The following is a 56,665-nucleotide window of genomic DNA, read 5'->3' on the forward strand; positions in this document are numbered from 1 at the left end:
GGCGCGACGGCGATTGTCAGTGGGCGGTGCCAGACTCGGCAGTCCAGGAAGAAAACCCTCGACGAGGAGGGCACGACCATGATCACCACGGATTTCGTGCACGGCGCACCGACCTGGCTGGACCTCGGCACCCCCGATCTGGACGGGGCCGTCGCGTTCTACGGCGGGGTCTTCGGCTGGCAGTTCCGGCCCGGCGGAGCCGAGACCGGTGGGTACGGAATGTTCCTGCTCGACGGCCGGACGGTCGCGGGCGGCATGACCGTCACCGCGGACCAGGGCGCACCGGCCTGGACCGTCTACTTCGGCAGTGCGGACGCCGACGCCACGGCCAAGGCCGCCGAGCAGGCGGGCGGCACCGCCCTCCTCCAGCCGATGGACGTGCTCGACCAGGGCCGGATGGCGATCCTGGCCGACCCGACGGGCGCCTCCTTCGGCCTCTGGCAGCCCGGACAGCACCGGGGTTTCGGCCACGTGACCCAGGACGGCGGGCTGAACTGGGTGGAGCTGTACACCCCGGATGTCGCCGCCGCGAGGGAGTTCTACGGCTCGGCCCTCGGCTGGGGCACCTTCGACGTCGAGTTCCCGGGTGGCTCGTACACGACGGTCAACCCCGCGGGCCAGGACGAGAACGCGATGTTCGGCGGTATCGTCCCGCTGGACGCCGACCCGGCCGAGGCGCAGGCGGGCCCGCACTGGACGCCGTACATCCACGTGCCGGACGTGGACGCCGCGGCCGAGGCCGCCCAGCGGCTCGGCGGCACGGTGCGCTCCGGGCCGGTGAGCATGGCCGGGGTGGGCCGCCTCGCGAAGCTCGCCGACCCCTCCGGCGCGGGCTTCGCGGTCATCAAGGGCGACCCCGAGCAGACGTAGCAGGGACGGGCGGTGCCGCCCGGCGCGCCGCGTTGATCGTTCGTTGATCCGGCGTTTTTCACCGGGCGGCACCCTCGTCCTCATGCACGCGAACACCACACTCCCGCCTGCCGGACCCACCTGGCACGAGCAGGCCCTGTGCGCCCAGACCGGCGGGGACTTCTTCTTCCCCGAGCCGGGCAGCTCCGTCCGCGAGGCCAAGCTGATCTGCCAGATGTGTGAGATCCGCCCGGCCTGCCTGGAGTACGCCCTCACCCACGACGAGCGGTTCGGCGTCTGGGGCGGCCTCTCCGAGAAGGAACGCCACCAGCTCAGGCGGAGGTGACCCGGGGGCCCGCGCCGTCGGGGGGGTATCTCCACCCGGGGTTCCACCCTTGGGTCCAGGTGCCGGAGGCCTTGGCGCAGCAGGCTTGAGGGCATGACAACGACCGAGTGGATCACCGACATCGCCCTCCTTCTCGTCGTCTTCCGGCAGCTGCGGGAAGGCCGGCTCGACCTGCGGACCTTCCTCATCCCGCTGGGGATCGTGGCCTTCGTGGCGTACTCGTACCTCGACACCGTCCCCACCGCGGGCAACGACCTGGTGCTGATCGCCGTCCTCACGGCGGTGGGCGCGGTCCTCGGCATCGCCGGCGGCCTCTGGACCCGTATCCGGGCCTCGGGCGAGCACCTGCTGATCAAGGCCGGGGCGGTCTCGGCGACCCTGTGGGTCCTCGGCATGGGCGCCCGGATGGGCTTCCAGCTGTGGACCGAGCACGGCGGCGCCGACACCGTGGGCCGGTTCAGCGCCGCCCACGCCATCACCAGCGAGCAGGCCTGGGTGGCGGCGTTCGTCCTGATGGCGCTGACCGAGGTGGTCACCCGCCTGGCCACGATCTACCTGCGCAGCCGCACGGTGCGCCCGGCCCAGCACGCCGGGACCGGCGCACCCGCCGCGCCCGTTCTCGACCACACCCGGTGACCGTGCGTTATCGTCTGGCCGTGCCCCCATCCGAGACCGGTCAGCCGCCCGGAGCGGCCCCCGACGAGGGGGCCGCCCCGCGGCCGATCCCGGGCCACGACCTGCGCACGCAGTGGATCGCGAGCCTGGGCCTCATCGTCGCCGGAGCCCTGACGATCCGGCCCATGGGGCTCAGCGGGCAGGGCCTGGCGGTCGCCGTCCTCTACGTGGTCAACTGCGCGGCGCTGCTGGCCCGCCGGCTCCCCGAGGCGAAGGTGCCGCCGCGGGTGGCCCTGGTCTGGCTGACGCTCGGCGTCGTCGCGGCGGCCGCGCTCCTGTGCGTCAGCCGCACCGGCACGGCCTACCTCTTCGCCTTCTTCATCGCCGGGCACATCGGCTACCGCCTGGAGACCCGGCCGGCCCTCGTCCTCGCCCTCTGCTGCAGCCTGCTGTGCGCCGCCGCCCTGTACTTCGGCCCCGGCCCGCACGAGGATCAACTGCCCTGGGCGCTCGGTCTCGTCACGGGCGTCCCCGTCGTGATCGGAGTCGTCAACCGCAGCCGGCACCGCGCCATCCGGGCGGCGATCTCCGCGGCCGAGTCCGCCGAGCGGGCCGCCCGGGCCGAGGCCCGCACCGCCGTCCTGACCGAACGCGGCCGGATCGCCCGGGACGTGCACGACGTCCTGGCCCACTCCCTGGCCGGCATCAACATGCAGCTGGAACTGGCCGACGCCCTCCTCGACACCGGCGACCTGGACAAGGTCCGCGAGGCCAACGACAAGGCGCACAGCATGGTCAAGGAGAGCCTGAAACAGGCCCAGTGGACAGTGCACGCGCTGCGCGAGGACGCCCTGCCGCTCCTGGAGAGCCTGACCGCGATGATCGAGTCGTCCGGCCACCGCGACGCCCTCACCGTCACCGGGACCGTCCGCGAGGCACCGGCCCAGGTCACCCAGAACCTGCTGCGGATCGCCCAGGAGGCGCTGACCAACGCGGCCCGGCACGCACCCGGCGGCCCCGTCGCGGTGCGGCTCGCCTTCGCCGCGGAGTCGATCACGCTGCGCGTGCGCAACGGCCCCGCCGCCCGCCCGGCGGCCGCCGCGGCCGGCAGCGGCATGGGACTGATCGGCATGCGCGAACGGGTCGCCCTGGTGGGCGGCACCCTCACCACGGGTCCGGTCGTCGAAGGGCCGGACCGAGGCGGCTGGCAGGTGGAGGCAGTGATCCCGCGATGAACGAACAGGCCGAGAAGCAGCAGAAGGTGCGGGTGGTCGTCGCCGACGACCAGGCCGCCGTCCGGGAACCGCTCGCCGCGGTGCTCGGGCTCAGTGGCGACATCGAGGTGGTCGCCGCCGCCGCGGACGGGGCGCAGGTGCTGGCCGCGGTGGCCGGCGCGGCGCAGGTGGACGTGGTCCTGATGGACCTGCGCATGCCGGTCATGGACGGCACCGAGGCGACCCGCCGGCTCAGCGAGGAGCACCCCGAGGTGGCCGTGGTGGTGCTGACCACGTTCGCCGACGACGACTCCATCCTGGCCGCGCTGAGCGCGGGGGCCCGCGGCTACCTGACGAAGAACGCGGGGCGCCAGGACATCGTCCGGGCCATCCGGGCGGCCGCCGCCGGACAGTCGGTGCTCGACCGCGAGGTGCAGGACCGGCTGCTCGCCACGGTGCGGACCAAGGCCCCGGCGCCGGGCGGGGAGCTGCCGGCGGACATGACGCCCCGCGAGCGCGAGGTGCTCACCCTCATCGGCCGCGGCCTGCCCAACCGGGCCATCGCCGAGCAGCTCTTCATCAGCGAGGCCACGGTCAAGACCCACATCAACAACCTGTTCGCCAAGGCGGGGATCCGGGACCGGGCGGACGCCGTGCGCCGCGCCATCGCGGCGGGTCTCGCCTGACGGGGGCAGCCCCCGGTCAGCGGCCGGTCAGGGCGGACAGCTCGGCCTCGTAGAGCAGCGCGGGGTCGAAGCCCATCCCGGTGAAGTGCCCGGCGGCCTCCAGCGACAGGACACCGTGCAGCCGGGTCCAGACCGACAGGGCGCGGTGGAGGGCCGCGGGCGGCGCCGGGTGGGCGCCCGCCCAGTCCCGGTGGGCCGCGAGGTGAGTGTCGAACGGCGCCGGGGGGCCGTCCTGGGGCAGCTCCGCGCACGCGTCGAGCAGGGGCGCCATGATCTCGCGGGCGACGGCCGTGATGTCGTCGGGCGCCTGGTAGCCGGGCACGGGCGTGCCATAGACGAGCAGATAGCGGTGGGGGTCGGCCAGGGCCCAGCCGCGCAGGGCGTGCGCCAGCGCGGAGAGCCGGGCGCCGGGCCCCTCATCGGCGGTGACGGTGGCGGCGGTGGAGCGGAAGAGGTCGGCGAGGCCGCGGTACGCGTCCCCGACGAGCTCGGTGATCAGCTCGTCGCGGCCGGCGAAGTAGCGGTAGAGCGCGGGCCCGCTCAGGCCCATCAGCTTGGCGATGGCGTTCAGGGAGAGCGCGGAGGCCCCGGCCGTGCGGACCTGCTCCCACGCGTGGTCCTTGATCTCCGCGCGCACCTGGGCGCGGTACCGCTCGCGGGGGGTCGTCGTGTCCGCCATCGCCTACCACCTTTCCGCACGGCCGCCGGGGCCGCGGCGCCGCAGATCGGTGAGAAGCTATCACGATGGTGACGAGCGCTCTCGGCGCCGATGCTTCCCTGCCCCGGCTGACCGGCTGACCGGCTGACCGGCTGACCGCGCCCCCTCCCGGGGGGCGCGGCAGGTGTCAGGCGGACGCCGCGCGGGCGGCCAGCCGCGCCTTGCGGGCGGCGAGCTTCTCGTCGAACTTGGCGGCCTCGCTGTCGAGCCCGTTCAGGAACAGGCCCAGCTCCTCCTGCGCCTGGAGCCCCTCCGGGCCGAGCCCGTCGATCTCCATGATCTTGAGGAACCGCAGCACCGGCTGGAGCACGTCGTCGTGGTGGATGCGGATGTTGTAGACCTCGCCGATCGCCATCTGCGCGGCGGCCCGCTCGAAGCCGGGGATGCCGTGACCGGGCATGCGGAAGTCGACGACGACGTCGCGCACGGCGCGCATCGTCAGATCGGGGGCGATCTCGAACGCGGCCTTCAGCAGGTTCCGGTAGAAGACCATGTGCAGGTTCTCGTCGGTGGCGATACGCGCCAGCATCCGGTCGCAGACCGGGTCGCCCGACTGGTGGCCGGTGTTGCGGTGCGAGATGCGGGTGGCCAGCTCCTGGAAGGCGACGTAGGCGACCGAGTGCAGCATCGAGTGCCGGTTGTCCGACTCGAAGCCCTCGCTCATGTGTGCCATGCGGAAGTTCTCGAGCTTGTCGGGGTCGACCGCGCGCGAAGCCAGCAGGTAGTCGCGCATGACGATGCCGTGCCGGCCCTCCTCCGCCGTCCAGCGGTGCACCCACGTGCCCCAGGCGCCGTCCCGGCCGAACAGCGACGCGATCTCGTGGTGGTAGCTGGGGAGGTTGTCCTCGGTCAGCAGGTTCACGATCAGCGCCGTGCGGCCGATCTCCGTCACCTGCGACTGCTCCTTCTCCCACGCCTCGCCGTCCTCGAAGAAGCCGGGGAAGTTGCGCGCCGCGGACCAGGGCACGTACTCGTGCGGCATCCAGTCCTTGGCCACCTTCAGATGGCGGTTGAGTTCCTGCTCGACCACTTCTTCCAGCGCGTGCAGGAGGCGGGCGTCGGTCCAGGTGGTCGACGAGCCGAGGCGGGGGGAGATGACGGTCACGAGGGCTCCTGGGGGACGGAGGTACAGCGAGCGGTATTACCTACGGTGTCGTAGGTTACGTTGCCGTAGGTTAAGCGCTCGATAAAGAGCGGAGCCACGCTTGGGGCCCCCGGAGCCGGACTGAGAGGCACGTCACACCGCCTCTCAGTCCGCTCGCATCCCGAAATGTCCGCCACGAGGTGCTTGTAGCCCGGACGGCGCTCATCATGCACGCCCCGCGGGCCGCGGCGGAATCCCCCGCCGCGCGGCGGCCGTCACCGCCCCCTTCATGAGGCCGTCGCGGTCAGGGGGCCGGCGTGTCCCGGAGCGTGCCGTCCAGCAGCAGCCAGCGGGTGATCCCGAGCGATCTCAGGAACGGCAGATCGTGCCCGGCCACGATCAGCGCGCCCTCGTACGACTCAAGTGCCGAGGTCAGCTGTCGGACGCTCGCCATGTCCAGGCTGTTCGTCGGCTCGTCGAGCAGGAGCAGCTGGGGCGCGGGGTCGGCGAGCAGCAGGGCGGCGAGAGTGGCCCGGAAACGTTCGCCGCCGGACAGCGTGCCCGCCGGCTGGTCGGCCCGCGCCCCCTTGAACAGGAAGCGGGCCAGCCCGGCCCGCACCTGATTGTCGGTGGCCCGCGGTGCGAAGCGGGCCACGTTCTCCACCACGCTCACCTCCTCGTCCAGGACGTCGAGCCGCTGCGGCAGGAAGCGGAGCGGCACATGCGCCGTCGCCTCGCCCCCGGCCGCCGCGAGCGACCCGGCGATCGTGCGCAGCAGCGTCGTCTTGCCCGCGCCGTTGCGCCCGACCAGCGCGACGCGCTCGGGTCCGCGCAGCTCGAACTCGCCCTCCACGCGGGCGCCGTGGGCCAGGCGCAGCTCGCGCAGCGTCAGCACGGTCCGGCCCGGCGGCACGGACGTGCGGGGCAGGTCGACGCGGATCTCGTCGTCGTCCCGTACCGCCTCCACCGCCTCGTCGAGGCGGTCCCTGGCCTCGGCCAGCCGCCCCTCGTGCAGGATGCGGTGCTTGCCCGCGGAGACCTGGGCGGCCCGCTTGCGCGCACCCATGACGACCTTCGGCTCGCGCTTGGTGTCGTACATCTTCTGCCCGTAGCGCCTGCGCCGCGCCAATTTCACCTGTGCGTCCGCCAGTTCGCGCTTCTGTTTCTTCAGGTCGGTCTCGGCGACGCGCACCATCCGCTCGGCCGCGTCCTGCTCGGCGGCGAGGGCCTCCTCGTACGCGGAGAACGCCCCGCCGTACCAGGTGATCCCTCCGTCGCGCAGGTCCGCGATCCGGTCGACGCGGTCCAGGAGCTCCCGGTCGTGGCTGACCACGACGAGCACCCCGGGCCAGGCCTCCACGGCCGCGTACAGGCGCCGCCGCGCGTACAGGTCGAGGTTGTTCGTCGGCTCGTCGAGGAGCAGGACGTCGGGCCGGCGCAGCAGCAGCGCGGCGAGCCGCAGCAGCACCGATTCGCCGCCGGACACCTCGCCGATGGTGCGGTCCAGGCCGACGTCGCCCAGGCCGAGTTCGCCGAGCAGGGCGAGCGCCCGCTCCTCGACGTCCCAGTCGTCGCCCACCACGGTGAAGTTCTCCTCGCGTACGTCGCCCGCCTCGATGGCGTGCAGCGCGGCGCGGGTGGCGGCGATGCCGAGGGCCTCGTCGACGCGCAGGGCGGTGCCGAGCGTGACGTTCTGCGGCAGGTGACCGACCTCGCCCGTGACGCGTACGGTGCCCTCGGCCGGGGCCAGGTCACCGGCGATCAGCTGCAACAGGGTCGATTTCCCCGACCCGTTGACGCCGATCAGACCGGTGCGGCCCGGGCCGAACGCGGCCTGGAGACCGTCGAAGACGCCGGTGCCGTCCGGCCAGGCGTAGGCGAGGCCGGTGACGGTGACGGACGCGGGTCCGGAGCCCTGGCGGGGGGAGTGGGTAGACATACGTGCCTCACGGTTGCTCGGTGCGAACGGTGACGGGATACGACGCGTTCGAGACACCGCGGGAGCACGGGCAGACAGAAAAGGCCTGCTCCGGCGGGGAGGGCACGGCTGAGGACGCCGAGGTCCCACACGACGGCACGGACGCGAACGGGGCACGGGAAGAACCCGTGCGGCGCGTGACATGCGCGGTGTCTCAGGACCTCAGACGAGCAACGTCCTACTCCGATCGACGGCAACAGAACCGTCGTCCACGGTAAGAACCTGTGCGCGGCACCGTCAACCGATTACCGTGGCGCGGATGCCCCCTGGCTCCCTCTCCGTCCCCGCCCGCCTCTTCCTCCTGGCGTACGACACCGGCAAGGACCGGGTCTCCGGCGCCCCCGACCTGCCCCTCGCGATCCGCGCCGCGGTCCTCCTCGACCTGGCCGAGCGCGACCTGGTCCACGACGTGGACGGCATCGTGACCCCGGTGCTCGGCGCCCGCACCGGCGACCCCGTCCCGGACCGGCTGCTGGAACTCATCGAGGAGTCGCGGCCGCGCAAATGGCGTGGCTGGATCACGCACCGGGCCCGTTCCACCTACGCGGACGTCCGGCAGGGGCTCGTCGCCGACGGTCAGCTGCGCCCCGGGCGGCGCCGCGTCCTCGGCCTCCTCGCCACGACGCATTACGCGCTGGAGCGGGCCGGGTACGTCGAGATCCTGCGCGCGCAGGTCCTCGGCGCGGTGACCGGCCCGGCCGCGCCCGACCAGGTCCCGCGCGAGGACGCGACCCTGGCGGTCCTGGCCGCCGCGGGCCACTTCCGCGCCCTGCTCTCCTCCCGCGACCGCCGCCACCACCGGGCCCGCCTGACCGCCCTCACCCTCCACGCGAGCCCCCACGCGCCCCTCATCACCCAGGCCCTGGAAAAGGCGGTGAAATCAGCAGAAGCAGCAAGATCCTCCGGAGCAGCCAACTGACAACGGCCCGCACGCCGACCCCGCTAAGGGGCGCGGGGAACTGCGCGCGCAACCCCCACGCACCGGCAGGGACAACACCTGCACGCCAACCCCGCTCAGGGGCGCGGGGAACTGCGCGCCCAGCCCCAACGCACCCGCAGGAATGCACGGCGCCCGGCCCCCGCCCCGCTCAGGGGCGCGGGGAACTGCGCGCTCAGCCCCCACCCACGCGCACCCACACACGCCACGCAACCAACCCCCCCACCCCGACCCCTACCCCGACCCCGCCCACCAGTACAGCCACCCCCACCCAAGACCCGGCCCCACCCCCCACCGCAGCCAAAAGCACAACCCCGGCCCCCACAGCCGCCCCGACCCCCTCCACCCACACCCGGCCAACCCCCCGCCGCACCGTCGCCCCCCACCCCCACGGATCACCGGCCACGAGATACCCCACCAACAGCACCACCACGCACCCCCGCTGCCACCCCCGCGTCTCACCCACCGCCGCCAGGCACACCGTCCCGCACGCGAGCACCGAGCCCCGGTGCCGTGCCAGCCGGTGCGACCAGCGCTCCGAGACCAGGAAGGGCCGCCGGTCCACCCCGGGCGCCGCCCACGCGGCGAAGACGACCACCCCACCGAAGACCGTCGGCCGGACCACCCCGTGCAGGGTCTCCCACGGCCGCCCCGCGGCCACCACGAGGGCGACGCCGAGGACGCGGACGGCCGCCGTCCGGGCCCAGTGGGCGGCGTACTCCCGCCAAGGCACCCGTACATCACGGAGTGTCATCGCGGCCGCCCTCCGACCCGCCCGGACAGCAGCGGGGCCAGCGCCAGGTCGAGCGGCTCGCCCACCGTGTGCCGCAGCACGGGAACCCCGCTGTCCCGCAGCGCGAACCGCATCGCGGCCCGGTCGGCGTGCCACAGCCGCAGCCCCAGCTCACCCGCGTCGTCCCCGGCCGGGACCCGGGGGTCGCCGCTCGGGATCTCCACCACGACCGGCCGTCGGGCCCGCCCCTGGAGGTCCCGCAACACCTTGAGGATGCGGGCGTCGCTCAACGGCGTGAACACGTACACGAGGGCACCCTCCGGGAGCGCGGGCGGCGGTACGCGTTCGAGACCGGGCGCGTCGAACCGGCGGTCCTTGCGGACGTCGAGGACGCTCTCGACGATCCGGTAGAACGCGGTGTCACCGGTCGCGGGCCGCAGCCAGCGCGTCGTGCCGCCGGTCGAGACCACGCCGACGCGGTCGTGCGTGCGCAGGTACGCCCGGGCGAGTCCCGCGGCCGCCCGCACCGTCTCGTCCAGCGACGAGACGCCGGTGACGGGATCGACGACGTCGCCGAACGCGTCCAGCAGCATCACGGTGTCGGCGGCCCGCTCGGCCGCGAACCGGTGCAGCTGCACCGTGCCCCGCCGCGTCGTCGACGGCCAGTGGATGCGCCGCTGCCGCTCGCCCGGCGCCCAGGCGCGGACCCCGATCACCTCGACGCCCTCCCCGGCCTGCGCCGAGGCGTGCTCACCGAGCCGCTGCGGCAGCCGCGCCGGGATCGGCGTGAACCGGGCGTGCGCGGCGTGCGGGAACACCGACACCTCGGGCGCCTCGACCCGCACGGTCCGACGTACGGTGCCCCCCTCGTCGTACACGTCGAGGTCCACCGGCCCCACCGTCCAGCGGCCCCAGCGCACCGCGGTGTGCCGCAGCGTCACCGTGGCCGCGCCGGTCACCACCTCGTCGAGCCGCAGGCCGGGGCCGAGCGTGACCCCGGGGTCGAGGCGGACGGTGCCCCCGTCGTGCGCCACCGAGACGCGCAGCGTGACCGTGTCCCCCTCGAAGCAGCGCCGCGGCTCCACCGTCACCGCCGTCTCGATCCGGCGGACGTAGGCGCGCGGCAGCGACAGCGCGAGGAGGATCAGGGGCGCGGCGGCGAGTGCGAACAGCCACGGCTTGCCCGTGAGCAGCGCCGCGCCGAGCGCGACGACGGCGACGGAGAGCAGCCGCAGGGCCCGTTCGCCCGGCCGCGGCCCACCGGGCGGCGGCGCGGGCGCCCGCGCCGCCTCGGTCCGCCCTTCCAAGGCGCGCACCACGGCGGCACCGGGCCGCCACCCACGCGGCCGCGAGGCCTGCCGTGTGCCCGGTGTCATGAGGGCACGGCCGCGGTGCGCCGCGTCGACGGAGTCGCGACGCCGGCGACGATCTCCCGCAGCACCTCGTCCGTGGAGACCTCGCGCACCCACAACTCCGGCCGCAGCGACACCCGGTGAGCCAGCGCCGGCACCGCCAGGGCCTTCAGGTCCTCGGGGATCACGAAGTCGCGGCCGTCGAGGACCGCGCGGGCACGGGCGAGCTGGACCAGGGCGAGCCCGCCTCGCGGAGAGGCGCCGATGCTGATCTGCGGGTGGTCGCGGGTGGCGCCGACCAGGGCGACGGCGTACGCGAGGAGGTCGTCGTCGATCTCGACGCGCTCCACCACGGCCCGCCACGCCACCACGTCGTCGGGGCCCGCCAGCCGGTCGAGCACCGCTTCCGGCGCGGCCCGGTCGACCCGGGCCCGGAGCATGGCCCGCTCCTCGCCGGCCGCGAGGTACCCCATCCGGACCCGGAGCTGGAACCGGTCGAGCTGCGCCTCTGGCAGCGAGTAAGTCCCCTCGTACTCCACGGGGTTGGCGGTCGCGATGACCATGAAGGGGTCGGCGAGGGGCCGCGTCGCGCCGTCCACCGTCACCTGCGACTCGGCCATCGCCTCCAGGAGCGCGGCCTGCGTCTTGGGCGGCGTCCGGTTGATCTCGTCGGCGAGCAGCAGGTGCGTGAAGACGGGCCCCGGGTGGAACACCATCGCGCCGCTGCGCCGGTCGTACAGGGAGGCGCCCGTGACGTCCGAGGGCAGCAGGTCGGGGGTGAACTGGATGCGGCGGAAGTCGAGGCCGAGCGTGGTGGCGAACGAGCGGGCCAGCAGCGTCTTGCCGAGCCCCGGCAGATCCTCGACGAGCACGTGACCGCCGGCCAGGACACCCAGCAGGACGAGTTCGAGGGCCTCCTCTTTGCCGACGACGGCGCGGCCGACCTCACGCAGCACGGCGGCGGCCTGCTCGCTCGCCTGCGCGGGGGTCATGGGCCGGGGCACGGAAGGCTGCGTCACGTCGTTCGTCCTCATCCTGCGGGGCGGTCGGTACGGGTCGGGTCCGGGTCTTCGGTACGGAGAGGGGCGCGGGCGGGGTCCGCGGCACGGGGCCCGGCGCGGGCGGTGTCCTCGGCCCGCATGCCGGCGCGCGGCGTACCCAGCGCGTCGAGCCGGTCGACGAGGCGCCGCAGCACCTCGGCGGGGACCTCTCCGTCGGGCCCGGTGCGGGGCGGCTCCGGGCCGAGCCACGGCCACAGCTCCGGCCCGACCAACTCGGCGGCCCGCCGCGGCTGGTGGTCGAGCGAGACATGGTGGTGCTCGGCGAGCGCGGCCGCGAACAGCCGCCGCAGCTCGGGCCGGAGGACGGCCCGGTAGTAGAGGGCGCCGTCCGGGCCGAGCGCCGTGCGCACGTTGCTTCGCCACTCGCCCATGCCGGGCGCCCGCGCCCGCAGCAGCCGTACGTCGGCGCGCCGCCCGGAGTCGAACGCGCCGGCTCCGACGACGTACCGCGCGACGCCGAGCGCGGTGACGGCGAGCACGGCGGCCACCGCACCGGCCGCCCGGGCACCGTCGACCAGCAGCACCAGCACGACGGCGGAGCCGCCCGAAGCGCCGAGCAGCGACAGAATCTGACGGGCCGACAGGGTTCCGGGCCCCGGGGCGCCGTCGGTGCCCGGTTCCTCCGCGAGCGGGCTCACGTCGCGGCCTCCCGGGCGTCGAGCTGCGCCGCGATCTCCGTCAGGGCGTCGGCGGCGGCCAGGCGCTGCGCCTCGGCCATGGGGTGCGAGGAGTACCGCGCCTCCCGGAACAGAGCGGTGAGCCGCGGTGCGGCCGGGCCCGCGACGAGCCCCCCGCGGGCGGCGCGGGCCAGGAACTCCGCGGGGCTGTCGGCGGCGTGCCGGTCCACACCGGAAGCGGCCAGGGCCTCCTCCATCGCGGCATAGCAGGCGATCACCGCGGCTCGTACGTCCCCGCCGTCGGCCAGCGCCCTGCGCGCCGGGCCCAGCGCGGAGAGCAGCAGCGCACGGTCCTCGTCGTCGTCGGCCGCGGCCGGTCCGGCGAGCGGCGGCGTCAGGAGCCCCCGGCGCCACCGCAGGCGCAGCCGGCGCACGAGGAACACCACGAGTACGGCCGCGACACCGGCGCCGACCACGCCGAGCAGGAGGTACAGCTGCCAGGGGACGTCGTCCCCGCCGTCGGCCGGTGACCCGCCCGGGTCGGTGCTCGGCAGCGGCGCGAAGCTGGGCGGCGGCACCTCACCAGGTGCCTTCATCGGCGACGGGCCGTCCCCACCGAAGCGGTGCAGGACCAGGGCGAGGACGCCGAGCAGCGGGGGCCCGGCCCACAGCAGCCGGAGCGCGGCCAGCCGCAACCTCTCCTCGGCCGGCGGGGTGGTGCGGTCCGCCTCGACGCGGGGGCGCAACCGCCGGGCGGCGAAGGTGAGCCCGGCCGTCCAGGCGGCGACGAGCCCAACCGTCACGAGGCCGCGACCGCCCAACGGCCCCCGCCCCGCGTGGAACAGGTCGGTGGCGGGGCGCAGCACCCACGCCGCCGCGGCGAGCCCGACGACGATCGCGGCGGCGGCCACCACCCCGGCGCGGCCGGGTATCGCCCCGGGCCCTTCCTGCCCCCCGCGCACTGCGCACCCCCCGCCGAGCACGTCCCCCCGGACGTCTGTTCACCGCATCCTGGCACCCGCCGGCGCGGCTGTCACCCGATCCGCTGCACGATGCACGGGGTTCACCCGCCGTTCCGCCGGACGTCCGCGACGTGTCCGCGGCGCCGTCCCCTCGCCGCGGTCACCCGTCCGGGAGGCTCAGTACGCGTCCCGCAGCAGCTCCGCCAGGTCCCCGTCCAGGTCCACGTGGAGCGACTCCTCGCCGACCGGCACCACCGCGGTCGTGTCCGACAGGAAGCGCTCCAGCTCGCCGGTGCGGATGTGCACGATCGCGGTGCCCTCCACGGCGTGGAACTCCAGGACCGTGCGGTCGTACCCGTACGGGCGGACGCGGACGTCCCCGGCGCCCGCGGCCTCCGTCAGTCCCGAGGTGAGCAGTTCGCGGGCGAACGTCCAGCGGACCTCGACGCCCTCCAGGGTGGCCGGGGCCGGGAACGACATGCACACGGCGAACGGATCGCGCACGTCGTAGCCCAGCGTCGCGGGGATGCTCGCCATACGGGGCGCGGCGGCGACCAGACGGGCCTCAACGGCTTGCTCGATGACGAGGGACAACGCCAGCTCCTTGGGACAACTGCACGGACGACAAGGTCGGACGGGCTCATGTGCATAGACGGCGGAAACGGGGAATCCGTGCACCTGCAGCCGGACGAAACACGAGTGACCTCTGTCACCGGTTTCAATCCAGGTCCGCTGGACGCCACCCGGATGGTGGACTACCTTCGCGCGCCATGACGCGACTGAGGACGCCGAGAGCCCTGGGAACGCCGAGCACGCCGGTCAGCCCGCGCAAGCGGCGAGACCCCGGGCGCGCGGGGACGGGGGCTGCCGTGCGCCGGAAGAGCACGGCGCTGACGGCGCTGGGAGCGGCCGTGCTCGCGGCCTTCGCCCTCGGGACGGCGCCGGCACCGGCCGCGGCCCGGACGCCGGCGGGGGAGGCGCGGCAGCTCTGGCACGCGCAGGACTCGGGCAGCGACGCCCGGTTCCGGGGCCTCGCCGCCGTCGACCGGCGCACGGCGTGGCTCGCCGGGAGCGGGGGCACGGTGCTGCGCACCACGGACGGCGGCGCGCGGTGGCGTGCGGTGTCGCCGCCCGGCGCGCAGGAGCTGGAGTTTCGCGACATCGAGGCGTTCGACGCGCGGCGGGCGGTGGTCCTGGCCATCGGCGAGGGGGAGGCGTCCCGGATCCTGCGCACCGACGACGGCGGCGCCACCTGGACGGAGTCGTTCCGCAACACCGACCCCCAGGCCTTCTACGACTGCGTCACGTTCTTCGACACCCGCCACGGCCTCGCGATGAGCGATCCGGTCGACGGCAAGTACCGCATCCTGTCGACGCGCGACGGCGGGCGTTCGTGGCGGGTCCTGCCGGACGCCGGGATGCCGGACGCGCAGCCCGGCGAGGCGGGGTTCGCGGCGTCGGGGCAGTGCCTGGTGGCGTCCGGGCCGCGGGACGTCTGGCTGGCCACCGGCGGCGGCGCCGTCTCCCGGGTGCTGCACTCCGCGGACCGGGGCCTGACCTGGACCGCGACCCGGACGCCGGTCCCGGCGGGCGATCCGGCCCGGGGCGTCTTCGGCCTCGCCTTCCGCGACCGTACGCACGGCATCGCCGTCGGCGGCGACTACACCGCGGGCCTGCCCTCCCCACGCGCCGCCGCGGTGACCGCCGACGCCGGACGCACTTGGACCCCGTCGGCGCAGCCCCCGCCCGCCTACCGCTCCGGCGTCGCCTGGCTCCCGCGCAGCCGCTCCGCCGCCCTCGCCGTCGGCCCGACCGGCACCGACCTCACCACGAACGGCGGCCGCACCTGGCGGACCGTGGACCAGGGGTCGTACGACACGGTCGACTGCACGCGTGACGGCGCCTGCTGGGCGGCGGGCGAGAAGGGACGCGTGGCGCGCCTGGGTTCCTGACCCGGGGCACCTGCCCCGCTGCGCCTTCGGTGCCTGGGCGAACAGCGGGGCACTACCGCCCTATCCCTTCATGGCCCCCGCGAACAGCGGCACCACGTGCGTGAGCGCGTACCGCACGGACAGCACCGAGTCGGTGGCGAAGGCCGAGCTGATGTTCTTGTCGTCGAAGACCACCGCGTGCCCCTTCTCGACCGCGGGCAGCGACGCGAACAGCGGGTCGGCGCTGATCTTCTTCGCCGTGGTGCCGATCGGCGCCATGACCACGAGATCGGCGTCGAGCAGCTGCAGCTTCTCCTCCGAGACCGGCACGGAGAACGCGCTGCCCGCTTTCTTCTCCACCGCCGGGTTGGCGGTGAACCCGAGCCGTTCGACGAAGTCCAGCCGGCCGGTGCCGTGCACGTACGCGCCCCAGGACGAGGCCGTGCGCGAGCCGACGGTGATCGTCCTGTCCCGGAACTCCGGGTGCGCGGCCGCCGCCTTCGCGAACTGCTTCCCGGTGTCCGCGATCAGCTTCTCGCCCTTGCCGGGCACGCCGAGCGCCTGGGCGACCATCGTCGTCTGCTTCTCCCAGGAGATCTTGTACTGGTCGCCGCCCTTCGGCACCCCGACCGTCGGCGCGATCTTGCTGAGGGTGTCGTACCGGGTCTGGTCACCGCTGGACTTGGTGTCGAGGATCAGGTCCGGCTTGAGCGCGGCGATCTTCTCGTACTCGGGCTCCAGCGTGCCGATCTTCCGCGGCGACGCGGCGTACTTCCCCCTGGCCCAGGGGCCGACGCCGTCGCCGCCGAACGCCAGCCAGTCGCTCGCCGCGACCGGCTGCACGCCGAGCGCGAGCGCCGTCTCCGCGTCGCCCCAGCCGAGGGCGACGACCCGCTCGGGCCGCGCGGGGACCGTGACGGAGCCGAACTTGGTGGCGACCTTCGCGGGGAAGGCGCCGGAGGACTTCTGGCCCGCGCCGCCGGCGGCGTCGTCCGTGCCGGAGCCGCAGGCCGCGAGCGAGCCGGCGAGCGCGAGGGCGAGCGCGCCGACGAGGAACCGGGACCGGCGGCGGCCGGAGCGGGGGGAGGGGGTGGGCATGGGTCTGCTCTTTTCCTGGGGCAGGGGATTCACGGGGTTCTCCGGGCAGGCGCGGAAGTCAGGGGATTTCCCGAGGCGCGGGAGTCACGGGGCGGGTGCGGGCGGGACGCCGACGTGGTGGCGGCCCATCGGGACGATGAGCGGGGTGCCGGACGCGGGGTCGGGGACGACGGCGCTGCGCAGTCCGAAGACCTCCTCGACGAGGGTCTCGTCGACGATGTCGCCCGGCGCGCCCTCGGCGACGATGCGCCCGTCCTTCATGGCGACGAGGTGGTCGGCGTAGCGGCAGGCCAGGTTGAGGTCGTGCAGGACCACGACGAGCGTGACGCCGCGCTCGCGGTTGAGGTCGGTCAGCAGGTCGAGGACGTCGAGCTGATGGCTGATGTCGAGGTAGGTCGTCGGTTCGTCGAGGAGCAGTACGTCCGTCTGCTGGGCCAGCGCCATGGCGATCCACACGCGCTGGCGCTGACCGCCGGAGAGCTCGTCGAGGGAGCGCTCGGCGAGGTCGAGGACGTCCGTCGCGTGCAGGGCGGCGGCGACGGCCTCGTCGTCGGCCGGCGTCCACCGCCGGAACCAGCCCTGGTGCGGGTAGCGGCCTCGGCCGACCAGATCGGCCACGGTGATCGACTCGGGGGCCACCGGCGTCTGCGGCAGCACGCCGAGCACGGCGGCCACCTCCTTGGTGGACATGGTGTGCACGCTGCGCCCGTCGAGCAGGACCGTGCCGGCCGTGGGGGCGAGCAGCCGGGCCATCGACCGCAGCAGCGTCGATTTGCCGCAGGCGTTCGGGCCGACCACGACCGTGATCCGGCCGGGCGGGATGTCGACGTCGAGCCCGGAGACGATGCGGCGTTCGCCGTAGCCGAGAGTGAGGCCGCGGGCCTGCAAGGTGTGCGGGGACGCCACAAGAGTCTCCTCGTCGGCGGGGCGGAGGGTGGGTACGGGGGAGTGCGGGGCCATGTCAGCCGCCCTGTCCGGCGCGGTTGGCGCGGGCCAGCAGCCACAGCAGGTACGGGGCGCCGATCACGCTCGTGACGATGCCGACGGGCAACTGGGTGCCGGGCACCAGGTGCTGGGCGGCGAGGTCGGCGACGATCACGAGCACCGCTCCGGTCAGGGCGGACGGCAGCAGCGCGGCCCCCTGGCCCGGCAGCAGGCGCCGGGCGATCGGCGGCGACACGAAGGCGACGAAGCCGACGGGTCCCGCGGCGGCGGTCGCCACCCCGGCGAGAGCGGTGGCGCAGGCCAGCAGGGCGAGCCGGTCCCGCTCGACGCGGGCGCCGAGCCCGCCGGCCGCGTCGTCGCCCAGTTGCAGCGCGGACAGGGCGCGGGCCGCGAGGGCGGTCAGCGGCACGAGGACCGCGGCGCCGGTGAGCAGCGGCCAGAACTGCGGCCAGGACCGGCCGTTGAGGCTGCCGGCCAGCCACAGGAACGCGGTCTGCGCCTCGGTGACGTCCGACCGCGTCATCTGGTACGAGATCACGCTCGACAGGCCCGTGCCGATGCCCAGGCCGACCAGGACGAGCCGGTACCCGCTCACGCCCTTGCGCCAGGCGAGCAGGTAGACCGCGGCGCCCGCGGCGAGGGCGCCGGCCAGCGCCACGAAGGACAGCGGGGTGCCGCTCAGCCCGAACAGGCCGCCCGCGAGCACGACGGCCGCCCCCGCCCCGGAGCTGACCCCGATCACGTCGGGGCTCGCCAGCGGATTGCGCAGCAGGGTCTGGAACACGGCACCCGAGAGGCCGAAGCAACCGCCGACCAGCACGGCCAACAGGGCGCGCGGCAGCCGCAGTTCGAGGACGACGAACCGCGTGCCGGAGTCACCGCCGCCCAGCAGGGTGGCGAGCACGTCGGGCAGGGGCACGGTGTAGTCGCCGAAGCTGAGCGCGACGCAGAACCCGGCGAACGCGGCCAGCAGCAGGACGCCGCTGACCGCGGTGTACCGGGCGCGGCCCCGCCGCCGTGCCGAGGAGACCCGGGCCGTCGCCGCCCGCGCCCCAGGGTGTGCGGCCGCCGCGGGACGGAGGGTGCCGCTCACAACTCCACCGTCTTCCTGCGGCGCACGAGCAGGACGAACGGGACGGCACCCAGCGCCGCCGTCATCACGCCGACCTGCACCTCGCCGGGCCGGGCGATCAGCCGGCCGGTGACGTCGGCGAGCAGCAGCGAGGTCGGCGCGAGCAGGGTGCTGTAGGGCAGGATCCACCGGTAGTCGGGGCCGGTGAGCAGGCGCGCCGCGTGCGGAACGGCCAGGCCCACGAAGGCGATCGGGCCCGCGACGACCGTCGCGGCTCCGCAGAGCAGGACCACGCAGACCGCGGCGCCGAGCCGGGCCAGGGCGATCCGCTGGCCGAGCCCGCGGGCCGTGTCGTCGCCCAGAGCGAGGGTGTTGAGCTGCGGGCCGAGGGCGAGGGCCGCGACGCCGCCCGTGGCGATGAACGGCAGGGCCTGCCACAGCACCGCCGGTTCGCGGCCGGTGAGCGAGCCGACCTGCCAGAAGCGGAACTGGTCGAAGGTGGCGCTGTCCGTCAGCAGCATCGCGCTGGTGACGGCGGAGAGGGCGGCGGCCACGGCCGCCCCGGCCAGGGCGAGCTTCACCGGGGTGGCGCCCTCCCGGCCCATGCTGCCCACCCCGTGGACGAGGACGGCGGCCAGGCAGGCGCCGAGGAAGCCGAACCAGATGTACTGCTGGGGGTCGGTCAGGGAGAGCACGCTGATGGCGAGGACCACGAAGACGGAGGCGCCGGCGTTGACCCCCAACAGGCCGGGGTCGGCGAGCGGGTTGCGGGCCACGCCCTGCATGACGGCGCCCGCGAGCCCGAGCGCCGCGCCCGCGAGCAGCCCGGCCGCCGTCCGCGGGACGCGGACCTCCCGCACGATGAGCTGGGCGCGCTCGCCCCGGTCGGGGTGGAAGAGGCCGGCGACGACGTCGCCGAGCGGGACATGGCCCGAGCCGACGCCGAGGCTGAGGGCCACGGCGGCGGCGAGGGCGAGGGCGACGCAGCCCAGGCCGAGGAGCAGCCGTCCGCCGCGCGGGGAGGCCGCGGGAGCCGGGCGGCGCGCGGGCGCCTTCGGTCCCGCCACGGTGAGTTGCACTGGATGTGTTCCTTGTCCGCCGTCCGGCGTCGGCCGCGCAGCGGCAGGTACTGGAACCACTGGAACCACCGGTTCCAGTCATAAGGTGAGGCTAACCTAACATCAGATAAGGTTCATCGGGCAACTACCCGCGCGCCCCTCTCGGGCGTCACCAATGGCCCGTACGACACCAGGAGTCGGCTTGCTGCACACCCCGGACACCCTCGCGCCCACGACGCCCGGCGACCCGGAGGCCGGCTACGCGGAACTGCGGTCCGCGACACAACTGCGCGAGATCCTCGGCGAGCCGCACCCGATCGTGATCGACAAGGTCCACTCCCGGCTCGACGACCGGGACCGCGAGCTGATCGGCCGCTCGCCGTTCTGCCTGCTCGCCACGGCCGACGCCCGGGGCGCCTGCGACGTGTCGCCGCGCGGGGACGGCCCCGGGTTCGCGCACGTCGTCGACGACGCCACGCTCGCCCTCCCGGACCGGCCCGGCAACCGCCGCGGCGACAGCTTCCACAACATCCTGGAGAACCCGCACGCGGGCCTGCTCTTCCTGATACCCGGCACCACCGACGTGCTCCGCGTCAACGGCCGGGCCCGCATCCTCACCGACGCCCCCTTCTTCGACGCCATGACCGTCAAGGGGCAACGCCCCGCCCTCGCGCTGCTCCTGGACATCGAAGACGTCTACCTCCACTGCCCGCAGTCACTGCACCGCGCGGGCCTGTGGAAGCCGGAGTCATGGCAGGGCGGACAGCGCCCCCGGCGGGCGGCCTCCTAGGCTTGCCCCATGCGGACGATCACGGGGGTCCCCGCCGGCTGGCCGGTGGACGAGGAGGCGGCGCGGGCGGTGCAGGACGCGCTGCGCGGGCGCGTCGTACGGGACGAGAGCGGGCCCGCGCCGGGGAGCGGCACGGTCACCGGGATCGACGTCGCGTACGACGACGCGCGCGATCTCGTCGCGGCGGCCGCCGTCGTGCTGGACGCCGCGACGCTCGACGTGGTCGAGGAGGCCACGGCCGTCGGGCGCGTCGCCTTCCCCTACGTACCGGGCCTGTTGGCGTTCCGGGAGATCCCCGCGGTCCTCGGCGCCCTGGAGGCGCTGCGCACCGACCCGGGCCTCGTGGTCTGCGACGGCTACGGCCTCGCCCACCCGCGCCGCTTCGGCCTCGCGAGCCACCTCGGCGTGCTCACCGGGCTGCCCACCATGGGCGTCGCCAAGAACCCGTTCGCCTTCGAGCACGGCGCGCTGGGCGCCGGGCGGGGGAGCGCCGCCGCCCTCCTGGACGGGGACGAGGAGGTCGGCCGCGCCCTGCGCACCCGCACGGGCGTGAAGCCGGTCTACGTGTCGGTGGGCCACCGGATCTCCCTGGCGGGCGCGTGCGCGCACACCCTGGCCCTGACCCCCGCCTACCGGCTGCCGGAGACCACCCGCAGGGCCGACCGGCTCTGCCGCGACGCGCTGCTCGACCTCACCGCGGGTCCGTGACCGTCTCCCGGCGCGCGGCGACCCGGAAGCCGATCCCCGCCGCCCGCAGCCGCGCGATCAGCGCGTCGCCCATCGCCACGACGGGCGTCACCTGCCCGCACGTCTCGGGGAGTTCGTCCAGCGCCAGACTGAGCGCGGCCTCCGCCAGCATCTTCGCCGTCTCCGTGTAACCGGGGTCCCCGCCGGACACCTCGGTGCAGACGCGGTGCCCGCCGCCCTCGCCCACGAACCGCACCGAGAACCAGCTCGCGGCCCGGCGCGCCTCGTCGGGCCCGTCACCGGGCAGCAGCCGGCCGCCGATCCGGCGCCGCACGGCCGGCACCTGGGCCGCCGCGAAGAGGGCCCCGGCGGCCGCGGCCCCGCCCACCGCGAACGGCAGCGTCTTCACGGCCGCGTAGTGCCGGTAGCGGAAGTCGGGGCCGTAGCGGGCGACGGCCCGCGCCGAGCGCTGCACCACCTGCGGGTCGATCGTCGGCAGCGGCAGGGCCCACGCCCCGACCTCCTTGGCGAACCGCGGCGCTCCCGTCGGCGCGTACGCCGTGCGCCCCACGAGGCGCGGCTCGTGGCGCCGCCGGTCCTGCCGCGCGGCGAGCATCTGCCGCGCGCGCCCGAACTGGTTCAGGGCGGAGGCGAAGGTACCGCCCGAGAACGTGGCGTTCGTCCGGACGAACCCGTCCACCCGCAGCGGCACCTCCTCCGGCAGCTGCTGCACGGTGAAGTACGCGCCCAGGTCGTGCGGGACCGAGTCGAAGCCGCAGGCGTGCACGAGCCGGGCGCCCGTCTCGCGCGCGCGGGCGTCGTGCCGCACATACATGAGGTCCACGAACTCGGGCTCGCCCGTGAGGTCCAGATAGTCGGTGCCCGCCTCCGCGCACGCGGCCACCAGCGCCTCCCCGTACTCCAGGTACGGGCCCACGGTCGTGGCCAGCACGCGCGTACGGGCGGCCAGTTCGCGCAGCGAAGCCGCGTCGGCCACGTCCGCGCGCTCCAGCGGCAGCACCGCGCACGCCGGGTCGATCCCCGTCAGCCGCTCGCGCAGCCGCTCCAGCTTGGCCGTGTCGCGCCCCGCGACCGCCCAGCGCAGGCCTTCGGGAGCGTGCGCCGCGAGGTACTCGGCGGTGAGCACCCCCACGAAACCCGTGGCCCCGAACAGCACCACGTCGTACGTCCGGTCCGCGGACCCGGGGTCACCGGGGGTTCCAGGCCTGTTCATGACACTCCTCGCCGTGCTCGCCCGCCGTCGTCGGTGGCCGAGGCTAGCGTGCGCGGCGCCCGCGGGTCCTGGCGGGCCGCGAATTGGCTAAGCGCTTGCTCGCCGGGGGGTTGTGCTGACCGGGACGGGTTCATAGCATCACTGGTGTTACATCAGTTGTGTCACAGACTGGGGGCGTGGCGGGATGGCAGTGGCAGGCACAGAGGAGAGCGGCGGTCCGCTCGCCGGAGTGCGCGTGGTCGAACTCGCCGGGATCGGCCCGGGACCGTTCGCCGCGATGCTCCTCGCCGACCTCGGCGCCGATGTCGTGCGGGTCGACCGGCCCGGCGGCGCGCGCCTCGGGATCGACCCCGCGTGCGACCTCACCAACCGCAACAAGCGGTCCGTGGTCGTCGACCTCAAGGCGGCGGACGGCGCCGAGCGGGTGCTGCGCCTCACCGACCGCGCCGACGTGCTGATCGAGGGGTACCGGCCGGGCGTCGCCGAGCGGCTCGGCGTGGGCCCCGAGGCGTGCCACGCCCGCAACCCGCGGCTGGTCTACGGCCGGATGACCGGCTGGGGCCAGGACGGCCCGCTCGCCCAGCGCGCCGGCCACGACATCGGCTACATCGCGGTCACCGGCACCCTCGGCATGATCGGCGGCCCCGGCGAGCCGCCGGCCGTCCCCGCCAACCTCGTCGGGGACTACGCCGGCGGCTCCCTCTACCTGGTCGTCGGCGTCCTCGCCGCGCTCCACCACGCCCGCGCCACCGGCGCCGGACAGGTCGTCGACGCCGCGATCGTCGACGGCACCTCCCACCTCACCGCGATGATCCACGGCATGCTCGCCGCCGGCAGCTGGCAGGACCGGCGCGGCGCCAACCTCCTCGACGGCGGCTGCCCGTTCTACGGCACGTACGAGACCGCCGACGGCGGGTACATGGCCGTCGGCGCCCTGGAGCAGCAGTTCTACGACGAGTTCATCGGCCTGCTGGGGCTGGCCGGCGGCGCGCCCGACCGCGGGGACCTGACCCGCTGGGACGAGCTGCGCACCCTCGTCGCCGCCCGCTTCAGGCAGCGGACCCGGGACGAGTGGACGGCCGTCTTCGACGGGAGCGACGCCTGCGTGGCCCCCGTCCTGACCCTGCTCGAGGCGCCCGGCCATCCGCACCTCGCCGCCCGTGGCACCTTCGTCGACCACGGCGGCCTCACCCAGCCCGCCCCTGCGCCGCGCTTCTCCGCCACCCCCACCGCCGTCCGCTCGGGCCCCGCCCGGCCGGGCGCCGACACCGCGGACGTGGCCCGCGACTGGGGCGTACCCGAGCTCGACGGACCCATCAAGAAAGGCAGTTGATCGACAGCATGGAGCGACGCCTGTTCAGCGCCGAGCACGAGGCGTTCCGCGCGACCGTCCGCACCTTCCTCGACAAGGAGGTCACCCCGTACTACGAGCAGTGGGAGAAGGACGGCGTCGTCGCGCGCGAGGCCTGGCTCGCCGCCGGGCGCCAGGGGCTGCTCGGCCTCGCCGTGCCCGAGGAGTACGGGGGCGGCGGGACCACCGACTTCCGCTACGGCGCCGTCCTGGCCGAGGAGTTCACGCGCGCGGGCGCCGCGGGCCTCGCCGTCGGCCTGCACAACGACATCATCGGCCCGTACCTGACCTCCCTCGCCACCGACGAGCAGAAGCGGCGCTGGCTGCCCGGGTTCTGTGACGGCTCCACCATCACCGCCATCGCGATGACCGAGCCCGGCGCCGGCTCCGACCTCCAGGGCATCCGCACCACCGCAGAGGACCGGGGCGACCACTGGCTGCTCAACGGCTCCAAGACCTTCATCTCCAACGGCATCCTCGCCGACCTGGTGATCGTGGTCGCGAGGACCACACCGGAGGGCGGCGCCCACGGCCTGTCCCTGCTGGTCGTCGAGCGTGGCACGGCGGGCTTCGAGCGCGGCCGCAACCTCGACAAGATCGGCCAGAAGGCGCAGGACACGGCCGAGCTGTTCTTCTCCGACGTGCGGGTCCCGAAGGAGAATCTGCTCGGAGAACGCGACGGGGCCTTCCTGCACCTGATGACCAATCTGGCGCAGGAGCGCATGGGCATCGCCGTCGCCGCCATCGCCGCCGCCGAGCACCTCCTGGAGATCACCACGACGTACGTCAAGGAGCGCGAGGCGTTCGGCCGGCCGCTCGCCAAACTCCAGCACATCCGGTTCGAGATAGCCGAGATGGCCACCGAGTGCGCCGTCACCCGCGCGTTCCTCGACCGCTGCATCGAGGACCACGCGGCCGGCACCCTCGACGCCGTCCACGCCTCCATGGCCAAGTGGTGGGCGACCGAACTGCAGAAGCGCGTCGCCGACCGCTGCCTGCAACTGCACGGCGGCTACGGGTACATGAGCGAGTACCGCGTCGCGAAGGCCTTCACCGACGGCCGCATCCAGACCATCTACGGCGGCACGACCGAGATCATGAAGGAGATCATCGGCCGTTCGCTGCTGTCCTGACCACCCTCGTTGAAAGGCACTTCCGTGACGACAGACGCGTACGTCTACGACGCGATCCGCACCCCGCGCGGCCGGGGCAAGGCCGCCGGCTCGCTGCACGGCACCAAGCCGATCGACCTCGTCGTCGGCCTCATCCACGAACTGCGCTCCCGCTTCCCGGACCTGGACCCCGCCGCCATCGACGACATCGTCCTCGGCGTGGTGGGCCCGGTCGGCGACCAGGGCTCCGACATCGCCCGGATCGCGGCCATCGCCGCGGGGCTGCCCGACACCGTCGCCGGGGTCCAGGAGAACCGCTTCTGCGCCTCCGGCCTGGAAGCCGTCAACCTCGCGGCGATGAAGGTCCGCTCCGGCTGGGAGGAGCTCGTCCTGGCGGGCGGCGTCGAGTCGATGTCCCGCGTGCCGATGGCCTCCGACGGGGGCGCCTGGTTCGCCGACCCGATGACCAACTTCGAGACCGGGTTCGTGCCGCAGGGCATCGGCGCCGACCTCATCGCCACTATCGAGGGCTTCTCGCGGCGCGACGTGGACGAGTACGCGGCGCTCTCCCAGGAGCGGGCCGCCGCCGCGGTGAAGGACGGACGCTTCGACCGGTCGCTCGTCCCCGTCCGGGACCGCAGCGGCCTGACCGTCCTGGACCACGACGAGTTCCTGCGCCCGGGCACCACCGCGGACTCGCTGGCCAAGCTCAAGCCGTCCTTCAAGGACATCGGCGACCTGGGCGGCTTCGACGCGGTCGCGCTCCAGAAGTACCACTGGGTCGAGAAGATCGACCACGTGCACCACGCGGGGAACTCCTCCGGCATCGTCGACGGGGCGTCGCTGGTCGCGATCGGCTCGCGCGAGGTGGGGGAGCGGTACGGAATCGTGCCGCGCGCCCGGATCGTCTCCGCGGCCGTCTCCGGCTCCGAGCCGACCATCATGCTCACCGGCCCGGCGCCCGCGACCCGCAAGGCGCTCGCCAAGGCCGGCCTGACCATCGACGACATCGACCTCGTCGAGATCAACGAGGCGTTCGCGGCGGTGGTGCTCCGCTTCGTGCGAGACATGGGGTTGTCGCTGGACAAGGTCAACGTCAACGGCGGGGCGATCGCGCTCGGGCACCCGCTGGGGGCCACCGGGGCGATGATCCTGGGCACGCTCGTGGACGAGCTGGAGCGCAGGGACCTCCGGTACGGGCTGGCCACGTTGTGCGTCGGCGGGGGGATGGGGATCGCCACGATCGTGGAGCGGGTGTAGCGCCCTAGGGGCGGCTGTTCATCGCCGGGTGCGGGTCGCGTCGTGGCTGGTCGCGCAGTTCCCCGCGCCCCTGAAATGCAGGCGCTTCGCGCCGCATTTCCCCGATGAAGGCCGAGCGGCGTAGCCGCTCGCCTTCAGGGGCGCGGGGAACTGCGCGAGAAGCCCCACCGGACCGCACCCGGCCACGAAACACCGCCGCCCGCCCCAGATCCCGCCAAAAACTTCCCCGCACAAGACTTCACGGAGACGCAGACATGACGCAGAGCACCACCATCCACTGGGAACAGGACGACACCGGCATCGTCACCCTCGTCCTGGACGACCCGAACCAGTCCGCGAACACCATGAACCAGGCGTTCAAGGACTCCATCGCCGCGATCGCCGACCGCGCCGAGACCGAGCGCGACACGATCCGGGGCATCATCTACACCTCCGCCAAGAAGACCTTCTTCGCGGGCGGTGACCTGAAGGACATGATGAAGGCCGGCCCCGAGGACGCCCAGGCCGTCTTCGAGACCGGCACCGGTATCAAGAACTCGCTGCGCCGCATCGAAACCCTCGGCAAGCCGGTCGTCGCCGCGATCAACGGCGCGGCGCTCGGCGGCGGCTACGAGATCGCCCTCGCCAGCCACCACCGCGTCGCCCTCGACGCCCCCGGCTCCAAGATCGGCCTCCCCGAGGTCACCCTCGGCCTGCTCCCGGCCGGCGGCGGCGTCACCCGCACCGTCCGCCTCATGGGCATCGCCGACGCCCTCCTCAAGGTCCTGCTCCAGGGCACCCAGTACACCCCGCGGCGCGCCCTGGAGAACGGCCTGGTCCACGAAGTGGCCGCCACCCGGGAGGAGATGATCGAGAAGGCCCGCGCCTTCATCGACGCCCACCCCGAGTCCCAGCAGCCCTGGGACAAGCCCGGCTACCGCATCCCCGGCGGCACCCCGGCCCACCCCAAGTTCGCCGCGAACCTCCCGGCCTTCCCGGCCAACCTCAAGAAGCAGCTGAACGGCGCCCCCTACCCGGCCCCGCGGAACATCCTCGCCGCCGCGGTCGAGGGCTCCCAGGTCGACTTCGAGACCGCCCTGACCATCGAGGCCCGCTACTTCACCGAGCTGGTCACCGGGCAGACCGCGAAGAACATGATCCAGGCGTTCTTCTTCGACCTCCAGGCCGTCAACTCGGGCGCCAACCGCCCCCAGGGCGTCGAGCCGCGCAAGGTCACCAGGGTCGCCGTGCTCGGCGCGGGGATGATGGGCGCGGGCATCGCCTACTCCTGCGCCCGCGCGGGCATCGACGTCGTCCTCAAGGACGTGTCGGCCGAGGCCGCCGCCAAGGGCAAGGGCTACTCCGAGAAGCTGTGCGAGAAGGCGGTGAAGCGCGGCCGCACCACCCAGGAGAAGGCCGACGCGCTGCTCGCCCGCATCACGCCCACCGCCGACCCGCAGGCGCTGGCCGGCTGCGACGCCGTCATCGAGGCCGTCTTCGAGGACCCTGCCCTCAAGCACAAGGTGTTCCAGGAGATCCAGCACGTCGTCGCCCCCGACGCGCTGCTCTGCTCCAACACCTCTACGCTGCCGATCAGCGTCCTCGCCGAGGGCGTCGAGCGCCGCGCCGACTTCATCGGCCTGCACTTCTTCTCGCCCGTCGACAAGATGCCGCTGGTCGAGATCATCAAGGGCGAGCAGACCGGCGCCGAGGCGCTGGCCCGCGCCTTCGACCTCGTCCGGCAGATCAACAAGACGCCGATCGTCGTCAACGACTCGCGCGGCTTCTTCACGTCGCGGGTGATCGGCCACTTCATCAACGAGGGCGTCGCCATGGTCGGCGAGGGCATCGAGCCCGCCTCCGTCGAGCAGGCCGCGGGCCAGGCCGGCTACCCGGCCAAGGTGCTCTCCCTGATGGACGAGCTGACCCTCACCCTGCCCCGCAAGATCCGCAACGAGACGAAGGCGGCGATCGCCGAGGCGGGCGGCGAGTGGACCGCGCACCCGGCCGAGGGCGTCATCGACCGCATGGTCGACGAGTTCGGCCGCACCGGCCGCAGTGGCGGCGCGGGCTTCTACGAGTACGGCGAGGACGGCAGGCGCGCCGGGCTCTGGCCCGGCCTGCGCGAGCACTTCACGAAGCCGGGCGCGGAGATCCCGTTCCGTGACATGCAGGAGCGCATGCTCTTCTCGGAGGCGCTCGACACCGTGCGGCTCCTGGAGGAGGGCGTCCTGACCTCCGTCGCCGACGCCAACATCGGCTCCATCTTCGGCATCGGCTTCCCGGGGTGGACCGGCGGTGTGCTCCAGTACATCAACGGCTACGAGGGCGGCCCCACCGGGTTCGTCGCCCGCGCGCGCGAGCTGGCCGAGCGGTACGGCGACCGGTTCCTGCCGCCCGCGCTCCTGGTGGAGAAGGCGGAGAAGGGCGAGACCTTCTCCGACTGACGGCCGCGGGAGGCGGTCAGCCCTCGGCGTCGAACGCCTCCCGCAGCTCCTCCTTCAGCGACCGCTGGAAGGCCGTCACCAGCGCCTGGACGACCATCGGCTGCATGTGGGCGGAGAGCGACTTCATCGCCGCGACGTGCTCCGGGTCCGCCTCGCGCTCCCGGTAGGGCCCCCACACCTCGTCGCGGAACAGCCGTGACAGCTCGTGCGCCGCCTGCCGGGCGTGCGCCAGCAGGACGGTGCGGGAGGCGAGGATCGTCTCGTGCGCGATCGGCACGCCGAGCAGCTGCACCCCCAGGCGCAGCAGCCCCACGTCCACGCGGTACGCGTCGGTGTCCTCCTGGTACGCGACGACGCCCATGGCGCCGAGCCGGTCCAGGTCCGTGCCGGACAGGGCGCGGCCCGCCCGCCGCTCCAGCTCGGCGCGTTCCATGTCCTCGGCGGCGTCCGGGGCCCAGCTCGCCACCACCGCGCGGTGGATGGCCAGATCGTGCGCGCTCAGGTCGGCCGGCAGCTGCTCCACGTAGCGCTCGATCGCGGCGAGCGTCATCCCCTGGTGCTGCAACTCCTCGATGAGGGCGAGCCGGGAGAGGTGGTCCTGCCCGTAGTGGCCGACCCGGCGCGGGCCGATCACCGGCGGCGGGAGCAGTCCGCGCGTGCTGTAGAAGCGGATCGTGCGGACGGTGACGCCCGCGCGCGCGGCCAGCTCGTCGACGGTCAGCGTGAGGGCGGACGCCGCCTCGGCGTCCGCAGCGTCCTTGACGTCCTGGGTGTCCGTCGTGATGTCCGTCGTCATGTCCGCCTCGGGGTCGATCGGGTTCAACAGTATTGCTGACACACCGATGTTGTGAAAGTGCCGGTGGCGACGCCTTAGCGCCTTGTGAGAAAAGCCGCTATGTGATCTCCGCCACCGCGTGTCCGGTGATCTCTGGGGGAAGGTGCACAGTCGGTCCGCGCACTGTCAGGGGTGACGCGGGCCGCAGGACATCCGGACCCCGGCCGACCCGAGCGTCGCCGGGCACCACAGAGTGGACACCCCCACGTGAGCAAGGACGCCGTCAACACGGCCCTGGACGCATCCCCCACTGATGCGCCCCAGGCGCCCGCCGACGCGGGCGACGCCGGTTACAGCAAGGACCTCAAGGCCCGCCACGTCAACATGATCGCGATCGGCGGCGCGATCGGCACCGGACTCTTCCTGGGGGCGGGCGGCCGCCTCCACTCGGCGGGGCCCGCCCTGGCGGTCGCCTATCTCGTCTGCGGGGTCTTCGCGTACCTCGTCGTGCGCGCCCTCGGTGAGATGGTCGTCTACCGGCCCTCCTCCGGTTCCTTCGTGTCGTACGCGCGCGAGTTCCTCGGTGAGAAGGGCGCCTACGTCGCGGGGTGGATGTACTTCCTGAACTGGTCGATGACCGGCATCGCCGACATCACGGCCATCGCGCTCTACACCCAGTACTGGAGCGCCTTCACCAGCATCCCGCAGTGGGTCCTCGCGCTGATCGCCCTCGCCGTCGTGCTCGGCGTCAACCTCGTCTCGGTGAAGTACTTCGGCGAGATGGAGTTCTGGTTCGCGATCATCAAGGTGGCCACGCTGGTGGCCTTCCTGTTCGTGGGCATCTTCCTGATCGCCACGCAGCACCCCATCGACGGCCAGACACCGGGCCTGAGCGTGATCACGGACCATGGCGGGTTCATGCCGAGCGGCGTGATGTCCGTGGTCCTCGTCATGCAGGGCGTCGTCTTCGCCTACGCGGCCCTGGAGCTGGTCGGCGTCGCGGCCGGCGAGACCGCCGAGCCGCAGAAGGTCGTCCCGCGCGCCGTGAACTCGATCATGTGGCGGGTGGCCCTGTTCTACTGCGGCTCGGTGCTGCTGCTCGCCCTGCTGCTGCCGTCCACCGTGTACTCCTCGGACGAGAGCCCGTTCGTCACCGTCTTCAGCAAGCTGGGCATCGGCGGCATCGGCGACATCATGAACCTGGTCGTGCTGACCGCGGCGATGTCCTCGCTCAACTCCGGCCTGTACTCCACGGGCCGCATCCTGCGCTCCATGGCGATGTCGGGCTCCGCCCCGAAGTTCACCGCCCGGATGAACCGCAGCCAGGTCCCCTACGGCGGCATCCTGCTCACCGCGGGCGTCGGCGTCCTCGGCGTGGGCCTGAACTACCTGCTCCCGCACGACGCCTTCGAGATCGTCATCGAGATCTCCTCGATCGGCATCATCGGCACCTGGGTCATGATCATGGTGGCCCACCTGGCGTTCGTCCGCCGCGCCAAGCAGGGCGAGCTCCGGCGCCCCTCCTTCCGCCTGCCGTGGTCCCCGGTCACCGAGATCGTCACGATCGTCTTCCTGATCGCCGTCCTCGGCCTCATGTGGAACGACGCGGAGACCGGCCGCAAGACGCTCTCCCTGATCCCGCTCGTCGCGGTCGCGCTCGTGGTGGGCTGGTTCGCCGCCCGCCGCCGCATCGCCCGGCAGGGGGGCCAGGAGCTCACGGACAGCTCCCAGGGCGAGTAACGACCCCCGTCCCGGGCGGCCCCCGCGCGTTGCGCCCGGGGGCCGGCCGGGTAAGAACCGGGCATGGGCCTGGTTCCGTGGGACGTCCACCTCAAGGCGGGTCAACTGGCCGTGGCGGCGGTCGCGTTGACGACAGTGCTGCTCAGCTCCGCCCGGCGGCGCCCCCGCCGGGCGGCGCGGGCGGCTCCCGCCCCGCCGGCCCGCCCGCAGCTGCGGGCCCTCGTCGTGCCGATCCACCCCGTCCCGGCCGGCTCCGCGCACACCGCGGCCGTCACGGACCTGTGCACCTGCGTCTCCGAACTCGCCTCGGACCTGGCCAAGCGGTACGGGGGCGAGCTCTAGGCTCCACCGCGGGCCGGGTTCCTGGCGACGCCGTCCCCGAGGCCGCTCTCCGGCGGCGGGGCCGCCACGGTCGGCCTCTGAGGGGGGCCCGCCCCCAGCCCGGTTCTCTGGGGACGCCCGTCCCCGAGCCCGCCCGCGTCCGGCCGCGGCGAGCGGCGGCGCATACTGGGAGACGGACCGCAGCAGCCCTCCACGCCCCCAGGAACCCGTATGACGCCCCCCGCGCAGGACCCGCCCCCGCCCCCGGTCGGCGGCGTCCTCTGGGAGACCGCGGGCGACGTCCGCTCGCTGCTCGCGCTGCCCGCCGCGTTCGTGCTCCAGGTCGCACACCCCGCCGTCGGCGCCGGCGTCGACGACCACTCCGTGTTCCGCACCGACCCGTGGGGCCGCGGGCAGCGCTCGCTCACCTCGGTCCTGCGCTGGGTCTACGGCGGCGAGGGGGCGGCCGAGGAGGGCCGCAGGCTGCGCCGCCTGCACCGCACGATCCAGGGCACGGACCCGCACGGTCGCCGCTACCACGCGCTGACCCCGGCGTACTACGCCTGGGTCCACGCGACCGGCTACCCCGTCGCCCGCCACGCCCGCCGCTACTTCGCCCGCCCCTTCACGCCCGAGGAGGACGAGCGGTTCTACGCGGAGTGGCTGATGGTCGGCCGCATCCTCGGCATCCACGACCGGGACATGCCGCGCACGACCGCGGAGTTCTGGCCGTACTACCGCAAGGTGCTCGACCAGGAGGTCGCACGGAACGCGGTGGTCGACGAACTGACCGCCCGCGACCGCGCGCTCCCGCCGCCCCCGGGCCACCCCGTCCTGCGCCTGCTGTGGCCCGCGCTGCGCCCCGCGCTCACGCGGGCGATGGCCTTCCTGGCGACCGGGCTGCTGCCGCCGGAGGCACGGGAGGCGGTCGGCCTCCCGTGGACCCCGCGCCAGGAGCGGCGGCTGCGGCGGTTCGCGGTACTGGTCCGCTGGACCGTGCCGCGCCTGCCGGAGCGCCTGCGGTTCCTGCCGCTCGCGCGCCGGGCGAGGGCGGTGGCGCGCCTGCCGTGACCGGCCCGTCCGCCGGGTGCGGCTCGCGTCGTGGCTGGTCGCGCAGTTCCCCGCGCCCCTGGAGCATGCGGCTCCGCCGCAGCCCCAGAGCCCCTGAGATGGCGCACGCAGTGCGCCTTTCAGGGGCGCGGGGAACGGCGCGACCGACCCCCACCGGGCGGTCAGCCGAACGACGGCCGATGAGGGGCGCGGGGAACTGCGCGACCAGCCCCCACCGGGCCGCAGCCGCTCAGCGCTCCGCGTGCACCCCGTTCGTGGCGGCGATCTTCGTCCACGACTTGGGCCGCTTGGGCGCCGACACGGCCCCCAGCGCGGACGCGGACGGCTTCACCGGCTGGTACAGCCACGTGTCGAACAGCCCGGCCAGCGGCTTCCCGGACACCTTCTCCGCGTACTGCACGAAGTCGGAGACGCGTGCGTTGCCATACGCGTGCACCGAAGGCCACCCCTTGAGGATCTTGAAGAACTTCTTCTCGCCGACCGCGTTGCGCAGCGCCTGGATCGCGACGGCCCCCCGGTCGTAGACGGCCGCGTCGAACTGGTTCTCCGCCCCCGGGTCACCCGGCGCGACCTGCCAGAACGCGTCGTCCGCCGGATGCTGCGCGTACACGTAGTCCGCGAGCTCCTGGGCCGTGCCCTCGCCCTCCTTCTCGGACCACAGCCACTGGCTGTAGCGGGCGAAGCCCTCGTTGATCCAGATGTCCTTCCAGTTGTCGACGGAGACGCTGTCGCCGTACCACTGGTGCGCCAGCTCATGGACGACGACGGACACGTTCGAGCCGCCCGCGAACTGCTTCGGCGAGTAGAACGGCCGCGTCTGCGTCTCCAGGGCGAACGACGACGGCACGTTCGGCACGTACCCGCCGAGCGCCTCGAACGGGTACTTCCCGAAGACCGTCTCCAGCCACTCGGCGACCTCGGTCGTGCGCTCCACGCTCGCCTTGGCCGCGCCCTCGTTCGCGCCGAGGTCCTTGCTGTACGCGTTGACGACGGGCAGCCCGTCCGCGGTCGTGTCCGTCGTGATGTCGAACTTGCCGACGGCGAGCGTCGCCAGGTAGGTGGCCTGCGGCTTGCTGGAGCGCCAGTTGAAGCGGGTCCAGCCCAGCTTCGAACTCTGCGACTGGAGCGTGCCGTTGGAGATCGCCTGGGTCCCGTCCGGCACGGAGACCGACACGTCGTACGTGGCCTTGTCGCGCGGGTGGTCGTTGGAGGGGAACCACCAGGCGGCCGCCTCCGGCTCATTGGCGGCGACGCCGCCGTCCGGGGTGCGCTGCCAGGACGTGAAGCCCCACAGCTTCACCTCGGACGGCTTGCCCGCGTACTTCACGACGACCGTGAACGGGACGCCCTTGGGCAGCCCGGCCGCGGGCGTCACCTCCAGTTCCTGTACGCCGGACTTGGCGAACGCCGCCTTCTTGCCGTTCACCCGGACCTCGCTCGCGGTGAGCCCGAAGTCGAGGTCCAACCGCGACAGGTCCTGCGTGGAGGTGGCGAGGATGGTCGCCGTGCCCTCCAGCAGGTCCGTCTTCGGCTGGTACTTCAGACGCAGGTCGTAGTGGGAGACGTCGTAGCCGCCGTTCCCGTACGTCGGGTAGTAGGGGTCGCCGATGCCCGCGGCACCCGGGTGGAAGTCGGCGGCCGACGCCGGGATCGCCAGCAGAAGGGAGACCGCCAGCGCGCCGGGGGCGATGAGTCTGCGGTACACGAAAGCTCCAAGTCGTAGGGACAGGCCGAGGATTGATCTCGTCCCGCGAGCCTATTCAGCACCTCCCGCCCCGGTCATGTCCATGGCCCCGGCTGTCACACGATCGCCATTCGGCCGACATGTGCCTCGGCGCCCCATGCGCCTGTCATCGGTGCGTACGGCCCTCTGTTGCCGGGGAGTTGACCCGTGTAGCTTCCGCGCCATGCCGATTCCTGTCAGACGCCCCCTTCGCCTGTGGAGAACGTTCGCAGCCGCGGCCACCGCCGTCCTGCTCGCCGTCCTCGTCGCGCCCGGCGCCGCCCAGGCGGCCTCCGCCCCCCGCGCGTCGCAGCCCGTCTACTCGTACGGGAACGCGATCCGCGAGTCGGTGTGGGTCGACACCCGCGTCGACGGCGACGACGACGGAAGGACCGACCGGGTCGCCGTCGACGTCGTGCGCCCGCGCGAACCCGCCGCACAGGGCCGCAAGATACCCGTGATCATGGACGCGAGCCCGTACTACTCCTGCTGCGGGCGCGGCAACGAGTCCCAGCTCAAGACGTACGACGCCGCCGGCCACGTCGTCCAGATGCCGCTCTACTACGACAACTACTTCGTGCCGCGCGGCTACGCCTTCGTCGCCGTCGACCTCGCCGGCACCAACCGCTCCGACGGCTGCGTCGACGTCGGCGGCCGCTCCGACGTGCAGTCCGCCAAGGCCGTCGTCGACTGGCTGAACGGCCGGGCCCGCGGCTACACCACCCGCACCGGCGCCGCGCGCGCCGAGGCCGTCTGGAGCAACGGCAGGACCGGCATGATCGGCAAGAGCTACGACGGCACGATCGCCAACGGCGTCGCCGCCACCGGCGTCGAGGGCCTGGAGACGATCGTCCCGATCAGCGCGATCTCCTCCTGGTACGACTACTACTTCCAGCAGGGCGCCCCGCTCTACGACTCCGGCCCCGAGTGGCTCTCCGACTACGTGGAGAGCCCGGCGGCCCGCGCCCGCTGCGCCGCCGTCCAGCAGCGACTCGTCGACGAAGCGCCCCGCAGCGGGGACTGGACCTCCCTGTGGCAGGAGCGTGATTACGTCAAGGACGCGCACAAGGTGAAGGCCAGCGTCTTCGTCGCGCACGGCATGCAGGACCTCAACGTCCGCGCCAAGCACTTCGGCCAGTGGTGGGACGCGCTCGCGAAGAACGGCGTCACCCGCAAGATCTGGCTCTCGCAGACCGGCCACGTCGACCCGTTCGACTACCGCCGCGACGCCTGGGTCACCACCCTGCACCGCTGGTTCGACCACGAGCTCCTCGGCTACGACAACGGCATCGACCGCGAGCCCATGGCCGACATCGAGCGCACCCCCGACCACTGGAGCACCGACAAGGTCTGGCCCGCGCGCACGGCGGCACCGACCGCGCTGCACCCCGGCACGGGCGCCGCACCCGGCGTCGGCACCCTCGGCCTGAAGTCCGGCCGCGGCACCGAGACGTTCACCGACGACCCGGCCCTGAACGAGACCGACTGGGCCGCGCAGATCGACACGTCGACTCCGGGCAAGGCCGGGTTCGTCAGCCGCCCGCTCGGCAAGGACCTGCGCCTGTCCGGCTCCTCGACGGTGACCGTCAGGGCCACCCCGACCACGGCGAGCGCCCACCTGAGCGCCGTCCTCGTCGACCTCGGCCCCGCCACCGTCCGCGACTACGCGGGCGCCGGCGAAGGCATCACGACCCGCACCGACCGCAGCTGCCACGGGGCGAGCACCACCGGCGACAGCTCCTGCTTCCTCACCACCCGGGCCGCCACCACCGACGTCGACGCCACGGTCTTCAGCCGGGGCTGGGCCGACCTCGGCACGTACGCGAACCCGGGCAAGGGCCGCGCGCTGACCCCCGGCAGGGCGTACACGCTCACGCTCCGGCTCGCCGCGAGCGACCACGTCGTGCCCAAGGGCCACCGGCTCGCCCTGATCGTCGCCGGGACGGACAAGGACCTCATCGACCCGCCGTCGACGAGGCCGACCCTGACGCTCGACCTGTCCCGCACCGTGGCCCGCGTCCCCGTCGTCGGCGGCGCCGGGGCCTTCGCGGCGGCCACCGCGGGCTCCCACCGCGCCACCCCGCACGCGACCGGGGCCGACGGCGTCAGCCCCTACCGTCAGGACCGCCCCGTCCCCGGAGGCAGCAACGGATGAAACCCCGTAAGCGCACCCTCGCCCTGACCACCGCCGCCGTCGCGGCGCTCGCCGCACCCCTCGTGGTGAGCGCCCCCGCGCAGGCCACCTCCACCGTGCCCCGGACCGGTTTCGAGCGGACGAACGGCGCCCGCTGGACCAGTCAGCCCGAGGAGCAGCAGCTGCTCGCCGCCGTCGACAAGGCGTCGGCGCGGGTCTCCGTCTCCCGCATCGGCACGACGAAGCAGGGCCGCCCCCTCCAGCTGGTGCGCGTCGGCGCGCCCCGCTCCGCCCGCACCGTGCTGCTGATCTGCAGCCAGCACGGCGACGAACCCTCCGGCCGCGAGGCGTGCCTCACGCGCATCCGGGACCTCGCCTACGCGCAGTCCAAGGCCACCCGTGCCTTCCTGGCCCGCACGACCCTGCTCGTCGTGCCGACCGCCAACCCCGACGGCCGCGCCGCCGACACCCGCGGCAACTCCGACGGGACCGACATCAACCGCGACCACCTCGCGCTGACGACCGCGGAGGCGCGCGCCATGGCGGCCGTCATCCGCGACCGCCACCCCGACGTCATCTACGACCTGCACGAGTACGGGGCCACACCGCGGTACTACGACAAGGCCCTCTTCGACCTGTGGCCGCGCAACCTGAACACCGACGCCGGGGTCCACGACGCGGCGAGGAGCCTCTCCCTCGACTACGTCCGGCCCGCCGCGAACGCCGCCGGGTACTCCACGGGCACGTACGGCATCTGGACCGACCCGGTCACCGGCGAGCCGGTCAAGCAGACCGCGGGCGACGGGCAGGAGCGCATCCTGCGCAACATGTCCGGGGTCAAGCACGCCCTCGGCCTGCTCATCGAGAGCCGCGTCGACCCCGGCACCCCGGCCGAGGCGGCGGACGAGGCGCTCAACAACCGGCGCCGCCGCGACTCCCAACTCGCGGCGCTCGGCGGACTGTTCCGCTTCACCGGCGAGCGGGCCGGGCGGATCGAAGCGGCGACGGACGCGGCCCGCGCCGCCGGCTTCCGCGACACCGGCCCTGTCTATCTCGGCGGCGCCGACAACGACCCGGCCGAACCTGCCGAGATCCTTCAGGACCCGCCCTGCGGCTACCGGCTCACCGCCGCACAATTCAAGGAGTACAAGGACGAGTTGACCCTCCACGGCATCACCGTCCACGCTACGGGCAAGGGAGCGTACGTACCGCTGCGGCAGTCCGCACGGGCGCTCGTGCCGCTGCTGCTCGACTCCCGTGCGCCGTACCACCTGACGGAAGCGGCGCCCGACACCCGCTGTTGAACAGGTATGGGACGCGTCGGATGTGGTAGGCCCTAAAGGGTGTCAACCCCTCAGAAACCACCCCCCGACGCGTCCCTGTCCGCAGCGGACGCCGCAGGCGGCCGGAGCCCCGCCACCGACCGGATCGTGTTCGGCGTCACCGCCGTGCTCACCCTGGCCTTCGTGGTCTGGGGCTCCGTCGCGACCGACAACCTGGAGAGCGTCTCCAGCAGTGCGCTGAAAGGCCTGATCCACAACGGCGGTTGGGCCTTCATGCTCGCCGCCACCGGCTTCGTCGTCTTCGCGCTGTGGCTGGCCGTCAGCCGCTACGGGAAGATCACCCTGGGCAAGGAGGGCGAGGAGCCGGAGTTCCGCACCGTCTCCTGGGTCGCCATGATGTTCAGCGCCGGCATGGGCATCGGTCTCATGTTCTACGGCGTGAGCGAACCCCTCGCGCACTTCACGACACCCCCGCCCGGCACCGACCCGGCGGACGCGGCCGACGCCATGCAGACGGCGATGGCGACCACGCTCTTCCACTGGACGCTGCACCCCTGGGCGATCTACGCGGTCGTCGGCCTCGCCATCGCCTACAGCACCTTCCGCCGGCGCAGGCGCCAGACGATCTCCTCCGTCTTCGTGCCGCTCATCGGCGAGCGGCACGCCCACGGAGCGTGGGGCCGGGTCATCGACATCATCGCGATCTTCGCCACGCTCTTCGGCTCGGCGGCCTCGCTGGGCCTCGGCGCCCTGCAGATCGGCTCCGGGTTCGAGGAGCTGGACTGGATGGACAAGGCCGGCACCGGGCTGCTCGTCTCCATCATCGCCGTCCTGACCGTGGCGTTCGTCGCCTCGGCGGTCTCCGGCGTGGAGAAGGGCATCCAGTGGCTGTCGAACATCAACATGGTGCTCGCGCTCATCCTGGCGGTCTTCGTCTTCGTGGCCGGTCCCACCATCATCGTGCTGGACCTGCTGCCCACCTCCATCGGCTCCTACCTCGGCGAGCTGCCGCAGCTCATCGGCCGCACCGAGGCCTCCAGCGGCAAGGGCGTCGCCGAGTGGCTCGGCAGCTGGACGGTCTTCTACTGGGCGTGGTGGATCTCCTGGACGCCCTTCGTCGGGATGTTCATCGCGCGCATCAGCCGCGGCCGCACCATCCGCCAGTTCGTCGGCGGCGTCATCCTCGTCCCGTCCACGGTCAGCCTGATCTGGTTCGCGATCTTCGGCGGTACGGCGATGAAGATGAAGGAGCACGGACAGCTCGCCGGGGCCACCACCCAGGAGGCCCAGCTCTTCGGCGTCCTCCAGGAGTTCCCCATCGCCACCGCGACGAGCCTGCTCGTCATGATCCTCGTCGGCATCTTCTTCGTCTCCGGCGCGGACGCCGCTTCGATCGTCATGGGCACCCTGTCGCAGAAGGGCGCGCTCGAACCCGGCCGTTTCGTCGTGATCTTCTGGGGCGTGGTGACGGGCGCGGTGGCCGCCGTCATGCTGCTCATCGGCGACGGCTCCGGCAACGCGCTCACCGGCCTGCAGAACCTCACCATCCTGGTGGCGGCGCCCTTCACGCTGGTGATGATCGGCATGTGCGTCGCCCTCATGCGCGACCTGCGCCAGGACCCGCTCATCGTCCGCGGCGACATGGGCACCGAGGTCGTCGCGGCGGCCGTGGTCGCCGGACACGAGAAGTACGGCGGCGAGTTCGAGATCACGATCGGCCCGGGCGAGAGCCTGGAGACCGAGGGCGACCCCATCGGCGCGCACTGGCCCGCCGAGCCCGAAGCGGGCACGGAGCCGGCGAAGAGCGAAGGGACGAGGTCCGAGGAGCGCAGGGAGAACACCGACTGATCCGGCCCGGGGCGCCGCGGTCCGGCGCCCCGATTAGGATCACACCCCTGATGACTGCCACCCTCGTAGCCAAGAACCTCGCCGCCGGACACGGGGACCGGGCCCTGTTCGCCGGGCTCGACCTCGTCGTCGCACCCGGCGACGTGATCGGACTCGTCGGCGCCAACGGAGCCGGCAAGTCCACTCTCCTGCGCCTCCTCGCCGGCCTCGCCACCCCGGAGGAGGGCGAACTGCGCCTCTCCCCGCCGACCGCGACCGTCGGCCACCTCCCGCAGGAACCGGACCGCAGGCCCGGCGAGAGCATCCGGCACTTCCTCGCCCGGCGCACCGGCGTCGACGAGGCGCAGCGCCGGATGGACGAGGCCACCCAGGCCCTCGTCGACGGGGCCCCGGGCGCCGACGACGCGTACGCGATCAGCCTGGAGCGCTGGCTCGATCTCGGCGGCGCCGACCTCGACGAGCGCGCCGAGGAGGTCGCCGGACAGCTCGGCCTGGGCGTCGGCCTCGACCAGCTGATGACGTCGCTCTCCGGCGGCCAGGCCGCCCGCGCGGGCCTGGCCTCCCTCCTGCTCTCCCGCTACGACGTCTTCCTGCTGGACGAGCCGACCAACGACCTCGACCTGGCCGGCCTGGAGCGCCTGGAGAGCTTCGTCCGGGGCCTGCGCGCGGGCACCGTCGTCGTCAGCCACGACCGCGAGTTCCTCACCCGCACGGTCACCAAGGTGCTGGAGCTCGACCTCGCCCAGCAGCAGATCAACCTCTACGGCGGCGGCTACGAGGCCTACCTGGAGGAGCGCGACGTGGCCCGGCGCCACGCGCGCGAGGAGTTCGAGGAGTACGCGGACAAGAAGTCGGCGCTCGAAGGCCGCGCGCAGATGCAGCGCGGCTGGATGGACAAGGGCGTCAAGAACGCCCGGCGCAAGGCGACCGACAACGACAAGATCGGCCGCAAGTTCCGCAGCGAGGCCAGCGAGAAGCAGGCCGCGAAGGCCCGCCAGACGCAGCGCATGATCGAGCGGCTCGACGTCGTCGAGGAGCCCCGCAAGGAGTGGGAGCTGCGCATGGAGATCGCGGCGGCGCCCCGCTCCGGCGCGGTCGTCGCCTCGCTGAACGGTGCCGAGCTGCGGCGCGGCGACTTCACCTTCGGCCCGGTGACGCTCCAGGTCGACTGGGCGGACCGGATCGCCATCACCGGCGCCAACGGCTCCGGGAAGTCCACGCTGCTGGGGGCCCTGCTCGGCCGCCTTCCGCTGGACGCGGGGCACGCGACGCTCGGCTCCGGCGTCGTGGTCGGCGAGGTCGACCAGGCCCGCGCCCTGTTCCACGGCACGGAGGCGCTGCTCGACGCGTTCTGCGCGGCCGTGCCCGAGACGGAACCGGCGGAGGTCCGCACGCTGCTCGCCAAGTTCGGCCTCAAGGCCGGCCACGTCCTGCGCCCGGCCGCGACCCTCTCACCCGGCGAGCGCACCCGCGCCGCCCTCGCCCTGCTCCAGGGCAAGGGCGTCAACCTGCTGGTCCTGGACGAACCGACCAACCACCTCGACCTGCCCGCCATCGAGCAGCTGGAGTCGGCCCTCGACTCGTACAACGGCACGCTGCTGCTGGTCACACACGACCGCCGCATGCTGGACGCGGTCCACACGACAAGGCGCTTCGAAGTGAACGCGGGGAAAGTGACAGCCGCCTAGGGCCTGTCTGACAATTCCCGTCTGCCCCACGACGCCTGGCACGCACTCTCGCCGCACCGGGCACAAGGCCAAGTACGTCCAGTACGAGGCCTTGCGCCCGGCACGCCGAGAGCACGCACCAGACGCCGCGGGGCCGCCCTCCGGGCGACGACGGGAATTGTCAGACAGGCCCTAGGGGCGCGGGGAACTGCGCGCTCAGCCACGAGCCGGCGCGCGGCTCCCCACGGTCATCCGCCCCGACGGCGCTGAGGCCGGCCTTACGTGAGGCCGGCCTTGCGCAGAGCATCGGCCATGGCGGAGTTGGCCGGCGCGGCAGCGGGCCGCCCCTTGCCGCCGCCGGAAGACCCGCCGCGGCCGCCCGGCTGCCCCTGCCGGGACTGCCGCGGCGGCTTGCGGTCGCCGCCCCGCCCGCCCCGGTCCGCGCCGGATGGCTTCTCGTCGTCGAGCCGCAGCGTCAGCGAGATCCGCTTGCGCGCCACATCGACTTCAAGGACCTTGACCTTCACGATGTCGCCGGGCTTCACGACGTCACGCGGGTCCTTCACGAACGTGCGGGACAGCGCCGACACATGCGCGAGCCCGTCCTGGTGCACGCCGACGTCGATGAACGCCCCGAACGCCGCCACGTTCGTCACGACGCCCTCCAGGATCATCCCCGGCTCCAGGTCGCCGATCTTCTCGACGCCCTCCTTGAAGGTGGCCGTCCTGAAGGCGGGCCGCGGGTCGCGCCCCGGCTTCTCCAGCTCCTTCAAGATGTCCGTCACGGTGGGCAGCCCGAACGTGTCGTCCACGTACTGCGCCGGCTTCAGCGAGCGCAGCGTCCCCGTGTCGCCGATCAGCGAACCGACCGCGCCACCCGTCGACTTGGCCATCCGCCGCACCAGCGGATACGCCTCGGGGTGCACGGCCGAGGCGTCCAGCGGGTCGTCGCCGCCGCGGATGCGCAGGAAGCCCGCGCACTGCTCGTACGCCTTCGGGCCGAGCCGTGCCACGTCCTTGAGGCCCTTGCGGTTGCCGAAGGGGCCGTGGGCGTCGCGGTGCGCCACGATGTTCTCCGCGAGTCCCGTGCCGATGCCGGACACGCGCGCGAGGAGCGGGGCGGAGGCGGTGTTCACGTCCACCCCGACACCGTTCACACAGTCCTCGACCACGGCGTCGAGGGAGCGCGAGAGCTTCACCTCGCTGAGGTCGTGCTGGTACTGGCCGACGCCGATCGACTTGGGGTCGATCTTGACCAGCTCGGCCAGCGGGTCCTGGAGCCGCCGCGCGATGGAGACGGCGCCGCGCAGCGACACGTCCATGTCCGGCAGCTCCTGCGAGGCGAACGCCGACGCCGAGTACACCGAGGCGCCCGCCTCGGAGACCATCACCTTGGTGAGCTTCAGCTCCGGGTGCTTGTCGATGAGTTCCCCGGCGAGCTTGTCGGTCTCGCGGGACGCCGTGCCGTTGCCGATCGCGACGAGGTCGACCGCGTGCTCCTTCGAGAGCCGGGCCAGCTTGGCGATCGCCTCGTCCCAGCGGTTGGCGGGGACGTGCGGGTGGATGACGTCGGTCGCCACGACCTTGCCCGTCGCGTCGACGACCGCGACCTTCACCCCCGTACGGAAACCGGGGTCGAGCCCCAGCGTCGCGCGCGTGCCCGCGGGGGCGGCCAGCAGCAGGTCCCGCAGGTTCGCCGCGAAGACCTTGACGGCCTCGTCCTCGGCGGCCGTGCGCAGCCGCAGCCGCAGGTCGATGCCGAGGTGCACCAGGATGCGGGTGCGCCAGGCCCAGCGGACGGTGTCCGCCAGCCACTTGTCGCCCGGCCGCCCTTCGTCGCGGATCCCGAACCGGCCGGCGACGATCGGCTCGTACGACGAAGAGGCGGCGGGGCCGCCCTCGTCGGCGGGCTCCTCGGGCTCCAGGACCAGTTCGAGGGCGTCCTCCTTCTCGCCGCGCAGCATCGCCAGGACCCGGTGCGAGGGCAGCTCCGTGAAGGGCTGGGCGAAGTCGAAGTAGTCGGCGAACTTGGCGCCGGCCTCCTCCTTGCCGGACTTCACCTTCGCGACGAGCCGGCCGCGCGTCCACATGCGCTCGCGCAGCTCACCGATGAGGTCGGCGTCCTCGGAGAACCGCTCGGTGAGGATCGCGCGGGCCCCGTCGAGCGCGGCCTGCGGATCGGCGACGCCCTTGCCGGCGTCGACGAACGCCGCGGCGGCGGCCAGCGGCTCCACCGACGGGTCCTTGAACAGGCCGTCCGCCAGCGGCTCCAGGCCCGCCTCGCGCGCGATCTGCGCCTTCGTCCGCCGCTTCGGCTTGAACGGCAGGTAGATGTCCTCCAGGCGCGCCTTGGTGTCGGCGGCGCGGATCCGCGCCGCCAGCTCCTCGGTGAGCTTGCCCTGCTCGCGCACCGAGTCCAGGACCGACGCCCGCCGCTCCTCCAGCTCCCGCAGGTACCGCAGCCGCTCCTCCAGGGTGCGCAGCTGCGCGTCGTCGAGGGACTCCGTCGCCTCCTTGCGGTAGCGGGCGATGAAAGGCACCGTCGAACCGCCGTCCAGCAGCTCGACGGCGGCCTTCACCTGCCGCTCCCGTACGCCGAGTTCCTCGGCGATCCTGCTTTCGATGGACCCAACAGTGGGTGTCGCCACGATCCCGTACCGCCTATGTCGAATGAGGTTGCGCGGCAATTGTGGCAGGTGACACCGGCACCGGGGGAGCAGGGCACGGAGCCGCGCACGTGCCGCGCGGCCCGGCCGCGGCCGCCCCGGGGCTCAGGCGGCCTTGCCGATCAGGTCCGCGGGGAACGCGCCGTTGCCCAGCGCCGCGCCGGCGAAGCCCGTGGCCAGTTCGGTCAGCCGGGCCACGCCCGCCTCGCCGAGGTGCTCGTACGGCGCCCGGTCCAGGGCGTCCGTGCGCTCCTCCAGGGCGGCCCGCAGCGCGGCGCCCTCCTCGGTGAGCGTCAGCTCCGCGTCGCCGGTGAGCAGGTTCCGCGCGCGCAGCCGCCCGGCCGCCTCGTCGAACTCGGCGCGCGTCCAGCCGCGCGTGGCGAGCAGCCACTTCGGGGCCATGCCCTTGCCGGTGGCGACATGGCTGACGAGCGCCTCCACCGGGTCGAGTTCCGCGGCGAGCAGCGCGGCGAGGTGCCCGTCGCCGCGGTGCTCGCGCAGCAGCGTGGTCGCGTGCCAGTACGCGAGGTGCGGTTCCTGCGGGACGGGCAGGTCCGCATGGGCCGCGTACAGGGGGCGGGCGTGCCGTGTGCAGGCTTCCGTGGCGCGCAGCGCCAGTGCGGCGGCCTCGGCCAGCTCCGCGGAGGCGAGCGCCTCCGCGCCGAGCAGCCGCCGCAGGGTGGCGTCGACGGCACGCGCGCGTGCCGCGAGCACGGTCTCCGGGGAGGCCGTCCGCCACACGGCGGGCACGTGCCGGGCCACGAGGTCGTGCTTGAAGTTGTAGAAGGTCGAGGAGACCGTCCCGGCGCCGACGGCCCCCAGCGCCGCGGCGCGCGCCGCGAAGTAGGCGGCGTTGCGGTCCTCGATCCCGATGGCGGTCATCTCGGCGGCCAGGTCGGGCGAGAAGTAGTGCGTGGAGTGGAAGGGGTTGAGGACGTTGTGACAGCGGCGGGCGGCGCGCAGGCGCGGGTCAGGGCTCATCCCCGTACGTTACCGACCGGTTGGTACGTCAGGGGGCGCGGGGCGGCCGACCATGGCAGGAAAGGAGGGGTATCCGTCATTGCGGCCCTCCCCGCCGCCCGCGAAGAATGAGGGCCATGCCGCCCCGCACCGTGCTCGTCGTCCTCTTCGACGGCGTCCAGAGCCTGGACGTCACCGGCCCCGTCGAGGTCTTCGCCGGCGCCTCCCTCGCCGCCGGCCCGGCCGCCCACGGGTACCGCCTGTGCACCGCCTCCCTCGACGGCGCCCCCGTGCGGACGTCGAGCGGTCTGACCCTCGTCCCCGACCGCGCCCTCGCCGACGCCCCGGCCCCGCACACGGTCCTGGTCCCCGGCGGGCAGGGGACGCGCCGGCCCGATCCGCGGCTCACCGACTGGCTGCGGGCGAACGCGCCGGCGGCCGGGCGGATCGTCTCCGTGTGCACGGGCGCGCTCCTCCTCGCCCGGGCCGGTCTGCTGGACGGCCGCCGCGCCACGACCCACTGGAAGTACTGCGCGCTCCTCGCCCGCGACCACCCCGAGGTCGAGGTCGACCCGGACCCCGTCTTCGTCCGCGACGGGAACGTGGCCACGTCCGCGGGCGTCACCGCCGGCATCGACCTCGCCCTCGCCCTCGTCGAGGAGGACCACGGCCGCGAGATCGCCCTGACGGTCGCCCGTCACCTGGTCGTCTTCCTGCGGCGGCCCGGGAATCAGGCCCAGTTCAGCGCCCAGCTCGCCGCCCAGACGGCCCGCAGGGAGCCGCTGCGCGAGGTCCAGCAGTGGATCACCGAGCACCCCGGGGCCGACCTGTCCGTGCAGGCGCTGGCGGCCCGCGCGCGGCTGTCGCCGCGCCACTTCGCGCGCGCCTTCCAGGCGGAGACCGGCCTGACCCCCGGCAAGTACGTGGAGCGCGTCCGCGTCGAGCACGCCCGCCGCCTTCTGGAGGACACCCGCGACGGCGTCGAGGAGATCTCCCGGGCCGGCGGTTACGGCACGCCGGAGGCGATGCGCCGCGCCTTCCTCAAGACCCTGGGCACGTCACCGGCCGAGTACCGCCGCCGGTTCCACGCGCCCGTCCCACCCCGCCGACCGGTCCCCGAACGGGCCGACCCGTCCTGACGAGAGGAAACACCGTGCAGATCGCCGTGGTCCTGTTCGACCGCTTCACCGCCCTCGACGCCGTCGGCCCCTACGAGACCCTCGGCCGCCTGCCCGGCGCCGACCTCGTCTTCGTCGCCGAGGAGCGGGGCCCCGTCCGCAGCGACACCGGCGCGCTCGCGCTCACCGCGGACCGGACCCTGGACGAGGTCCCCCGCCCGGACGTCGTGGTCGTCCCGGGCGGCCCGGGACAGAGCGCGCAGATGACGAACGAGGCCCTGCTCGGCTGGCTGCGCGCGGCCGACGCGACCAGCACCTGGACCACGTCGGTGTGCTCGGGTTCCCTGCTGCTGGCCGCCGCGGGCCTGCTGCGGGGGCGGCGCGCCACCTCGCACTGGCTGGCGCTCGACGCCCTGACGGAGTTCGGCGCCCACCCGGCGCAGGAGCGCGTCGTCCTCGCCGGCAAGTACGTCACCGCGGCCGGGGTCTCGTCCGGCATCGACATGGGGCTCACGCTGCTCGGCAGGATCGCGGGCGACGAGCACGCGCAGGCCGTGCAGCTGCTCATCGAGTACGACCCGCAGCCGCCCTACGACGCGGGCTCGCCGCACAAGGCGCCCGCCCGCCTCGTCGAGGAGTTCCGCTCCGGAAGCAGGTTCGTCGTCCAGTGATCCCGCGCCCGGGCGACCCGCGGCGGCCCGCGCTCAGTCGCCCGGCGGCGACCAGGCGAAGCGCGGCGCCCTGCGCTCCAGGAAGGCGGCGACCCCCTCCGCGGTGTCGCCGCTGCCGCGGGCCTGCTGCGCCCAGTACGCGTCCCGGTCGGTGCGGCCCGCCGCGAACTCCTTCGCCGCCGCCTGCGTCAGCTGCGAGCGCCCGGCGAGGGTGCGGGTGAACTCCGCGACGCGCTTGTCCAGTTCGTCTTCGGGCCACACCTCGTCGAGCAGCCCGGTGCGCAGCGCCCGCCCGGCGTCGATCAACTCGCCGGAGAAGAGCAGGTACTTGGCGCTCGCCGGACCGACCAGCGCCGCGAGGCGGCGGGTCGAGGAAGCGGGGTAGACGATCCCGAGCTTCGCCGGGGTCACCCCGAAGAGCGCGTCCTCGGCGGCGAACCGCAGGTCGCACGCGGCCGCGAGCTGGCAGCCGCCGCCCACGCAGAAGCCGCGCACCACCGCGAGGGTCGGCTTCGCGAACGCGGCGAGCGCCTCCTCCGCGGCCACGGCCAGCTGCTGCGCGGCGCCCGCCCCCGAGGCGAGCGTGGAGATGTCGGCCCCGGCGCAGAAGGTGTCGCCGGCCCCGGTGAGCACCAGGACGCGGACCCCCGGGTCCGCGGCGAGCGCCCGCAGCAGCGGCGGCAGCGCGGCCCACATCGGGTCGGTCATGGCGTTGCGCTTGGCCGGGTGGTCGATGACCACGGTGGCGACCCCGTCGGCGACGGTGTGCGTGAGCTGCGCGGAGGACGAGGAGGCCATGCGCCGGATGGTATCCGCAGTGCCCGCCAGGCCGGACGGGCGCCCGGCGGATCAGGCGGCACGCCGAAGCGGGCGGGAAACGGAACGATCACGACAGGACCGGTCGAATGTCCGACGCGAGTGGACGTCCACGGTCGTATTCCGCCGATACCCGCTGACTTCTGGTCAGTAGTCCGGTACGGACCTGCGGGGTGCCAACACTCGGAGGGTGGTGACAATCGAGCGCAGAGGCGGCGACCGGGCGATGGGTGACGACGGGCTGGGGGCCCGCGCACTTCCGCAGAGCGACGGGGGAGCGCCCCCCGGGTGTGCCACGGACGGGCCGCGGCCGTACGAGGGTGTCTGGCGGTTCACGGCGCCGGCGGTCGACGCCTCGGTGCCGCAGGCCCGCCGCGCGGTGCGCGAACTGCTCGTGCGGCAGGAGGTGCCCGTCGACGACGACCTGGTCCACGGCCTGCTGGTGATCGTCTCCGAGCTCGTCACCAACGCGGTGAAGCACGCCGCCCTGCTCTCGCCGATGCTCGCCGTCGAGGTCGCCGTCGGGGCGGAGTGGGTGCGGGTCTCGGTCGAGGACGACCACCCCTACCGGCCGACCGCCCTGGAGGCGACCAGCGGTCAGACCGGTGGCCGCGGCCTGCTGCTCGTCCGGGAGATCACCGCGGAGGCGGGCGGCGCCTGCGACGTCGAGCACACCGCGAGCGGGGGCAAGGTGATCTGGGCCGCCCTGCCCCTCAGCGCGTCGCCCTGAGCCCGCTGCCCGCTACCAGCCCGCGGCCGGGCCCGTCAGCTCCCGGACGGCCGGCCTGGCCGCGTCGAGCACGGTCATGAACCACGCGGAGAACGGGTCCCGGCCGTGCCGCTCGGTCAGCTCCGCGGCGGTCACGAAGGCGGTCGCCCCGACCTCCTCCGGGTCGGGGGCGAGCGGCGCCTGCACCATTCCCACGAAAAGGTGATTGAACTCCTGCTCCACCAGACCCGACGCGGGGTCCGGGTGGTTGTAGCGCACCGTGCCGGCCTCCGCCATCAGCGAGGGCGAGACACCCAGCTCCTCGAACGTACGCCGGGCGGCCGCCGCGAAAGGAGCCTCCCCGGGATACGGGTGGCCGCAACAGGTGTTCGACCACACGCCGGGGGAGTGGTACTTGCCGAGCGCCCGCTGTTGGAGCAGCAGCCTGCCCTGTTCGTCGAAGAGGAAAACCGAGAACGCTCTGTGCAGGCGGCCCGGGGCCTGGTGGGCGGCGAGCTTCTCCGCCGTGCCGATCGTCCTGCCGTCCTCGTCGACGAGTTCCAGCAAGATCGCTTCTCCGGTGCCGTTCGACGAGCTGTGCGCCGCGGTGGCAGGTGTGGTCGGCATACCCATCCTTCGCTGTGGTCCTCGGACCCCAGTCTGCCGTACGGAACGGACAGTCCCCGACCTCACCACGGCCCGCATGTCCCGCCCGGCCACCCGGCCGGACAGGACATACGGGACACCGTGCGCCCGCTACGGCAGGGTCACGGGCCGCAGCACGTAGCCCGTGTATCCGTACTCGGCGCCGTGCTCGCGCCGCATCGCCAGCTCGGCGCGCGTGGCGGCCAGCGCCTCGGTCATGCCGGGGCGCTCCGGGTCGGCGGCGTCGGCCCGCTCGGCCAGCGGCCCGTAGTACTCGTCCCAGTCGGACTCGGGCTGGGCGACGACGCCGAGCACGGCGTACCCGGCGGCCTCGCACGCCCGCCGGTTCTCCGCGGTCGTCCGCAGCGCGTAGTGCGGCTCCCAGAAGGCGCGGGCCTCGGGGGAGGGGGAGGCGGTGGTCCACTCGCACTCGGTGAGCGCGAGCACCCCGCCGGGCGCGAGCAGCGCCCGCCACCGAACGAGGGCGGTGTCAAAGCCGATGCTGTACGCCGAACTCTCGGCCCAGATCAGGTCGAACGAGCCGGCGGGCCAGGGCGGTTCGCCCATGTCCGCCGCGACGGCCCGGACGCGGCCGGCGAGCCCGCGGGCCCGCGCCGCGGCCCGCACTTCGTCGAGGAACGGCTCGTGCAGGTCGACGGCGGTCACCTCGCCGCCGGTCTCGGCGGCGAGCAGCAGCGCCGAGCGGCCCGGACCGCAGCCCAGGTCGAGGATGCGCGGCCGCGCCGGAAGCGGGCCCGCGAGGGAGAGCAGCCGCCGCGTGGTGGCGTCGGAGCCGGGGCCCTGGCGGGGAAGCCCGTGGTGCAGGGCGAAGAAGGAAGAACGTACGACATCACTGTCGTCGGTCAAGGCAGAGACCTCCTGGGGAGGGGGCCTCGCTCAGGCGAGGGCCCGGAAGATGGGGATGCACCTGTCGCTGCGCACGGCAGCGGTCACCGCGGTGACAGTCATCAACCCACCTCCTCGAAGATCGCCGGTCACGCTAGCACGGGCCGGCCCCGGAGGGGAGGTTCAGTGGCAGAGCTTCGCCTCGTGCTCGGCGTGGCCGGTCGGCTCCAGCTGGAAGGTGCAGTGCTCCACGTCGAAGTGGTCGCCGAGGCAGCCCTGGAGCTCGTGCAGGAGCTTCTCGTTGCCGATCGTGGTCAGCACGTCCTGGCTGACCACCACGTGTGCGGAGAGCACCGGCATGCCCGAGGTGATCGTCCAGGCGTGCAGGTCGTGCACGTCCTCGACCCCCGGCAGGGCCAGGATGTGCGAGCGTACCTGGGCCATGTCGACGCCCCTGGGCGCCGACTCCAGCAGCACGTTCAGCGTCTCGCGCAGCAGCTTCACCGTCCGCGGGACGATCATGACGCCGATCACCAGCGACGCGATCGGGTCCGCGGCCTGCCACCCCGTGGTCAGGATGACGGCGGCGGAGACCAGCACCGCCAGCGAGCCGAGGGCGTCCGCCGCCACCTCCAGGAAGGCACCGCGCACGTTCAGGCTCTCCTGCTGGCCCTTGACCAGCAGGGAGAGCGAGATCATGTTTGCCACCAGGCCGATCAGGCCGTAGACGATGGTCGGGCCGCCCGCCGTCTCGGCCGGCTCCATGAACCGCTGGACCGCCTCGTACAGGACGTAGCCCCCGACGCCGAGCAGCAGCAGGCAGTTGGCGAGGGCGGCCAGGATCTCGGCGCGCGCGTACCCGAACGTCCGCTGCTCGCTGGCCGGGCGGTTGGCGAAGTGGATCGCGAGCAGGGCCATCCCCAGGCCGAGCGCGTCCGTGGCCATGTGCGCGGCGTCGGCGATCAGGGCCAGCGAGTCGGCCAGGAGGCCGCCGACGATCTCCACCACCATCACGGTCAGGGTGATCGAGAGCGCGATGCGCAGCCGCCCCCGGTGGGCGGCGGCGGCCGTGCCGGTCGTCGGCCCGTGGCCGTGCCCGTGGTCGTGTCCGGCCCCCATGGGAACCGCCCTCCGTTCCGGATCGCCGCACCGCTCCCGGCCGGGGCGGCGATCACAGTGAACTACGGGGGAGGGGTATGCGCAAACACGGCAGTGAACACCGTTGTCATCTGCCCTGACCTGCGCAAACGCCCTGACGGCCGGGCGCCGGGTGCGTGCAGGTCAGGGCCCTGGCAGGGGGCTCAGCCGGCGGCGGCCCCGGGGTGGCGCAGACACCAGCCCGCCCAGGCCGACTCGACCATCTCGCGCACCCCGCGCGTCGCCGTCCATCCGAGCTCCTTCTCGGCGAGCGCCGAGGAGCCGACCGCGCGGGGCGCGTCACCCGGGCGGCGCGGCTCGACGGTCGCGGGCACCGGGACCCCGCTGACCTCCGCGATCAGATCGATCAGCTCCCGCACCGAGACACCCCGGCCGGTGCCGATGTTCAGCGTGAGGTCGCCGCTCGCGTCGGGCCGCGCCAGCCGGCGGGCCGCCGCCAGGTGCGCCTCGGCAAGATCGGCGACGTGGATGTAGTCGCGCACACACGTGCCGTCCGGCGTCGGGTAGTCGTCGCCGAAGATCCGCGGGGCCTCGCCGCGGGTGAGCCGGTCGAAGACCATCGGGATCACGTTATAGACGCCGACGTCCGCGAGGTGCGGCTCGGCGGCGCCGGCCACGTTGAAGTAGCGCAGGCAGACCGTCGCCATGCCGTGCGCGTGCCCGGCGGCCCGCACCAGCCACTCGCCGGCCAGCTTCGTCTCGCCGTAGGGGTTCACGGGAGCACAGGGGGAGGACTCGGTGATGAGGTCGGTGACCGGGATGTCGGGGTTCCCGTAGACCGCGGCGGACGACGAGAAGACGAACCGGCGCACGCCCGCGGCGGCGACCGTCTCCAGCAGCGTGGCGAGCCCGCCCACGTTGTCCCGGTAGTACGGCTCGGGCTTCGCGACCGATTCGCCGACCTGCTTGTGGGCGGCGAGGTGCACGACCCCGGTCACCCGGTGCTCGGCGCAGACGCGGCGCACCAGATCGGCGTCGAGCGCCGAGCCCCGCACGAGCGGCACGTCCGGGGACAGCCGGTCCGGCACCCCCGACGTCACGTTGTCCAGGACGACGACGCGCTCCCCGGCACCGGTCATCGCCCGTGCCACATGCGCTCCGATGTATCCGGCTCCGCCGGTGATCAGCCATGTCATGACGCACCACCCTAAGCGGGACAACGCAGTCGCGGGTTTGTCGGCCGGGCCCTTGATCGTCAATGATGCACGGGCGGCCTGGACCACGCAGCCCGCGTGGGACAGCGGCCGATCGGGCCGTGAACGGGCGATGAACGTCTGCCGCTCACCATCCGATAGCCTCTGCCGACATGCCGCCCGGCCACCCCCCGACGGGTCTGTGTTCCGGGCGCCTCCCCCTGCATGAGCCCGGCGCGCTCGCGTCGGCACCCAAGGAGTGAGTTCGCCTGTCGACCGCCATTGTCACCGGTCAGCCGGTTCCCGGGTCGTCCCTGGAGGGCGACCTGCGGACGCTCGGCTTCGACGTTCGGCTCGCCCCGGACGAGGCGGACGCCGAAGCGGCGCTCGCGGCCGTCCCCGGCGACCAGCGGGTCGCGGTCGTCGACGCGGGCTTCGTGGGCCACGTCCACGCCCTGCGCCTCGGCCTGACCGACCCGCGCTTCACTGTCTGTGCCGTCCCCGGCGCCGTCACCGCGCGGCCCGCGGGCCGCGCCGCCCTGGACCGGGCCGTCGAGGAGTCCGGCGCCGCCCCCGACGCCGTCGCCAAGAGCCTGGAGGCGGCCGGCACCGACGTGCACCGCCCCGACCTCGGCGAGCTCGTCGCCGCGGTCCCCGCCGACCCGCAGTCCCGCAACGAGGCCCGCCAGGCCGTCGCCGCCGTCGACGACGAGGCGATCCGGCTGCGCACCGCGGTCAAGGCGCGGGACGGCTTCTTCACCACGTACTGCATCAGCCCTTACTCCCGCTACCTCGCGCGCTGGTGCGCACGGCGCGGCCTGACCCCGAACCAGGTCACCACCGCGTCGTTGCTCACCGCCCTGATCGCGGCGGGCTGCGCGGCCACCGGCACCCGGCCGGGCTTCGTCGCCGCCGGGCTGCTGCTCCTGTTCTCCTTCGTCCTGGACTGCACCGACGGGCAGCTCGCCCGCTACTCCCTGCAGTACTCGACACTGGGCGCCTGGCTCGACGCGACCTTCGACCGCGCCAAGGAGTACGCCTACTACGCGGGCCTCGCGCTCGGCGCGGCCAACGCCACCGGCGACGACGTCTGGGCCCTGGCCCTCGGCGCGATGGTCCTCCAGACCTGCCGGCACGTCGTCGACTTCTCCTTCACCGAGGCGACCGCCGACGACACCGTCGCGACCGCCGACTCCCCCGCCGCCGCGCTCTCCGACAAGCTGGACAGCGTCGGCTGGACGGTCTGGGTGCGCCGGATGATCGTCCTGCCGATCGGCGAGCGCTGGGCACTGATCGCCGTCCTCACCGCGGTGACCACCCCCCGCGTCACCTTCTACGTCCTGCTGGTCGGCTGCGCGTTCGCCGCCTGCTACACCACCGCGGGCCGCGTCCTGCGCTCGCTGACCGGCAGGGCGCGGCGGCGCACCCCGCGGGCCGCCCAGGCCCTGGTCGAGCTGGCCGACACCGGCCTGCTGACCGGCGGGACCGTCCGCAAGCTGCGCGGCGGCGGCTACACCGCCCCGCTGCTCGCCGCCCTCGCCGCGGCGGTCCTCCTGACCACCGCCGCGATCTGCGGCTACGGCTCCTGGAGCGTCTTCGGCGCGGCCTGCGTCTACGTGATCCTCGCCTCGCTCGCCGTCTCCGGGCCCCTCACCGGCCCGCTGGACTGGCTGGTCCCGCCGCTCTTCCGGGCCGCCGAGTACGGCACGGTGCTGCTGCTCGCGGCCCGCGCGGAGGTGAACGGAGCGTTGCCCGCGGCTTTCGGCCTGGTGGCGGCGGTCGCCTACCATCACTACGACACGGTGTACCGCATCCGCGGCGGCACCGGCGCGCCCCCGCGCTGGCTGGTGCACACCATCGGCGGCCACGACGGCAGGACGTTGCTGGTCACCCTGGTGGCCGCGCTGCTCGCACCGACAGATTTCCCGCTCGCGCTCACGGTGCTCGCCGTGCTCGTGGCACTCGTGGTGCTCGCCGAGAGCATCCGCTTCTGGGTCGCCTCCGCCCGACGTGGGGCACCCGCCGTACACGATGAAGGAGAACCCGCATGATCGGCCTCGTCCTGGCCGCCGGCGCCGGCAGCCGGCTTCGCCCCTACACCGAGACGCTTCCCAAGGCGCTCGTGCCCGTCGCGGGCGAGGGAACCGACAACGAACTCTCCGTCCTGGACATCACCCTCAAGAACTTCGCCGAGATCGGCCTCACGGAGGTCGGCATCATCGTCGGCTACCGCAAGGAGGTCGTGTACGAGCGCAAGGCGGCCCTGGAGGCGAAGTACGGCCTCAAGCTGACGCTGATCGAGAACGACGTCGCCGAGAAGTGGAACAACGCCTACTCCCTGTGGTGCGGCCGTGACGCCATCAAGCACTCGGTGATCCTCGCCAACGGCGACACCGTGCACCCGGTCTCCGTCGAGAAGACGCTGCTCGCCGCCCGTGGCGACGGCAAGAAGATCATTCTCGCCCTGGACACGGTGAAGGACCTCGGCGAGGAGGAGATGAAGGTCGTCGTCGACCCCGAGCGCGGCGTCCAGAAGATCACGAAGCTGATGGACCCGGCCGAGGCCACCGGCGAGTACATCGGCCTCACCCTCATCGAGGGCGAGGCCGCCGACGAGCTGGCCGACGCCCTCAAGGCCACGTACGAGCGCGACCCGCAGCTGTACTACGAGGACGGCTACCAGGAGCTCGTCAACCGCGGCTTCAAGGTCGACGTCGCCCCGATCGGCGACGTGAAGTGGGTCGAGATCGACAACCACGACGACCTCGCCAAGGCCCGGGAGATCGCGTGCCAGTACTGACGAGGCTCATCCCCTCGCCGGTCGTCGTCGACATCCGGCCGGGGGCGATCGACGACCTGGCCGGGGTCCTCGCCGACCAGAGGATCTCGTCGTCCACCGGCCGGCTCGCCATCGCGATCAGCGGCGGCTCCGGCGCCGCGCTGCGGGCCCGCCTGGAGCCCTCGCTGCCCCGTGCCGACTGGTTCGAGGTCGGCGGCGGCACCCTCGACGACGCGATCCAGCTCGCCGACGACGTCAAGAAGGCCGGCCGCTACGACGCGATCGTCGGTCTCGGCGGCGGCAAGATCATCGACTGCGGCAAGTTCGCCGCGGCGCGGGTCGGCCTGCCGCTGGTCGCCGTCGCGACGAACCTGTCGCACGACGGCCTCTGCTCGCCCGTCGCGACCCTCGACAACGACGCGGGCCGCGGTTCCTACGGCGTGCCGAACCCGATAGCGGTCGTCATCGACCTCGACATCATCCGCGAGGCACCGGTGCGCTTCGTGCGCTCCGGCATCGGCGACGCCCTCTCCAACATCTCCGCGATCGCGGACTGGGAGCTGGCCGCCCGCGAGCGCGGCGAGGACATCGACGGGCTCGCGGCCGCCATGGCCCGCCAGGCCGGCGAGGCGGTCCTGCGCCACCCCGGCGGCATCGGCGACGACGGCTTCCTCCAGGTCCTCGCCGAGGGGCTGGTCCTCACCGGCATCGCCATGTCCGTCTCCGGCGACTCGCGGCCCGCCTCCGGCGCCTGCCACGAGATCAACCACGCCTTCGACCTCCTGCACCCCAAGCGCGCCGCCAGCCACGGCGAGCAGTGCGGCCTGGGCGCGGCCTTCGCGATGCACCTGCGCGGTGCCCGCGAGGAGTCCGCCTACATGGCCTCGGTGCTGCGCCGCCACGGCCTTCCCGTGACGCCCGAGGAGATCGGCTTCAGCGTGGAGGAGTTCGTCAAGGTCGTGGAGTTCGCTCCGCAGACCCGGCCGGGCCGCTACACGATCCTCGAACACCTCGCCCTCACCTCCGACCAGATCAGGGACGCATACGCCGACTATGCACAAGCCATCGGTAGCTGAGCTCCGCCCGGTCGTTCACCCCGCGGGCGTGAAGGACCGGCGCAGCGGCGAACACTGGGGCGGACGGCTGTACATGCGCGAGATCTCGCTGCGCATAGACCGCCACCTGGTGAACACCAAGGTCACGCCCAACCAGCTGACCTATCTGATGACCGTCTGCGGCGTCCTGGCCGCCCCCGCCCTGCTCGTGCCGGGCATCTGGGGTGCCGTCCTCGGCGTCGTCGCGGTCCAGCTGTACCTCCTGCTCGACTGCGTCGACGGCGAGATCGCCCGCTGGCGCAAGCAGTACTCGCTGACCGGCGTCTGGATGGACCGCGTCGGCGCGTACCTCACCGACGCCGCCGTCCTGGTCGGCTTCGGCCTGCGCGCCGCCGACCTGTTCGGCACCGGCCGGATCGACTGGCTGTGGGCCTTCCTCGGCACGCTCGCCGCGCTCGGCGCCATCCTGATCAAGGCCGAGACCGACCTGGTCGCCGTCGCCCGCGCGCAGAGCGGCCGCGAGCAGGTCAAGGAGTCCGCCTCCGAGATCAAGGCGTCCGGCATGGCCCTCGCCCGCAGGGCGGCGTCCGCGCTCAAGTTCCACCGCCTCATCCTCGGCATCGAGGCGAGCCTGCTGATCCTGGTCCTCGCCATCGTCGACCAGCTCCGCGGCGACCTGTTCTTCACGCGCCTCGGCGTGGCCGTGCTCGCGGGCATCGCGCTGCTGCAGACCCTGCTGCACCTCGTGTCCATCCTCGCGTCGAGCAGGCTGAAGTGAGCACCCCGGCAGGGTCCGCCCGGGTCGGCGCGGTGATCATCACCATGGGCAACCGCCCCGCCGAGCTGCGCGCCCTCCTCGACTCGGTCGCCAAGCAGGACGGCGACCCGGTCGAGGTGGTCGTGGTCGGCAACGGCTCGCCGGTCCCGGACGTCCCCGAGGGCGTACGGACCGTGGAGCTGCCCGAGAACCTCGGCATCCCCGGCGGGCGCAACGTCGGCATCGAGGCCTTCGGGCCCTCGGGCTCCGACGTGGACATCCTGCTCTTCCTCGACGACGACGGCCTGCTGCCGCTGACCGACACGGCGGAGCTGTGCCGCCGGGCGTTCGCCGCCGACCCGGAGCTCGGCATCATCAGCTTCCGGATCGCGGACCCGGACACCGGCGAGACCCAGCGCCGCCACGTGCCGCGGCTGCGCGCCGCCGACCCGATGCGCTCCTCGCGCGTCACGACGTTCCTGGGCGGCGCCAACGCGGTGCGCACGCGCGTCATCGCCGAGGTCGGGCCGCTGCCCGACGCGTTCTTCTACGCCCACGAGGAGACCGACCTCGCCTGGCGGGCCCTCGACGCGGGCTGGATGATCGACTACCGCGCCGACATGGTCCTGAACCACCCCACGACCGCCCCGTCCCGGCACGCGGTCTACCACCGC

At 73.5% G+C, this 56,665-nt stretch carries 49 protein-coding genes and 1 pseudogene (1 of these 50 only partly in view); 28 read left to right on the plus strand and 22 right to left on the minus strand.

Features of this window, described 5'->3' with window-relative positions; genetic code table 11:
• The first annotated feature begins 78 nt into the window (after positions 1-78).
• The 5 genes from ACIBW6_RS00665 to ACIBW6_RS00685 all read left to right on the plus strand — a co-directional run bounded on the left by ACIBW6_RS00665 (position 79) and on the right by ACIBW6_RS00685 (position 3,710).
• Positions 79-870, plus strand: coding sequence for a VOC family protein (locus ACIBW6_RS00665; protein WP_399055027.1), 792 nt, complete (start codon positions 79-81; stop codon positions 868-870).
• Between the two features lie 82 nt (positions 871-952).
• Positions 953-1,195 (plus strand): WhiB family transcriptional regulator, encoded by a 243-nt coding sequence (locus ACIBW6_RS00670; protein WP_399055029.1) that lies wholly within the window; start codon positions 953-955, stop codon positions 1,193-1,195.
• A 93-nt stretch (positions 1,196-1,288) separates the two neighbouring features.
• Positions 1,289-1,831 carry a hypothetical protein gene (locus ACIBW6_RS00675; protein WP_399055030.1) on the plus strand — a complete coding sequence of 181 codons (543 nt, stop codon included), beginning with the start codon at positions 1,289-1,291 and terminating at the stop codon, positions 1,829-1,831.
• A 2-nt stretch (positions 1,832-1,833) separates the two neighbouring features.
• The gene (locus ACIBW6_RS00680; RefSeq protein ID WP_399055033.1) at positions 1,834-3,045 is read left to right on the plus strand and encodes a sensor histidine kinase; all 1,212 of its coding nucleotides are present in this window, start codon (positions 1,834-1,836) and stop codon (positions 3,043-3,045) included.
• Positions 3,042-3,710: a response regulator gene (locus tag ACIBW6_RS00685; RefSeq protein ID WP_399055035.1), complete on the plus strand. Its 669-nt coding sequence runs from the start codon at positions 3,042-3,044 to the stop codon at positions 3,708-3,710. The genes ACIBW6_RS00680 and ACIBW6_RS00685 overlap by 4 nt, the downstream gene beginning before the upstream one ends.
• Positions 3,711-3,726: 16 nt before the next feature.
• Here ACIBW6_RS00685 and ACIBW6_RS00690 read toward each other — a convergent pair whose 3' ends face one another.
• The 3 genes from ACIBW6_RS00690 to ACIBW6_RS00700 all read right to left on the minus strand — a co-directional run bounded on the left by ACIBW6_RS00690 (position 3,727) and on the right by ACIBW6_RS00700 (position 7,451).
• Positions 3,727-4,389, minus strand: a complete 663-nt coding sequence (locus ACIBW6_RS00690; RefSeq protein WP_399055037.1) for a TetR/AcrR family transcriptional regulator — start codon at positions 4,387-4,389, stop codon at positions 3,727-3,729.
• A gap of 166 nt (positions 4,390-4,555) precedes the next feature.
• Positions 4,556-5,533: an acyl-ACP desaturase gene (locus ACIBW6_RS00695; RefSeq protein ID WP_399055039.1), complete on the minus strand. Its 978-nt coding sequence runs from the start codon at positions 5,531-5,533 to the stop codon at positions 4,556-4,558.
• Between the two features lie 283 nt (positions 5,534-5,816).
• The gene (locus tag ACIBW6_RS00700; protein WP_399055041.1) at positions 5,817-7,451 is read right to left on the minus strand and encodes an ABC-F family ATP-binding cassette domain-containing protein; all 1,635 of its coding nucleotides are present in this window, start codon (positions 7,449-7,451) and stop codon (positions 5,817-5,819) included.
• Between the two features lie 298 nt (positions 7,452-7,749).
• Here ACIBW6_RS00700 and ACIBW6_RS00705 point away from each other — a divergent pair, with 298 nt between their 5' ends.
• Positions 7,750-8,409 carry a GPP34 family phosphoprotein gene (locus ACIBW6_RS00705; protein WP_399055043.1) on the plus strand — a complete coding sequence of 220 codons (660 nt, stop codon included), beginning with the start codon at positions 7,750-7,752 and terminating at the stop codon, positions 8,407-8,409.
• 768 nt (positions 8,410-9,177) lie between these two features.
• Here the strand turns inward: ACIBW6_RS00705 and ACIBW6_RS00710 are convergent.
• The 5 genes from ACIBW6_RS00710 to ACIBW6_RS00730 all read right to left on the minus strand — a co-directional run bounded on the left by ACIBW6_RS00710 (position 9,178) and on the right by ACIBW6_RS00730 (position 13,746).
• A complete protein-coding gene (locus ACIBW6_RS00710) occupies positions 9,178-10,536 on the minus strand; it encodes a DUF58 domain-containing protein (RefSeq protein ID WP_399055045.1) in 1,359 nt (452 codons plus the stop codon).
• Positions 10,533-11,546 (minus strand): AAA family ATPase, encoded by a 1,014-nt coding sequence (locus ACIBW6_RS00715; RefSeq protein WP_399055047.1) that lies wholly within the window; start codon positions 11,544-11,546, stop codon positions 10,533-10,535. Before ACIBW6_RS00715 ends, ACIBW6_RS00710 begins: the two co-directional genes overlap by 4 nt.
• The gene (locus ACIBW6_RS00720; RefSeq protein ID WP_399055049.1) at positions 11,543-12,211 is read right to left on the minus strand and encodes a hypothetical protein; all 669 of its coding nucleotides are present in this window, start codon (positions 12,209-12,211) and stop codon (positions 11,543-11,545) included. The genes ACIBW6_RS00715 and ACIBW6_RS00720 overlap by 4 nt, the downstream gene beginning before the upstream one ends.
• Positions 12,208-13,152 (minus strand): DUF4129 domain-containing protein, encoded by a 945-nt coding sequence (locus ACIBW6_RS00725; protein WP_399055051.1) that lies wholly within the window; start codon positions 13,150-13,152, stop codon positions 12,208-12,210. Before ACIBW6_RS00725 ends, ACIBW6_RS00720 begins: the two co-directional genes overlap by 4 nt.
• A gap of 177 nt (positions 13,153-13,329) precedes the next feature.
• Entirely contained in the window at positions 13,330-13,746 is a 417-nt protein-coding gene (locus ACIBW6_RS00730) for an SsgA family sporulation/cell division regulator (RefSeq protein ID WP_399055053.1), read from the minus strand.
• A 275-nt stretch (positions 13,747-14,021) separates the two neighbouring features.
• On the opposite strand from ACIBW6_RS00730, the gene ACIBW6_RS00735 reads away from it, so the two are divergent.
• The gene (locus tag ACIBW6_RS00735; protein ID WP_399055055.1) at positions 14,022-15,104 is read left to right on the plus strand and encodes a WD40/YVTN/BNR-like repeat-containing protein; all 1,083 of its coding nucleotides are present in this window, start codon (positions 14,022-14,024) and stop codon (positions 15,102-15,104) included.
• Between the two features lie 60 nt (positions 15,105-15,164).
• Here ACIBW6_RS00735 and ACIBW6_RS00740 read toward each other — a convergent pair whose 3' ends face one another.
• The 4 genes from ACIBW6_RS00740 to ACIBW6_RS00755 form a co-directional block, all read right to left on the minus strand.
• A complete protein-coding gene (locus ACIBW6_RS00740; RefSeq protein ID WP_399055057.1) occupies positions 15,165-16,181 on the minus strand; it encodes an iron-siderophore ABC transporter substrate-binding protein in 1,017 nt (338 codons plus the stop codon).
• 84 nt (positions 16,182-16,265) lie between these two features.
• Positions 16,266-17,141: an ABC transporter ATP-binding protein gene (locus tag ACIBW6_RS00745; protein WP_399055059.1), complete on the minus strand. Its 876-nt coding sequence runs from the start codon at positions 17,139-17,141 to the stop codon at positions 16,266-16,268.
• Position 17,142: 1 nt separating this feature from the next.
• The gene (locus tag ACIBW6_RS00750; protein ID WP_399055061.1) at positions 17,143-18,219 is read right to left on the minus strand and encodes a FecCD family ABC transporter permease; all 1,077 of its coding nucleotides are present in this window, start codon (positions 18,217-18,219) and stop codon (positions 17,143-17,145) included.
• Positions 18,216-19,277: a FecCD family ABC transporter permease gene (locus ACIBW6_RS00755; RefSeq protein ID WP_399055063.1), complete on the minus strand. Its 1,062-nt coding sequence runs from the start codon at positions 19,275-19,277 to the stop codon at positions 18,216-18,218. The genes ACIBW6_RS00750 and ACIBW6_RS00755 overlap by 4 nt, the downstream gene beginning before the upstream one ends.
• A gap of 154 nt (positions 19,278-19,431) precedes the next feature.
• Here ACIBW6_RS00755 and ACIBW6_RS00760 point away from each other — a divergent pair, with 154 nt between their 5' ends.
• The gene (locus ACIBW6_RS00760) at positions 19,432-20,046 is read left to right on the plus strand and encodes an MSMEG_1061 family FMN-dependent PPOX-type flavoprotein (RefSeq protein WP_399055065.1); all 615 of its coding nucleotides are present in this window, start codon (positions 19,432-19,434) and stop codon (positions 20,044-20,046) included.
• A gap of 9 nt (positions 20,047-20,055) precedes the next feature.
• Entirely contained in the window at positions 20,056-20,754 is a 699-nt protein-coding gene (locus ACIBW6_RS00765) for an endonuclease V (RefSeq protein ID WP_399055067.1), read from the plus strand.
• Here ACIBW6_RS00765 and ACIBW6_RS00770 read toward each other — a convergent pair.
• Positions 20,738-21,967 (minus strand): saccharopine dehydrogenase family protein, encoded by a 1,230-nt coding sequence (locus ACIBW6_RS00770; RefSeq protein WP_399055069.1) that lies wholly within the window; start codon positions 21,965-21,967, stop codon positions 20,738-20,740. The two genes, ACIBW6_RS00765 and ACIBW6_RS00770, sit on opposite strands and share 17 nt — an antisense overlap.
• Positions 21,968-22,151: 184 nt before the next feature.
• Here ACIBW6_RS00770 and ACIBW6_RS00775 point away from each other — a divergent pair, with 184 nt between their 5' ends.
• The 4 genes from ACIBW6_RS00775 (at position 22,152) to ACIBW6_RS00790 (ending at position 28,116) form a co-directional block, all read left to right on the plus strand.
• Complete coding sequence (locus ACIBW6_RS00775; protein ID WP_399055071.1) at positions 22,152-23,300, plus strand: CaiB/BaiF CoA transferase family protein; 1,149 nt, start codon at positions 22,152-22,154, stop codon at positions 23,298-23,300.
• A gap of 8 nt (positions 23,301-23,308) precedes the next feature.
• On the plus strand, positions 23,309-24,451 hold the full coding sequence (locus tag ACIBW6_RS00780) for an acyl-CoA dehydrogenase family protein (RefSeq protein ID WP_399056352.1): 1,143 nt from the start codon (positions 23,309-23,311) through the stop codon (positions 24,449-24,451).
• A 24-nt stretch (positions 24,452-24,475) separates the two neighbouring features.
• Entirely contained in the window at positions 24,476-25,690 is a 1,215-nt protein-coding gene (locus ACIBW6_RS00785; RefSeq protein WP_399055073.1) for an acetyl-CoA C-acetyltransferase, read from the plus strand.
• A gap of 254 nt (positions 25,691-25,944) precedes the next feature.
• On the plus strand, positions 25,945-28,116 hold the full coding sequence (locus tag ACIBW6_RS00790; protein ID WP_399055075.1) for a 3-hydroxyacyl-CoA dehydrogenase NAD-binding domain-containing protein: 2,172 nt from the start codon (positions 25,945-25,947) through the stop codon (positions 28,114-28,116).
• Between the two features lie 16 nt (positions 28,117-28,132).
• Here the strand turns inward: ACIBW6_RS00790 and ACIBW6_RS00795 are convergent, their stop codons facing one another.
• Complete coding sequence (locus ACIBW6_RS00795; protein WP_399056355.1) at positions 28,133-28,912, minus strand: MerR family transcriptional regulator; 780 nt, start codon at positions 28,910-28,912, stop codon at positions 28,133-28,135.
• Positions 28,913-29,158: 246 nt separating this feature from the next.
• On the opposite strand from ACIBW6_RS00795, the gene ACIBW6_RS00800 reads away from it, so the two are divergent.
• From ACIBW6_RS00800 to ACIBW6_RS00810, 3 genes are all read left to right on the plus strand, one after another.
• Positions 29,159-30,631 carry an amino acid permease gene (locus ACIBW6_RS00800; RefSeq protein WP_399055077.1) on the plus strand — a complete coding sequence of 491 codons (1,473 nt, stop codon included), beginning with the start codon at positions 29,159-29,161 and terminating at the stop codon, positions 30,629-30,631.
• Positions 30,632-30,694: 63 nt separating this feature from the next.
• Positions 30,695-30,973, plus strand: a complete 279-nt coding sequence (locus ACIBW6_RS00805; protein ID WP_399055079.1) for a hypothetical protein — start codon at positions 30,695-30,697, stop codon at positions 30,971-30,973.
• Positions 30,974-31,183: 210 nt separating this feature from the next.
• Positions 31,184-32,023, plus strand: coding sequence for an oxygenase MpaB family protein (locus ACIBW6_RS00810; protein WP_399055081.1), 840 nt, complete (start codon positions 31,184-31,186; stop codon positions 32,021-32,023).
• 229 nt (positions 32,024-32,252) lie between these two features.
• On the opposite strand, the gene ACIBW6_RS00815 is transcribed toward ACIBW6_RS00810, so the two are convergent.
• On the minus strand, positions 32,253-33,728 hold the full coding sequence (locus tag ACIBW6_RS00815) for a M1 family metallopeptidase (RefSeq protein ID WP_399055083.1): 1,476 nt from the start codon (positions 33,726-33,728) through the stop codon (positions 32,253-32,255).
• A 202-nt stretch (positions 33,729-33,930) separates the two neighbouring features.
• On the opposite strand from ACIBW6_RS00815, the gene ACIBW6_RS00820 reads away from it, so the two are divergent.
• The 4 genes from ACIBW6_RS00820 to ACIBW6_RS00835 all read left to right on the plus strand — a co-directional run bounded on the left by ACIBW6_RS00820 (position 33,931) and on the right by ACIBW6_RS00835 (position 40,699).
• Positions 33,931-35,901, plus strand: coding sequence for a Xaa-Pro dipeptidyl-peptidase (locus tag ACIBW6_RS00820; RefSeq protein ID WP_399055085.1), 1,971 nt, complete (start codon positions 33,931-33,933; stop codon positions 35,899-35,901).
• Positions 35,898-37,184 (plus strand): M14 family metallocarboxypeptidase, encoded by a 1,287-nt coding sequence (locus ACIBW6_RS00825; protein ID WP_399055087.1) that lies wholly within the window; start codon positions 35,898-35,900, stop codon positions 37,182-37,184. The genes ACIBW6_RS00820 and ACIBW6_RS00825 overlap by 4 nt, the downstream gene beginning before the upstream one ends.
• 75 nt (positions 37,185-37,259) lie before the next feature.
• Positions 37,260-39,011 (plus strand): BCCT family transporter, encoded by a 1,752-nt coding sequence (locus ACIBW6_RS00830; RefSeq protein WP_399056357.1) that lies wholly within the window; start codon positions 37,260-37,262, stop codon positions 39,009-39,011.
• Between the two features lie 50 nt (positions 39,012-39,061).
• Positions 39,062-40,699, plus strand: coding sequence for an ABC-F family ATP-binding cassette domain-containing protein (locus tag ACIBW6_RS00835; RefSeq protein WP_399055089.1), 1,638 nt, complete (start codon positions 39,062-39,064; stop codon positions 40,697-40,699).
• Between the two features lie 257 nt (positions 40,700-40,956).
• Here ACIBW6_RS00835 and ACIBW6_RS00840 read toward each other — a convergent pair whose 3' ends face one another.
• Together ACIBW6_RS00840 and ACIBW6_RS00845 are read right to left on the minus strand one after the other, a co-directional pair.
• Positions 40,957-43,326 carry a Tex family protein gene (locus ACIBW6_RS00840; RefSeq protein WP_399055091.1) on the minus strand — a complete coding sequence of 790 codons (2,370 nt, stop codon included), beginning with the start codon at positions 43,324-43,326 and terminating at the stop codon, positions 40,957-40,959.
• A gap of 123 nt (positions 43,327-43,449) precedes the next feature.
• The gene (locus ACIBW6_RS00845) at positions 43,450-44,325 is read right to left on the minus strand and encodes a hypothetical protein (protein ID WP_399055093.1); all 876 of its coding nucleotides are present in this window, start codon (positions 44,323-44,325) and stop codon (positions 43,450-43,452) included.
• Positions 44,326-44,441: 116 nt separating this feature from the next.
• Between ACIBW6_RS00845 and ACIBW6_RS00850 the strand changes: the two genes are divergently transcribed.
• Both ACIBW6_RS00850 and ACIBW6_RS00855 read left to right on the plus strand, forming a co-directional pair.
• Positions 44,442-45,443 (plus strand): GlxA family transcriptional regulator, encoded by a 1,002-nt coding sequence (locus ACIBW6_RS00850; protein WP_399055095.1) that lies wholly within the window; start codon positions 44,442-44,444, stop codon positions 45,441-45,443.
• Between the two features lie 14 nt (positions 45,444-45,457).
• A complete protein-coding gene (locus tag ACIBW6_RS00855; protein WP_399055097.1) occupies positions 45,458-46,093 on the plus strand; it encodes a DJ-1/PfpI family protein in 636 nt (211 codons plus the stop codon).
• A gap of 33 nt (positions 46,094-46,126) precedes the next feature.
• Here ACIBW6_RS00855 and ACIBW6_RS00860 read toward each other — a convergent pair whose 3' ends face one another.
• Entirely contained in the window at positions 46,127-46,891 is a 765-nt protein-coding gene (locus tag ACIBW6_RS00860; RefSeq protein WP_399055099.1) for an enoyl-CoA hydratase/isomerase family protein, read from the minus strand.
• 208 nt (positions 46,892-47,099) lie between these two features.
• Between ACIBW6_RS00860 and ACIBW6_RS00865 the strand changes: the two genes are divergently transcribed.
• Positions 47,100-47,639, plus strand: coding sequence for an ATP-binding protein (locus ACIBW6_RS00865; RefSeq protein WP_399055101.1), 540 nt, complete (start codon positions 47,100-47,102; stop codon positions 47,637-47,639).
• Positions 47,640-47,651: 12 nt separating this feature from the next.
• Here ACIBW6_RS00865 and idi read toward each other — a convergent pair whose 3' ends face one another.
• The 4 genes and pseudogenes from idi to galE all read right to left on the minus strand — a co-directional run bounded on the left by idi (position 47,652) and on the right by galE (position 51,403).
• On the minus strand, positions 47,652-48,245 hold the full coding sequence (gene idi / locus ACIBW6_RS00870) for an isopentenyl-diphosphate Delta-isomerase (RefSeq protein WP_399055103.1): 594 nt from the start codon (positions 48,243-48,245) through the stop codon (positions 47,652-47,654).
• A gap of 144 nt (positions 48,246-48,389) precedes the next feature.
• Positions 48,390-49,130 (minus strand): annotated as a pseudogene (locus ACIBW6_RS00875) (class I SAM-dependent methyltransferase); the annotation flags it as partial.
• Between the two features lie 162 nt (positions 49,131-49,292).
• Entirely contained in the window at positions 49,293-50,228 is a 936-nt protein-coding gene (locus ACIBW6_RS00880; RefSeq protein ID WP_399055105.1) for a cation diffusion facilitator family transporter, read from the minus strand.
• A 182-nt stretch (positions 50,229-50,410) separates the two neighbouring features.
• Positions 50,411-51,403: a UDP-glucose 4-epimerase GalE gene (galE, locus tag ACIBW6_RS00885; RefSeq protein ID WP_399055108.1), complete on the minus strand. Its 993-nt coding sequence runs from the start codon at positions 51,401-51,403 to the stop codon at positions 50,411-50,413.
• A gap of 266 nt (positions 51,404-51,669) precedes the next feature.
• Here galE and ACIBW6_RS00890 point away from each other — a divergent pair, with 266 nt between their 5' ends.
• The 5 genes in view from ACIBW6_RS00890 to ACIBW6_RS00910 are tightly spaced (at most 44 nt apart) and all read left to right on the plus strand, a layout consistent with a single transcriptional unit that may run on beyond the window.
• Positions 51,670-53,451 (plus strand): DUF5941 domain-containing protein, encoded by a 1,782-nt coding sequence (locus tag ACIBW6_RS00890; protein ID WP_399056359.1) that lies wholly within the window; start codon positions 51,670-51,672, stop codon positions 53,449-53,451.
• On the plus strand, positions 53,448-54,200 hold the full coding sequence (locus ACIBW6_RS00895) for a sugar phosphate nucleotidyltransferase (protein WP_399055110.1): 753 nt from the start codon (positions 53,448-53,450) through the stop codon (positions 54,198-54,200). The genes ACIBW6_RS00890 and ACIBW6_RS00895 overlap by 4 nt, the downstream gene beginning before the upstream one ends.
• Positions 54,188-55,255 carry an iron-containing alcohol dehydrogenase family protein gene (locus ACIBW6_RS00900; RefSeq protein WP_399055112.1) on the plus strand — a complete coding sequence of 356 codons (1,068 nt, stop codon included), beginning with the start codon at positions 54,188-54,190 and terminating at the stop codon, positions 55,253-55,255. The genes ACIBW6_RS00895 and ACIBW6_RS00900 overlap by 13 nt, the downstream gene beginning before the upstream one ends.
• Entirely contained in the window at positions 55,233-56,012 is a 780-nt protein-coding gene (locus ACIBW6_RS00905; RefSeq protein ID WP_399055114.1) for a CDP-alcohol phosphatidyltransferase family protein, read from the plus strand. The genes ACIBW6_RS00900 and ACIBW6_RS00905 overlap by 23 nt, the downstream gene beginning before the upstream one ends.
• A 44-nt stretch (positions 56,013-56,056) precedes the next feature.
• On the plus strand, positions 56,057-56,665 hold the 5' portion of the coding sequence (locus ACIBW6_RS00910) for a glycosyltransferase family 2 protein (protein ID WP_399056361.1). It continues 237 nt past the right edge of the window; the window shows 609 of its 846 coding nt (coding positions 1-609); its start codon is at positions 56,057-56,059; the stop codon falls past the right edge of the window.

The organism is Streptomyces sp. NPDC049813, from assembly GCF_044465085.1.
GTDB lineage: Bacteria > Actinomycetota > Actinomycetes > Streptomycetales > Streptomycetaceae > Streptomyces.

Excerpts from the sequence above, each read along its gene's own strand:
- ACIBW6_RS00770 (WP_399055069.1), bottom strand. The coding sequence starts at position 21,967 with ATGAACAGGCCTGGAACCCCCGGTGACCCCGGGTCCGCGGACCGGACG.
- ACIBW6_RS00825 (WP_399055087.1), top strand. The coding sequence starts at position 35,898 with ATGAAACCCCGTAAGCGCACCCTCGCCCTGACCACCGCCGCCGTCGCG.
- ACIBW6_RS00665 (WP_399055027.1), top strand. The coding sequence starts at position 79 with ATGATCACCACGGATTTCGTGCACGGCGCACCGACCTGGCTGGACCTC.
- ACIBW6_RS00835 (WP_399055089.1), top strand. The coding sequence starts at position 39,062 with ATGACTGCCACCCTCGTAGCCAAGAACCTCGCCGCCGGACACGGGGAC.
- ACIBW6_RS00820 (WP_399055085.1), top strand. The coding sequence starts at position 33,931 with ATGCCGATTCCTGTCAGACGCCCCCTTCGCCTGTGGAGAACGTTCGCA.
- ACIBW6_RS00795 (WP_399056355.1), bottom strand. The coding sequence starts at position 28,912 with ATGACGACGGACATCACGACGGACACCCAGGACGTCAAGGACGCTGCG.
- idi (WP_399055103.1), bottom strand. The coding sequence starts at position 48,245 with ATGCCGACCACACCTGCCACCGCGGCGCACAGCTCGTCGAACGGCACC.
- ACIBW6_RS00685 (WP_399055035.1), top strand. The coding sequence starts at position 3,042 with ATGAACGAACAGGCCGAGAAGCAGCAGAAGGTGCGGGTGGTCGTCGCC.
- ACIBW6_RS00675 (WP_399055030.1), top strand. The coding sequence starts at position 1,289 with ATGACAACGACCGAGTGGATCACCGACATCGCCCTCCTTCTCGTCGTC.
- ACIBW6_RS00745 (WP_399055059.1), bottom strand. The coding sequence starts at position 17,141 with ATGGCCCCGCACTCCCCCGTACCCACCCTCCGCCCCGCCGACGAGGAG.
- ACIBW6_RS00690 (WP_399055037.1), bottom strand. The coding sequence starts at position 4,389 with ATGGCGGACACGACGACCCCCCGCGAGCGGTACCGCGCCCAGGTGCGC.
- ACIBW6_RS00905 (WP_399055114.1), top strand. The coding sequence starts at position 55,233 with ATGCACAAGCCATCGGTAGCTGAGCTCCGCCCGGTCGTTCACCCCGCG.
- galE (WP_399055108.1), bottom strand. The coding sequence starts at position 51,403 with ATGACATGGCTGATCACCGGCGGAGCCGGATACATCGGAGCGCATGTG.
- ACIBW6_RS00670 (WP_399055029.1), top strand. The coding sequence starts at position 953 with ATGCACGCGAACACCACACTCCCGCCTGCCGGACCCACCTGGCACGAG.
- ACIBW6_RS00895 (WP_399055110.1), top strand. The coding sequence starts at position 53,448 with ATGATCGGCCTCGTCCTGGCCGCCGGCGCCGGCAGCCGGCTTCGCCCC.
- ACIBW6_RS00810 (WP_399055081.1), top strand. The coding sequence starts at position 31,184 with ATGACGCCCCCCGCGCAGGACCCGCCCCCGCCCCCGGTCGGCGGCGTC.
- ACIBW6_RS00850 (WP_399055095.1), top strand. The coding sequence starts at position 44,442 with ATGCCGCCCCGCACCGTGCTCGTCGTCCTCTTCGACGGCGTCCAGAGC.
- ACIBW6_RS00760 (WP_399055065.1), top strand. The coding sequence starts at position 19,432 with ATGGCCCGTACGACACCAGGAGTCGGCTTGCTGCACACCCCGGACACC.
- ACIBW6_RS00845 (WP_399055093.1), bottom strand. The coding sequence starts at position 44,325 with ATGAGCCCTGACCCGCGCCTGCGCGCCGCCCGCCGCTGTCACAACGTC.
- ACIBW6_RS00710 (WP_399055045.1), bottom strand. The coding sequence starts at position 10,536 with ATGACACCGGGCACACGGCAGGCCTCGCGGCCGCGTGGGTGGCGGCCC.
- ACIBW6_RS00775 (WP_399055071.1), top strand. The coding sequence starts at position 22,152 with ATGGCAGTGGCAGGCACAGAGGAGAGCGGCGGTCCGCTCGCCGGAGTG.
- ACIBW6_RS00765 (WP_399055067.1), top strand. The coding sequence starts at position 20,056 with ATGCGGACGATCACGGGGGTCCCCGCCGGCTGGCCGGTGGACGAGGAG.
- ACIBW6_RS00715 (WP_399055047.1), bottom strand. The coding sequence starts at position 11,546 with ATGAGGACGAACGACGTGACGCAGCCTTCCGTGCCCCGGCCCATGACC.
- ACIBW6_RS00700 (WP_399055041.1), bottom strand. The coding sequence starts at position 7,451 with ATGTCTACCCACTCCCCCCGCCAGGGCTCCGGACCCGCGTCCGTCACC.
- ACIBW6_RS00780 (WP_399056352.1), top strand. The coding sequence starts at position 23,309 with ATGGAGCGACGCCTGTTCAGCGCCGAGCACGAGGCGTTCCGCGCGACC.
- ACIBW6_RS00880 (WP_399055105.1), bottom strand. The coding sequence starts at position 50,228 with ATGGGGGCCGGACACGACCACGGGCACGGCCACGGGCCGACGACCGGC.
- ACIBW6_RS00740 (WP_399055057.1), bottom strand. The coding sequence starts at position 16,181 with ATGCCCACCCCCTCCCCCCGCTCCGGCCGCCGCCGGTCCCGGTTCCTC.
- ACIBW6_RS00805 (WP_399055079.1), top strand. The coding sequence starts at position 30,695 with ATGGGCCTGGTTCCGTGGGACGTCCACCTCAAGGCGGGTCAACTGGCC.
- ACIBW6_RS00705 (WP_399055043.1), top strand. The coding sequence starts at position 7,750 with ATGCCCCCTGGCTCCCTCTCCGTCCCCGCCCGCCTCTTCCTCCTGGCG.
- ACIBW6_RS00790 (WP_399055075.1), top strand. The coding sequence starts at position 25,945 with ATGACGCAGAGCACCACCATCCACTGGGAACAGGACGACACCGGCATC.
- ACIBW6_RS00860 (WP_399055099.1), bottom strand. The coding sequence starts at position 46,891 with ATGGCCTCCTCGTCCTCCGCGCAGCTCACGCACACCGTCGCCGACGGG.